This is a genomic window from Actinomadura sp. NPDC048394 (assembly GCF_040651755.1).
Taxonomy (GTDB): domain Bacteria; phylum Actinomycetota; class Actinomycetes; order Streptosporangiales; family Streptosporangiaceae; genus Spirillospora; species Spirillospora montaniterrae.
On the sequence record NZ_JBEZJL010000088.1, the window covers coordinates 1 to 45,755 of the forward strand.

General features: G+C 72.5%; 41 protein-coding genes. 16 read left to right on the forward strand and 25 right to left on the reverse strand.

Going from position 1 to position 45,755, the window contains the following annotated elements:
• From AB0C78_RS42405 to AB0C78_RS42415, 3 genes are all read right to left on the reverse strand, one after another.
• Window positions 1–824 (reverse strand): ATP-binding cassette domain-containing protein (locus AB0C78_RS42405; protein WP_360759554.1); only part of this gene is annotated, 824 nt, incomplete at its 3' end.
• Window position 825: 1 nt separating this feature from the next.
• On the reverse strand, window positions 826–1,899 hold the full coding sequence (locus AB0C78_RS42410) for a sugar ABC transporter substrate-binding protein (RefSeq protein ID WP_360759557.1): 1,074 nt from the start codon (window positions 1,897–1,899) through the stop codon (window positions 826–828).
• Window positions 1,896–2,960 carry an ABC transporter permease gene (locus AB0C78_RS42415; RefSeq protein WP_360759559.1) on the reverse strand — a complete coding sequence of 355 codons (1,065 nt, stop codon included), beginning with the start codon at window positions 2,958–2,960 and terminating at the stop codon, window positions 1,896–1,898. The genes AB0C78_RS42410 and AB0C78_RS42415 overlap by 4 nt, the downstream gene beginning before the upstream one ends.
• A 102-nt stretch (window positions 2,961–3,062) precedes the next feature.
• On the opposite strand from AB0C78_RS42415, the gene AB0C78_RS42420 reads away from it, so the two are divergent.
• The 5 genes from AB0C78_RS42420 (at window position 3,063) to AB0C78_RS42440 (ending at window position 8,608) form a co-directional block, all read left to right on the forward strand.
• A complete protein-coding gene (locus AB0C78_RS42420; protein WP_360759562.1) occupies window positions 3,063–3,818 on the forward strand; it encodes an SDR family NAD(P)-dependent oxidoreductase in 756 nt (251 codons plus the stop codon).
• A gap of 18 nt (window positions 3,819–3,836) precedes the next feature.
• Window positions 3,837–5,504, forward strand: a complete 1,668-nt coding sequence (locus AB0C78_RS42425) for a thiamine pyrophosphate-binding protein (protein WP_360759565.1) — start codon at window positions 3,837–3,839, stop codon at window positions 5,502–5,504.
• A gap of 53 nt (window positions 5,505–5,557) precedes the next feature.
• The gene (locus AB0C78_RS42430; RefSeq protein ID WP_360759568.1) at window positions 5,558–6,367 is read left to right on the forward strand and encodes an IclR family transcriptional regulator; all 810 of its coding nucleotides are present in this window, start codon (window positions 5,558–5,560) and stop codon (window positions 6,365–6,367) included.
• Window positions 6,368–6,446: 79 nt separating this feature from the next.
• A complete protein-coding gene (locus AB0C78_RS42435; protein ID WP_360759571.1) occupies window positions 6,447–7,163 on the forward strand; it encodes a response regulator transcription factor in 717 nt (238 codons plus the stop codon).
• Window positions 7,160–8,608: a HAMP domain-containing sensor histidine kinase gene (locus AB0C78_RS42440; protein WP_360759574.1), complete on the forward strand. Its 1,449-nt coding sequence runs from the start codon at window positions 7,160–7,162 to the stop codon at window positions 8,606–8,608. Before AB0C78_RS42435 ends, AB0C78_RS42440 begins: the two co-directional genes overlap by 4 nt.
• Here the strand turns inward: AB0C78_RS42440 and AB0C78_RS42445 are convergent.
• The 9 genes from AB0C78_RS42445 to AB0C78_RS42485 all read right to left on the reverse strand — a co-directional run bounded on the left by AB0C78_RS42445 (window position 8,505) and on the right by AB0C78_RS42485 (window position 17,777).
• The gene (locus tag AB0C78_RS42445) at window positions 8,505–10,232 is read right to left on the reverse strand and encodes an ABC transporter ATP-binding protein (RefSeq protein WP_360759577.1); all 1,728 of its coding nucleotides are present in this window, start codon (window positions 10,230–10,232) and stop codon (window positions 8,505–8,507) included. The two genes, AB0C78_RS42440 and AB0C78_RS42445, sit on opposite strands and share 104 nt — an antisense overlap.
• Before the next feature lie 406 nt (window positions 10,233–10,638).
• The gene (locus AB0C78_RS42450; RefSeq protein WP_360759579.1) at window positions 10,639–11,265 is read right to left on the reverse strand and encodes a TenA family protein; all 627 of its coding nucleotides are present in this window, start codon (window positions 11,263–11,265) and stop codon (window positions 10,639–10,641) included.
• Window positions 11,262–12,008, reverse strand: a complete 747-nt coding sequence (locus AB0C78_RS42455; RefSeq protein WP_360759582.1) for a glutamine amidotransferase — start codon at window positions 12,006–12,008, stop codon at window positions 11,262–11,264. Before AB0C78_RS42455 ends, AB0C78_RS42450 begins: the two co-directional genes overlap by 4 nt.
• A 56-nt stretch (window positions 12,009–12,064) precedes the next feature.
• Complete coding sequence (locus AB0C78_RS42460; protein WP_360759584.1) at window positions 12,065–13,126, reverse strand: phosphotriesterase-related protein; 1,062 nt, start codon at window positions 13,124–13,126, stop codon at window positions 12,065–12,067.
• A complete protein-coding gene (locus AB0C78_RS42465) occupies window positions 13,123–14,139 on the reverse strand; it encodes an ABC transporter permease (protein ID WP_360759587.1) in 1,017 nt (338 codons plus the stop codon). The genes AB0C78_RS42460 and AB0C78_RS42465 overlap by 4 nt, the downstream gene beginning before the upstream one ends.
• Window positions 14,139–14,894, reverse strand: coding sequence for an ATP-binding cassette domain-containing protein (locus AB0C78_RS42470; protein ID WP_151538828.1), 756 nt, complete (start codon window positions 14,892–14,894; stop codon window positions 14,139–14,141). Before AB0C78_RS42470 ends, AB0C78_RS42465 begins: the two co-directional genes overlap by 1 nt.
• A 2-nt stretch (window positions 14,895–14,896) precedes the next feature.
• Window positions 14,897–15,913, reverse strand: a complete 1,017-nt coding sequence (locus AB0C78_RS42475) for a substrate-binding domain-containing protein (protein ID WP_206700031.1) — start codon at window positions 15,911–15,913, stop codon at window positions 14,897–14,899.
• On the reverse strand, window positions 15,910–16,905 hold the full coding sequence (locus AB0C78_RS42480; RefSeq protein ID WP_360759591.1) for a carbohydrate kinase family protein: 996 nt from the start codon (window positions 16,903–16,905) through the stop codon (window positions 15,910–15,912). The genes AB0C78_RS42475 and AB0C78_RS42480 overlap by 4 nt, the downstream gene beginning before the upstream one ends.
• Window positions 16,902–17,777, reverse strand: a complete 876-nt coding sequence (locus AB0C78_RS42485; RefSeq protein ID WP_360759594.1) for a BtpA/SgcQ family protein — start codon at window positions 17,775–17,777, stop codon at window positions 16,902–16,904. Before AB0C78_RS42485 ends, AB0C78_RS42480 begins: the two co-directional genes overlap by 4 nt.
• Window positions 17,778–17,920: 143 nt before the next feature.
• Here AB0C78_RS42485 and AB0C78_RS42490 point away from each other — a divergent pair, with 143 nt between their 5' ends.
• Window positions 17,921–18,940, forward strand: coding sequence for a LacI family DNA-binding transcriptional regulator (locus AB0C78_RS42490; protein WP_360759597.1), 1,020 nt, complete (start codon window positions 17,921–17,923; stop codon window positions 18,938–18,940).
• A gap of 43 nt (window positions 18,941–18,983) precedes the next feature.
• Window positions 18,984–20,090, forward strand: a complete 1,107-nt coding sequence (locus AB0C78_RS42495; RefSeq protein WP_360759601.1) for a M20 family metallopeptidase — start codon at window positions 18,984–18,986, stop codon at window positions 20,088–20,090.
• 221 nt (window positions 20,091–20,311) lie between these two features.
• On the opposite strand, the gene AB0C78_RS42500 is transcribed toward AB0C78_RS42495, so the two are convergent.
• From AB0C78_RS42500 to AB0C78_RS42515, 4 genes are all read right to left on the reverse strand, one after another.
• Window positions 20,312–20,980, reverse strand: a complete 669-nt coding sequence (locus tag AB0C78_RS42500; RefSeq protein ID WP_360759603.1) for a hypothetical protein — start codon at window positions 20,978–20,980, stop codon at window positions 20,312–20,314.
• A gap of 816 nt (window positions 20,981–21,796) precedes the next feature.
• A complete protein-coding gene (locus tag AB0C78_RS42505; RefSeq protein WP_360759606.1) occupies window positions 21,797–22,249 on the reverse strand; it encodes a hypothetical protein in 453 nt (150 codons plus the stop codon).
• A gap of 134 nt (window positions 22,250–22,383) precedes the next feature.
• Entirely contained in the window at window positions 22,384–23,166 is a 783-nt protein-coding gene (locus AB0C78_RS42510; RefSeq protein WP_360759609.1) for a siderophore-interacting protein, read from the reverse strand.
• Between the two features lie 37 nt (window positions 23,167–23,203).
• Window positions 23,204–24,730 (reverse strand): MFS transporter, encoded by a 1,527-nt coding sequence (locus AB0C78_RS42515; protein WP_360759612.1) that lies wholly within the window; start codon window positions 24,728–24,730, stop codon window positions 23,204–23,206.
• 169 nt (window positions 24,731–24,899) lie between these two features.
• Here AB0C78_RS42515 and AB0C78_RS42520 point away from each other — a divergent pair, with 169 nt between their 5' ends.
• Together AB0C78_RS42520 and AB0C78_RS42525 are read left to right on the forward strand one after the other, a co-directional pair.
• Window positions 24,900–25,817 carry a LysR family transcriptional regulator gene (locus AB0C78_RS42520; protein WP_360759615.1) on the forward strand — a complete coding sequence of 306 codons (918 nt, stop codon included), beginning with the start codon at window positions 24,900–24,902 and terminating at the stop codon, window positions 25,815–25,817.
• Between the two features lie 37 nt (window positions 25,818–25,854).
• On the forward strand, window positions 25,855–27,039 hold the full coding sequence (locus AB0C78_RS42525; protein ID WP_360759618.1) for a winged helix DNA-binding domain-containing protein: 1,185 nt from the start codon (window positions 25,855–25,857) through the stop codon (window positions 27,037–27,039).
• Between the two features lie 36 nt (window positions 27,040–27,075).
• Here AB0C78_RS42525 and AB0C78_RS42530 read toward each other — a convergent pair whose 3' ends face one another.
• The gene (locus AB0C78_RS42530; RefSeq protein WP_360759620.1) at window positions 27,076–28,599 is read right to left on the reverse strand and encodes a long-chain-fatty-acid--CoA ligase; all 1,524 of its coding nucleotides are present in this window, start codon (window positions 28,597–28,599) and stop codon (window positions 27,076–27,078) included.
• Between the two features lie 243 nt (window positions 28,600–28,842).
• On the opposite strand from AB0C78_RS42530, the gene AB0C78_RS42535 reads away from it, so the two are divergent.
• Entirely contained in the window at window positions 28,843–29,112 is a 270-nt protein-coding gene (locus AB0C78_RS42535; protein WP_151538809.1) for a hypothetical protein, read from the forward strand.
• A gap of 280 nt (window positions 29,113–29,392) precedes the next feature.
• The gene (locus tag AB0C78_RS42540; RefSeq protein ID WP_360759624.1) at window positions 29,393–30,616 is read left to right on the forward strand and encodes a DUF2786 domain-containing protein; all 1,224 of its coding nucleotides are present in this window, start codon (window positions 29,393–29,395) and stop codon (window positions 30,614–30,616) included.
• A gap of 96 nt (window positions 30,617–30,712) precedes the next feature.
• On the opposite strand, the gene AB0C78_RS42545 is transcribed toward AB0C78_RS42540, so the two are convergent.
• Together AB0C78_RS42545 and AB0C78_RS42550 are read right to left on the reverse strand one after the other, a co-directional pair.
• A complete protein-coding gene (locus tag AB0C78_RS42545; protein ID WP_151538805.1) occupies window positions 30,713–30,925 on the reverse strand; it encodes a helix-turn-helix domain-containing protein in 213 nt (70 codons plus the stop codon).
• 166 nt (window positions 30,926–31,091) lie between these two features.
• Window positions 31,092–32,054 carry a class II glutamine amidotransferase gene (locus AB0C78_RS42550; protein WP_360759628.1) on the reverse strand — a complete coding sequence of 321 codons (963 nt, stop codon included), beginning with the start codon at window positions 32,052–32,054 and terminating at the stop codon, window positions 31,092–31,094.
• A gap of 370 nt (window positions 32,055–32,424) precedes the next feature.
• On the opposite strand from AB0C78_RS42550, the gene AB0C78_RS42555 reads away from it, so the two are divergent.
• Together AB0C78_RS42555 and AB0C78_RS42560 are read left to right on the forward strand one after the other, a co-directional pair.
• A complete protein-coding gene (locus AB0C78_RS42555) occupies window positions 32,425–33,369 on the forward strand; it encodes a hypothetical protein (protein ID WP_360759631.1) in 945 nt (314 codons plus the stop codon).
• A 2,196-nt stretch (window positions 33,370–35,565) separates the two neighbouring features.
• Window positions 35,566–36,786, forward strand: a complete 1,221-nt coding sequence (locus AB0C78_RS42560) for a hypothetical protein (protein WP_360759633.1) — start codon at window positions 35,566–35,568, stop codon at window positions 36,784–36,786.
• Between the two features lie 68 nt (window positions 36,787–36,854).
• Here the strand turns inward: AB0C78_RS42560 and AB0C78_RS42565 are convergent, their stop codons facing one another.
• The 3 genes from AB0C78_RS42565 to AB0C78_RS42575 form a co-directional block, all read right to left on the reverse strand.
• Window positions 36,855–37,640 carry a hypothetical protein gene (locus AB0C78_RS42565; protein WP_360759636.1) on the reverse strand — a complete coding sequence of 262 codons (786 nt, stop codon included), beginning with the start codon at window positions 37,638–37,640 and terminating at the stop codon, window positions 36,855–36,857.
• A 129-nt stretch (window positions 37,641–37,769) separates the two neighbouring features.
• Window positions 37,770–38,993 carry a cytochrome P450 gene (locus AB0C78_RS42570; RefSeq protein WP_360759639.1) on the reverse strand — a complete coding sequence of 408 codons (1,224 nt, stop codon included), beginning with the start codon at window positions 38,991–38,993 and terminating at the stop codon, window positions 37,770–37,772.
• A 232-nt stretch (window positions 38,994–39,225) separates the two neighbouring features.
• Window positions 39,226–40,509: a citrate synthase gene (locus AB0C78_RS42575; protein WP_151538796.1), complete on the reverse strand. Its 1,284-nt coding sequence runs from the start codon at window positions 40,507–40,509 to the stop codon at window positions 39,226–39,228.
• A 129-nt stretch (window positions 40,510–40,638) separates the two neighbouring features.
• Between AB0C78_RS42575 and AB0C78_RS42580 the strand changes: the two genes are divergently transcribed.
• Entirely contained in the window at window positions 40,639–41,301 is a 663-nt protein-coding gene (locus AB0C78_RS42580; RefSeq protein WP_360759642.1) for a hypothetical protein, read from the forward strand.
• Window positions 41,302–41,351: 50 nt separating this feature from the next.
• Here the strand turns inward: AB0C78_RS42580 and AB0C78_RS42585 are convergent, their stop codons facing one another.
• Window positions 41,352–42,260, reverse strand: a complete 909-nt coding sequence (locus AB0C78_RS42585; RefSeq protein WP_360759645.1) for a serine/threonine-protein kinase — start codon at window positions 42,258–42,260, stop codon at window positions 41,352–41,354.
• A gap of 67 nt (window positions 42,261–42,327) precedes the next feature.
• Window positions 42,328–43,338: an aldo/keto reductase gene (locus AB0C78_RS42590; RefSeq protein ID WP_360759648.1), complete on the reverse strand. Its 1,011-nt coding sequence runs from the start codon at window positions 43,336–43,338 to the stop codon at window positions 42,328–42,330.
• A 134-nt stretch (window positions 43,339–43,472) separates the two neighbouring features.
• Here AB0C78_RS42590 and AB0C78_RS42595 point away from each other — a divergent pair, with 134 nt between their 5' ends.
• Window positions 43,473–44,375 carry a hypothetical protein gene (locus AB0C78_RS42595; RefSeq protein WP_360759650.1) on the forward strand — a complete coding sequence of 301 codons (903 nt, stop codon included), beginning with the start codon at window positions 43,473–43,475 and terminating at the stop codon, window positions 44,373–44,375.
• Window positions 44,376–44,440: 65 nt separating this feature from the next.
• On the forward strand, window positions 44,441–45,094 hold the full coding sequence (locus tag AB0C78_RS42600) for a nucleoside triphosphate pyrophosphohydrolase (RefSeq protein ID WP_360759653.1): 654 nt from the start codon (window positions 44,441–44,443) through the stop codon (window positions 45,092–45,094).
• A 30-nt stretch (window positions 45,095–45,124) separates the two neighbouring features.
• Here the strand turns inward: AB0C78_RS42600 and AB0C78_RS42605 are convergent, their stop codons facing one another.
• Window positions 45,125–45,361 carry a hypothetical protein gene (locus tag AB0C78_RS42605; RefSeq protein WP_360759656.1) on the reverse strand — a complete coding sequence of 79 codons (237 nt, stop codon included), beginning with the start codon at window positions 45,359–45,361 and terminating at the stop codon, window positions 45,125–45,127.
• Window positions 45,362–45,755 lie beyond the last annotated feature (394 nt).

Consider the following 45,755-nt stretch of genomic DNA (forward strand, 5'->3'; position numbering starts at 1 on the left):
GAGCGCGAGCATCGCCAGGATCCCGGCGGCCAGCGTGAGACCGGGACGGCGGCCGGTCGGCCGCAGCAGGGCCCGGGTGATCCGCCCGCCGCTCTGGCGCCGTGGGCGGCGGGCTGGCCGAGCATCGCGGTGACCAGGGAGTCCAGGCTGACGTCCGCGACCCCGGCGCCGGGCAGCACGACCCGTCCGTCGCGCAGCACGGTCACCCGGGTCGCGATCCGCATGACCTCCTCCAGGAAGTGCGAGATGTACAGCACGGCGAGGCCGCGCTCGGCGAGGCGCCAGGTGACGCCGGCGAGCCGCGCGGCGGCCTCGCGGGGCAGCGCGGAGGTCGGCTCGTCCAGGATGAGCACGCGGGGCTCCAGCAGCAGCGCCCGGCAGATCTCCAGCAGCTGCCGGTCGGCGAGCGGCAGTTCACCGGCCCGGGCGCGGAGCGGCGGGTCGATGCCCAGTTCTTCCAGGACGGGCGCGGCGAGCCGCCGCATCTCGCGGGTGCTGACGAGCCCGCGGCGCCGGGGCGCCCCGTAGGGGAAGAGGTTCTCCAGCACGGTCAGGTCGTCGTAGGTCATCAGCTCCTGCGAGACGATCGCGACGCCCTGCGCGGCGGCCTGGCGGGCGCCGGCGAACCGGACGGGCTCGCCGTCCAGCTCGATGGCGCCGCCCTCGGGCCGCACCACCCCGGAGATGATCTTCACGAGGGTGGACTTGCCCGCGCCGTTCTCGCCGACGAGCGCGTGCACCTCCCCCGCGTCCAGGGTGATGCCGACCCCGTCCAGCGCGGTGACGCCGCCGTAGTGCTTGACCAGGCCGGAGGCGACCAGCATGTCAGCGGGCCTCCTTGAGCGGCCGGATGCTCGCGTTCGGGTCCGCCAGCAGCCTGTCGAGCTGGGGCTTGTACCAGGCGTAGGCGTTCTGCACCGACTGCTGCCGCTTGAGGATCTCGTCGATGTTGCCGGAGTCCATCACCAGCCCGGGCGTCTTGAACCAGCCCGAGGGCAGCTTGCCCTTGCCGTCGCGGACCGCCTTGATGAGCAGCGCGGTCGCGATGTACCCCTTGAGGTAGTGCTCGGGGTCGATGCCGGCGAAGTTGGTGCCGCGCTTGATGGCGTCCAGCGTCTTCGGGTCGACGTCGAATCCGGCGGTCAGGTACTTGCCGTGCCGCTGCTCCTTGAGCCGGGCGAGGTTGTAGCTGTCGGCGTCGCCGACGCCGAGGAACGCCAGCGCGTCGGGGTGCGCGTTCACCTGCGCCTGCCAGGCGCCGTAGCTCTGCGCGGGGTCGCTGTAGGTCTGGAACGGGCCGAGGACGCGGATGCCCGGCGCCTGCTGAGCGAGCGTGTCCTTGATGCCCTTCGCGCGGCTGTCGAGGACGGGCGTCCCCGGGTTCGGGACGCCGATGACGATGGTGCCCTTGGCGTCCTTGCCGAGCTTCTTCACCGTCGCCTGCGCGAGCAGCGCGCCGAGCTCGTAGTTGTCGTTGCCGACGTAGAAGCCGACCTTGCTGCCGTCGGTGGGCGCGGTGTCCAGCGCGACGATCGGGATGCCCTTCTCGACGGCCTGCGCCGCCGGCCGGGTGAAGATCGGCGGGTCGAGGTTCTCCAGCACGATCCCGTCCGGGTGGGTGACGGTGAGGTTCTGGAACAGCTGCTGCTCGGCGGGCCCGTCTGTGTTCGGCGGGCCGACGACCTTGAAGTCGACGTTCCCGGCCCGCTTGGACGCCTCGGTCGCGCCCTCGTACATCTCGCGGGCGAAGTTGAGGCTGTAGTTGGCGACGGCGATGCCCATCTTCAGCCGGCCGCTCTTGCCGCCCGAGCCGCCGGTCCCGCAGGACGCGGTGGTCAGGGCGGCGCCGAGCAGCAGCGCCGCGGCGGCGGCGAGCGGCCCGCGGGGACGCGGGATCATGGGTTCCTCCCAGGTGAGCGCAGGTCACGGACCGCGCGCAGGTCACGGACGTCGCGGACGCGGCGCAGCAGCGGTGCGGCGCCGACGGCGACGAGGATGACGCCCCCGGTCGCGAACGTCGTCCAGTTGATGGGGACCTCGAAGAACACCAGCGCCGCGGTGACGGCGCCGAGGATGAGGGTGCCCGCCGCGGCGCCGAGGACGGAGCCGGTGCCGCCCTTCAGCGGGGTGCCGCCGATGATGGCCGCGGCGATGGCGGTGAGCTCGTAGCCCTGCCCGATCGTGGGGTCGCCGGCGATGAAGAACGCGAGCGCGAGCACCGCGGCGAGGCCCGCCATCAGCCCGGACAGCGCCAGCGCCGCGATCCGGGTGCGGGCGACGGGCAGCCCGCCGAACTCGGCGGCCTCCGGGTTGGAGCCGATCGCCCGGACCCGCGCGCCGAACCTCGTCCGGGTGAACAGCACGGTGAGCACCACGACGGCGAGCACGAACACCCACACGGCGTCCGGCACGCCGAGCAGCTCTCCGCCGCCGAGGACGCGGAACAGCGCGTCGCCCTGCGGCAGGTCGGTGATCTGCTTGCCCTCGGCGAGCGCGAGGCCGACGCCGCGCAGCAGCATCGCGGTGGCGAGCGTGACGATGAACGACGGCAGCCGCAGGTAGGTCGTCACCGCCCCGTTGAGCGCCCCGACCAGCGCCGACAGCGCCAGCACGGCCAGCGCCGCGAGCCAGGTGTTCCAGCCGTCGCGGATCAGCAGCGCGCCGACGACGACGCCCATCGCGTACATCCCGCCGACCGACAGGTCCACCTCCCGCATCGCGAGGGCGAACACCATGCCGAGCGCCATCAGCCCGACGTAGACGGAGTTGTGCGCGGTGGTGAGCAGGTTGCCGGTGCGCAGGAAGTCCGGCTGGAACAGCCCGACGCCGAGCACCAGCAGGATCAGCACGCCGACGACGCCGGCCTCGTCGGGGACCGGGCGGCGCGTCCGGCGGCGGGGCGCGGCGGCGCCGTCGCCGTTCGCCGGTGGCGCGTCGGCCGAGGGCTGTGGAACTGACATGCGGCGAGCATGTGACCGGCCGCTTCCGACGACAAGGACGCCGTTTCAATGAATGAAAACGGCGCCTTGTCGGCGCCGCCGCGGTGGCGCACGCTGCCGTTCATGACCGAGACGCCGTCCCTGAACGGAACGCAGCGGGTCGCCCTCGTCACCGGAGCCGCGGGCGGCCTCGGCCGGGAGTTCGCGGTCGCGCTCGCCGCGCGCGGCCACCGGGTCGCGGGGCTGGACCTGGCCGACATGTCGGGCACCGCGGAGCGCATCCCGGGCGACCGGTTCCTTCCGGTCCGCGCGGACGTGACCGATCCGGACGAGGTCGGTGCGGCGGTGGAGGAGGCCGCCGCCCGGTTCGGCGCCCTGCACGTCGTGGTGAACAACGCCGGGATCTACCCGCCGATCCCGTTCGAGAAGACGACGCTGGAGGACTGGCGCCGGATCATGCGGGTGAACCTGGACGGCCCGTTCCTGGTGTCGCGCGCCGCGCTCCCCCACCTGCGTTCGGCCGGGTGGGGCCGGATCGTCAACATCGTCTCTGCGGTGGTGTTCCTCGGTCCGCCCGACCTGGTCGCCTACACGACCTCCAAGGCGGGACTGGTCGGCTTCACGCGCGCGCTGGCGAGCGCTGTCGGTTCTGACGGGATCACCGTGAACGCGATCGCGCCCGGCCTCACCCGCACCGCGACCGCCGCGCGGACGACGGGCGCGGACGGCGGCTTCGACCGGGTCCGGGCCCTGCAGGTGGTCCCGGCGACCGAGGAGCCGCGCGACCTGCTGTCGACGCTGCTGTACGTGGTCGACGAGGGCAGCGGGTTCCTCACCGGGCAGACGATCAACGTCGACGGCGGCTCCGCCAAGCACTGACATCCGGGAAGGCAGGACATGAGGCCGATCGAGGTGCTGCTGGAGATCGCCCGGGACGAGGGCGTCACGCGGATCTTCGGCAACCCCGGCACGACCGAGTTGCCGCTGATGGACGCGCTCGTGGAGGCGCCGGACCTGCGGTACGTGCTGGGCCTGCAGGAGGCGTCGGTGGTGGCGATGGCGGACGGGTACGCGCGGGCGTCGCGCCGCACGTCCATGGTCAGCCTGCACGTCGCGGCGGGCGTCGCGAACGGGCTGATCGGGATGCTGAACGCGCTGCGGTCGCGGACCCCGATGGTGGTCGTCGCGGGGCAGCAGGACCGCCGGCACCTCGTCCAGGACCCGATGCTGTCGGGCGACCTGGTCGGGCTGGCGTCGGCGGCCACGAAGCAGGCGGTCGAGGTGCAGCACGCCCGCGACCTGCCGGTCCTTCTGAGGCGCGCGTTCGCGCTGGCGGCGCGGCCGCCGGCGGGCCCGGTGCTGGTGTCGGTCCCGATGGACCTGCTGGAGGAGGACGGTGACGTCGCGGTCCCCGCCCGGTCCCCCGTGACCGGCCCCGGACCGGCGGACGTCGCGGACGCGGCGGCGCTCCTCGCGGCGGCGGAGCGTCCGGTCGTGATCGCGGGTGACGGCGTGGGCCGGGCGGGCGCCGTCGCGGAGCTGGTCGCGGTCGCCGAGCGGCTCGGCGCGGTGGTGCACCACCAGCCGATGAACGACGGCGTCGACTTCCCCACCGGTCATCCGCTGTACGCGGGGATGCTGCCGCCGCGCAACGCGGTGATCCGCGAGACGCTCGCCGCGCATGACGCGGCGCTCATCGCGGGGTGCCACGCGTTCATGCCGCACCACTACACGCCCGGGCCGGCGGTCCCGGACGGGCTCGCGATCGTGCAGATCGACGAGGACCCGGCGGAGATCGGCCGCAACTTCGCCGTCCGGCACGGCCTGACGGGCGACCTCACCGGGACGCTGGGCGCGCTCGCCGCCGCGCTCGACGGGCGGGTGCCGTCCGCGAAGGAGCGGCTCGAACGGCTCGGCGCGGCGCATGCCCGTGCCCGCGCGGAGACGGAGGAGCGGGCCCGCGCCGCCTACGGCCCCGCGCCGATGGACCCGGGCGCCGCCGCGCACGCCGTCGCCGCCGGGCTGCCCGGCGACGCGATCGTGGTCGAGGAGGCGATCACGGCCGGGTTGAAGCTGCGCGCGGTGCTGCGCCAGGACCGGCCCGGCTCGTACGTGCACACGGTCGGCGGCGGGCTCGGCTGGGGCATCGGCGCCGCGGTCGGCACCCGGATGGCCGCGGGCGACCGTCCGGTGGTCGCGGTCCTCGGCGACGGCTGCGCGATGTTCGGCGTGCAGGGACTGTGGAGCGCCGCGCGCTACCGGGTGCCGGTCGCGTTCGTCGTCATGAACAACGGCGAGTACCGCACCCTCAAGGAGACCCTCGACGAGGGCGGCGGCGCGTCCGCCGAGCACCGCCGCTACGTCGGCATGGACCTGGCCCCTCCGGCGCTGGACTGGCAGGCCGCGGCGCGGCTGTTCGGCATCGCCTCGGTGCGCGCCGCATCGGCCGCCGACCTGGCGGACGCGGTCGCGTCGGCGAAGGACCTGGAGGCGCCGCTGCTGATCGAGGCCCCGGTCGCCGGGCACGCCCCCTCGTCCGGCGACCGGCCTCCGGGCGCCCGGTGAGCGGCGGGCCGCGCCCCCTTGCCGGGACGCGCGATCACGGTGACGATCGGGGCATGGAAACGCGCGCCCGCGGAGCCGAGCCGGAGCCGGAACCACCGCGGTCGGTGCTGGCGCGCGGGCTCAGCCTGCTGGACGCCTTCGGCTCCGCCGACACCGAGCTGACGCTGACCGAGCTCGCCGCCCGGACCGGGCTGCCCAAGCCGACCGCGCACCGGCTGCTGGCCGAGCTGGTGCGGTGGGGCGGCGTCGAGCGGACCGCGGCCGGCTACCGGCTGAGCATGCGGCTGTTCGTCCTCGGCCACCGGGCGCCGAGCCCGCGCGGGTTCCGCGAGGCGGCGCTCCCCCACATGGAGGACCTGTACGAGGCGACGCACGAGAACATCCACCTCGCCGTCCTGGACGGCGTCGACACGCTGTTCCTGGAGAAGGTGAGCGGCCGCCGGTCGATGCCGATCATCTCCCGGGTCGGCGGGCGGCTGCCCGCATACTGCACCGCGACCGGCAAGCTGTTCCTCGCGCTCGGGCCGCAGGAGCGGCTGGACCGGGTGCTGGACGCCGGCCTCGTCCGGCACACCCCGCACACGATCGTGATGCCGGGGCTGCTGCGCCGCGAGCTCGCCCGCACCGCCGACCGCGGCTACGCGGTGAACCGGGAGGAGTCGGAGGCGGGGGTGTCCGCCGTCGCCGCGCCCATCCTCGACCGCCGCCGCCGGGTGATCGCCGCCCTGTCCATCACCGGCAACGTGTGCCGGCTGGACCTGGACCGCCTCGCCCCCGCCGTGCGGACCGCCGCTCTGTCGCTGTCCCGGGAGCTGGCCCGCGACGGCGCGCCCCCGCTGCCGCCGCGGTTAAGAACCTCCTGAGCGGCGTCTAAGCGTCCTCTCACCCTCCGCTCAGAATCGGTGGCCCACAGTGGTGGCCGGATCTACCGAGGGAGTGCGGATGACGGAGGCGGGCGCGGGCGCGCCGCGGATCCTGGTGGCCGACGACGACCCGGCGGTGCGGTCGGCGCTGGAGCGCGTCCTGCGCTTCAACGGCTACGAGGTGGAGCTCGCGGCGGACGGCCTGGAGACGCTCGAGGCGATCGACCGGGCCGCCCCGGACGCGGTCGTGCTCGACTGGATGATGCCGAACCTGGACGGCATCGGCACCTGCCGGATGCTGCGCGGCCGCGGCGACGACCTGCCGGTGCTGCTGCTGACGGCGCGGGACGAGCTGGACGACCGCATCGCCGGGCTCGACGCGGGCGCCGACGACTACATCGCCAAGCCGTTCGAGCTGGAGGAGCTGACGGCGCGGCTGCGGGCGCTGCTGCGCCGCTCGCGCGGGTTCGGCGCGGAGCCCGGCGGCGACGAGGTGCTGCGGTTCGCGGACCTGGTGATGAACGTCGACACCCGGGAGGTGCGCCGCGGCGGGCGGCCGCTGCACCTGACCCGCACCGAGTTCGACCTGCTGGAGCTGCTGATGCGGCGGCCGCGGCGGGTGCTGGAGCGGGCCCGGATCCACGAGGAGGTGTGGGGGTTCGACTTCGGCCGCTCGTCGAACTCGCTGCACGTCTACATCGGCTACCTGCGCCGCAAGACCGAGGAGCACGGCGGGCCGCGGCTGATCCACACGGTGCGGGGCGTCGGGTACGCGCTGCGGGAGGGCCCGGTATGAGGGTCCGGTGGTGGCGGCGGTGGCACGGGCCGTCGCTGCGGGCGCGGGTCGCGCTGCTGGCCGCCGGGACGGTCATCGCCGCGATCGTGGCGACGTCGTGGGTGTCGTTCACCATGTTCACCGGGCGGCTGCACAACGAGATCGACCAGACCCTCATCGGGCAGGCGCAGACGCTCGCCGACAACGTCAACGGCCGGCCCGGCGACCGGCACGACGGCGACCTGCTGGCGGCGCTGGACATGAGCGCCGCGACGGTCCGGGACGGCCGGGCGGTCTCGCCGCCGGGCACCCGGACGCCGCCGCCCGTCGACCAGGCGGCCGTGCGCCGCGTCTCGGCGCCCGGCGGCCCGCCGTTCGTGCTGGCCGACGGCGAGTCGGGCGGCGTGCACATGCGGGTGATCACGGTGCGGGCGCAGGACGGGACGGTGATCGTGCTGGGCCGCTCGCTGACGATGGTCGACGAGACCGTCACCGGCTTCCAGTACATCACGATCATGGTCGGGGCGGGCGCGGCGGTGCTGGCGGCCGGCGCGGGCATCGCGGTCGCGGGCGCCGGCCTGCAGCCGGTGCGGCGGCTGACCCGCGCGGTCGCGGCGATCGCCCGCACCCAGGACCTGAACACCGAGCCGATCCGGGTGTCGGGCGACGACGAGATCAGCCGGCTCGCGGGGAGCTTCAACGCGATGCTCGCCGCGCTGAACCGGTCCCGGGAGCGGCAGCGGCGGCTCGTCGCCGACGCCGGGCACGAGCTGCGCACCCCGCTGACCAGCCTGCGCACCAACATCGACCTGCTGATCCAGTCGCGCGCCCACCCCGAGCGGACCCTCCCGCACGGCAGCATGGACGCGCTCCTCGGCGACGTGAAGGCGCAGCTGCGGGAGCTGACGAACCTCGTCGGGGACCTGGTCGAGCTGGCCCGCGACGACGAGCAGGCCGCGGTGCGCACCGAGGTCCGGCTGGACCGGGTCGTCCCGCAGGCGGTCGAACGGGTGCGGTTGCGGGCGCCGGCGGCGACGTTCGAGACGCGGCTGGAGCCGTGGCTGGTGCTCGGCTCGGAGCCGGCGCTCGTCCGCGCGGTCACGAACCTGCTGGACAACGCGGTGAAGTTCAGCCCGCCGGACGGCACCGTCCGGATCGACCTGCGGGACGGGGAGCTGCTGGTCGCCGACGAGGGGCCGGGCATTCCCGAGTCGACGCTCCCCTACGTCTTCGAGCGCTTCTACCGCGCGCCCGAAGCCCGCGCGCTGCCGGGCTCCGGGCTGGGGCTGGCGATCGTCCGGCACACCGCCGAGCAGCACGGCGGCACGGTGTCGGCGTGCAACCGGCCCGAGGGAGGCGCGCTCATGCGCCTGCGCCTTCCTGGAACACCGCGGGCGTCCGCGAGCCCGCCGGGCCGAGCATCACGATCCGGTCCGCCTTCGGCGCCAGATGCAGGTCGTGGGTGATGAGGATGGTCGTCCGGCCGGCCATCAGCCGCCGCAGCGGGCCGAGGACGTTGCGGGCCGTCCGCGCGTCCAGGCCGGTGGTGGGCTCGTCGAGCACCAGGACCGGCGCGTCCCGCACCATGGCGCGGGCGATCCCGATCCGCTGCCGCTGGCCGCCCGACAGGAGCCGTCCCCGCTGCCCGATCTCGGTGTCGTAGCCGTCCGGCAGCGCGCTGATGAAGTCGTGGGCGTCGGCGGCGACCGCCGCGGCGACGATCTCCGCCTCGGTCGCGTCCGGCCTGCCGTAGGCGATGTTGTCGCGGACGGTGCCGGAGAACATCAGCGTCTCCTGCTGCAGCACGGTGACGGTGTCGCGGAGCGCGGCGAGGGACAGCTCCTGCAGCGGGATGCCGTCCAGCCGGATCCCGCCGGAGTCGGGGTCGTAGAACCGCAGCAGCAGCTTGGTGACCGTCGACTTCCCGGCGCCGCTCGGTCCGGCCAGCAGCACCAGCTCACCGGGCCCGGCCCTGAAGTGCAGGTCCTCGATGACGGGACGGTCGGCGCCCGGGTAGCGGAACGTCACGTGGTCGAAGGCGACACGCCCGCGCCGCGCGACCCGGGTGCGGGCCGCCGGATGTTCGGCGACCGCCGGGCGGGTGCGCAGCACCTCCTGGACGCGGTCGGCGCCCGCCGCCGCCTCGGACGCGGTGAGCGCGAGCTCCCCGAGGCTCTGCACGTTCGGGTACAGGTACCCGAGGTAGGCGGCGAAGGACAGCAGCCCGCCGAGCGTGATCCGGTGTTCCTGCAGTTCCCACGCTCCTGCTCCGAGCACGACAAGCACGCAGACCGTCTCGACGACCTCGACGAGCGGCCCGTACAGGCTGGACAGCCGGGTCTCGGCCATCTTCGCCGCCAGCCAGGTGCGCCCCTCGGCGTGCAGCCGCCGCGCCTGCAGCTCCTGCCGGTTGTAGGCCTGGACGAGCGGCTGGTTCGACAGGCTCTCCTCGACGGTGCCGACCATCGCGCCGTTGCTGAGCCGCTCCTGCCCGGCCGCCGCCCGGAACCGCCCCGAGAACCCCCGCGTCACCAGCAGGAAGACCGGGACGAGCGCGCACGCCACCAGCGCCAGGTCCCACCGGACGGCGAACGCGGCGGCCACGAAGAACACCGCGCTGACGACGGCCGTCACCAGCCGGACGAGCCCGGACGCCACCAGTTCCTCGATCGCCTCGATGTCGTCGGTCAGCCGCGCCATCAGATCGCCGAGGCGGCCCCTGTCGAAGAACTCCGGTGACAGCGTCTGGACGTGCGCGAACACCCGGTCGCGCAGCCGCAGCAGGAACCGCTCCCCCGCGAGCGTCGTCACGTAGTCGCCGACGAACGTCATCAGCGCGGCGACCAGCGCGACGCCGAGCCACCCGGCGGCGGGCGTCCAGAAGGCGGCGAGGTCGCGGGCGGCCAGCGCCTCGTCGGTGATGACGCCGAACAGCCGGATCGCCGCGACCTCGCAGCCGGCCGCCGCGACGGCGAGCGCGCCGCCGAGCAGCAGCAGCCGCCGGTCGCCCCGCATGAGCGGCCAGAAATGCCGGAACGTCGTGCGCACCGACACGACGGGCGCGGCCTCCGAAAGAGATGTGCGGGCCACGTCCCCTCCCATCATTCCCGCGCGTTCCCGCGCATGAAAAAAGGACGGGAGCCGGCAGGGCGAGTCCGCTCTCTCCCCCCGCCGGCTCCCGCCCGGCTCGGCTGCCGCCCGTTACTTGGCGTTCGTCCGCGGGGCGGGCTTGCGGCGGCGGTGCTTCTTCGGCGGGACCGGCTTGACCGGGCGCTTGCGGGGCTTGGGAGCGATCTTCTTGAAGCTCATCTCGACTTCCCTTCGGTTTCTCCTCGCCGCGTTCGCGGCCTTGCAGAAATGAACTTACCGAGCCGACCCGATGACCATTCGCAAATGGGACTGAATTGCACCGAAGAGAAAGATAAGAGAATGCTAAGCGCCATTCCGGGAGCGCGAAGGCCCCCGGCGCGGCGCGCCGGGGGCCTTCGTTCCGCCGTCAGATGTAGACGGCGTCGTGGAAGGCGATCTCCGCCTCCAGCATCCCGCCGAACCAGCGGACGAGCAGGTCGTCGGGGACGCTCTCGGGCAGGGCGTCCACCTGGCGGGCGAGCGCGTCCACGCCCTCGCGGAACGCCGCGGTCGCATGCAGCGCGACCCAGTCCGCGATCGGGCCGGACGGTGCGCCGCCTCCCGCGTGGGCACGGGTGCACCAGGCGAGATACAGGCTCTCGGCGGCGAAGAGCACCGTCGTCACCGCCCCATAGCCGCCCTCACGCGCTGCGGCCAAGGCGAAGTCGGACAGGATCCGCGCGCGCTCCGCGGCACCCGGCCGCGCCTCTACGGGCCAGGCCGCGCGGGCGGCGCGGAAGTAGTCCGCCTGCTCGGTGGTCAGCGCGTAGACGGCGCGCGCGTTGCGCTCCATGGCCGTCCAGTCGGGCGCGTCCCACACCGCGAGGCCGTGCAGCCGGGCCGCCGTCGCCACGAACGACGCCTCGATCTCCAGGTAGTCGGCGTAGTCCTGGTCCCCGATGGCGCCCGTCGCGACCTCCTGGACGAAGCGCATGGCCAGCGCCCGTTCCATCGTCGTGGAACAGGCGTCGAGCAGCCGCTGGGAGCGGGTCACCGCGCGAGCCACTCGACGAGGCCGCCGAACACGCGGGCGTAGCCGTCCCATTCCTCGCAGAACGGCTTGGGCGCCCAGTGCGGGGAGCAGTCGGAGGTGAACACCGCGGACCGCCCCTTGCCGTATCCGGCGACGGCGACCAGCGGATCGCCGTTGAGCGTCGCGAGGACGTCGGTGTTCTGCCGGGCGCGGACCCGGTTGTAGCCGAGCAGGGCGGGCCACTCGCCCTCCACCCCGCCGAGCGCGGCGTGGCCGGCGGCGGTGACCTCGGCGTTCGCGCCAGCGGGGAGCTCGACGCGGTCGTCCTCGGGGAGCAGCTCGACCGGCAGCGCCTCGTGCAGCGCCGTGTTGCGGAAGGCGGCCTTGCCCTCGAAGCCGGTGAACGACAGGTACCCGCCGACCATCAGCAGCCCGCCGCCGTCCGCGACCCAGGCGCGCAGCGCGCCGAGCCGGTCCGCGCCGGGCACGGCCTGCTCGAACACCTGCGGGGCGAGCTGGATGGAGTTGGCGCCGATGTCGGACAGCACGACCACGTCGTAGCGCCCGAGCGCGTCCGCGTCCCCGGGGAACTCGGCCGGCACCAGGTGGGCGGGCATGTGCTCGACCTCGTGGCCCCGGCTCTCCAGGGCCCGGCGCAGCGGCTCGACGCCGGTCACGTACGAGCTGGTGGTGAAGGAGTCCACCCCCTTGATGTGGGTGGACTGGGAGACCCAGCTCTCGCCGGCGATCAGGACGCGGCTCACTATCGATCCTCTCTCTCGGGTGGGAAAACGCGGGGGGACGGGGCGCCGGCGGCCGGTCAGGCCGCGGACTCGAAGAGTCGGGCGGGGTTGCCGCGCAGCAGGCCGTCGACGACCTCCGGGGCTACGCCGAGCGCGGCGAGCCGCCGCGCGAACAGCAGCGGCACGTACTGGAAGCCGTTGCCCCCGTAGGTGGTGAGCATGCTCTTGAGGAACACGTCGTGGCTGAGCAGCAGCCGCCCGCCGTGCCCGCGCGCGATCAGCCCGGCGACGGCGCGGGCCGTCTCGTCCGGGGAGGGCGACTGCCCCTCCCCCGGGTACAGGAACGGCATGCCGATCATGTCGAACTCGAGCCACACCCCCCGGTCGGCGACCGACAGCTGGTAGCCGAGGTCGCCGCCGGACGGGTCCATGTGGCACAGCACCACCGCGCCCGGCGGCACGCCGTACTCGTCCAGGACGATGTCGAGCACCTCGTGGGCGCGGCGCTGCCAGCCCGGCAGGTGGACGTACAGCGGGACGCCGGTCTCGCGCTGCGCGCGGGCGGCGGCGCGCAGCGCGACGTGCTCGGCCGGGGTGAAGTCGGGCGACACCCCGATCTCCCCGATCACGCCGGGCCGGACGCCGGTGCCGTCCACGCCGTTCGCGAACTCGGCGACCAGCTCGGCCGCCATCCGCTCCTCGCCCGCCGTGGCCAGGTGCGCCGGGTGGTACTGCTCCAGGTACCAGCCCGAGCCCATGACGATCCGCAGGCCGCTGCGCTCGGCGAACGAGCGCAGCGCCACCGGGTCGCGGCCGAGGCCGCCGGGCGTGACGTCCACGACCGTGCCGCCGCCCGTCGCGGCGAACGCGCGCAGGTCCGACAGCATCGCCGCGTCGTCGTCGAGCGTGCAGTGGTCCAGGCAGTCGTACGGACGTTCGCGGAGCAGCCATGCCAGGCCGGGCGTCGTCCGGGCGTCGCGCAGGAAGGCGAGCGCCGGATCGGTGGCCGGCTTCACCGCCTTGCGGACGTCGTTGCGCAGGTGCTCGTGGGTCAGGGTGAGCCCGAGCCCGTCGCTCGCGACGGGCCCGGACACCGTCATCACGGGCACGGCGCCCGGCCGGGTCTCCGGGACGGTCATGTCCGTCCCAGCAGCTTGGCGCCCAGCTCGGAGAGCGTGCGGCCGCGCAGGTTCAGCCAGATCGCGGCGAGCAGCACCAGCCCGGTGACGATCGGGGTGAGGAAGGGGCTCACGCCGAGCAGCGTCAGCCCGTTGGCGATCACGCCGGTGATCACGGCGCCGATGATGCTGCCGATCATGGTGCCGCGGCCGCCGAACAGGTCGGTGCCGCCGAGCACCACCGCGGCGATCACGGTCAGCTCGAAGCCCTGCCCGGAGTTGGCCGAGCCGGAGCCGAGCCGCGCCGCGGTGAGCAGCCCGGCGACGCCCGCCGCGAGGCCCGCCAGCATCAGCGTGACCATCTTGATCCGGGCGGTGTTGACGCCCGCGCGGCGCACCGACTCCTCCTGCGAGCCGATCCCGTTGACGTAGTTGCCGAACCGGGTCCTGGCCAGCAGGATCCCGCCGACCACCACGGTGGCCAGCGCGATCCACGCCAGCGCGGAGAAGCCGAGGAACTTCGCCTCGCCGATCTTGGCGACGTACAGCCGCCGGTCGATCGGCACCGAGAACCCCTTGGTCCACAGCTGCGCGAGCCCGCGGATCACCGACATCGTCGCCAGCGTGACGATGAACGGCGGGATCTTCTGGTAGGCGGCGAGCCAGCCGTTGACCGCGCCCCAGAACAGCCCGGCCGCCAGGGCCGCGACGATCACGATCGAGGAGTCCCAGCCGGCCTTCAGCATCTCCGCCGTGCCGACCGCGACGAACGCGACCGTGGAGCCCACCGACAGGTCGATCTGCCCGGTGGTGATCACGAAGGTCATCGCGACCGCGACGATCAGCGTGATCGCCACCTGGGTGGCGAGGTTCGACATGTTGTCGAAGCTCAGGAAGTTGTCCGCGCCGATGCCGAAGCCGACGAACAGCGCGACGGTGACGCCGAGCATCGCCAGCGTCGCCTTGTTGGCGCGCTCCCAGCGGCTCGGGGTCTTCGCCAGGACGGTCGGGGCGGGCGGGGCCTGCACGCTCATCAGGCCACCTCCTCGGTGTGCTCGCTGCCGGAACGGGTGATCATGGCGACGAGCCGCTCGATGTCCAGCGCGGACACCGGCTCGTCCTCGACGCTGCGGCCCTCGTACATGACGGTGATGCGGTCGCAGACCTCGAACAGGTCCTGCAGCCGGTGGGTGATCAGGATGACCCCGACGCCCTGCGCCGCCACGTCCTTGATCATGGCGAGCACCTGGCGGACCTCGGCGACCGCCAGCGCGGCGGTCGGCTCGTCCAGGATCAGCACCCGCGGCTTGAACGACACGGCGCGGGCGATCGCCACGGCCTGCCGCTGCCCGCCGGACAGGTGCCCGATCTCCTGGTAGGTCGACTTGACCCGGACGTGCAGGTCCGACAGCGTCTCGGCGGCCTTCTCGTGCATGGCGCGCCGGTCGATGAACGGGCCCTTGCGCGGTTCGCGGCCGAGGAACAGGTTGCTCGCGACGTCGAGGGTGTCGCACAGCGCGAGGTCCTGGTAGACGATGCCGATCCGCTCGCGGCGCGCGTCCGCGGGGCTGGCGAACCGCACCTCCCGGCCGTCGATCGTGATCTGGCCCGCGTCGTGCTGGACGGCCCCGGCCAGCACCTTCATCAGCGTGGACTTCCCGGCGCCGTTGTCGCCGACGAGGCCGAGCACCTCGCCGGGCGCGAGGGTCAGGTCGACGCCGCGCAGCGACTGCACCGCGCCGAACGACTTGGTGATGCCCTTCAGCGTGACCAGCGGTTGATCGCCCATGATCACTTCTCCAGGTAGTACAGGTAGTCCCCGACGTTGGCGGGGGTGACGATCTGGGTCGGGACGGGGACGTCCTTCGGCGCCGAGCGCTTGCACGCCAGGTCGATCGCGGCGTTCATCGCGTCGTAGCCGAACTGGAAGGTGTTCTGCTGGACGACGCCCTTGATCCAGCCGGCCTTCAGCCCGTCCACCGCCTGGCTGGACAGGTCCCAGCCGACGACCTGGAGGTCCTTGGTGCGCTGCTGGCTGACCACTGCGGCGGCCAGGCCGATGAGCGCGGGCTCGCCGGTGGCGTAGGCGTAGGGCAGGTCCGGGTTGCCGGTCAGCAGGTTCTCCGCGGCGGTCTGCGCGTTCTCCTGGATGTTGCGGCCGTCCACGACGTTCTTGATCTTCATGCCGTGCGCGGTGACCTCGTCGGAGAAGCCCTTCTGCCGCTCGTTCTGGATCGTGCTGTTGAGCGCGCCGACCACGCCGATGTCGCCCTTGCCGCCGGAGATCTTCAGCAGCGCGTCGGCGAGCTGCTTGCCGCCCTCGGCGTTGGCGGTGCCGACCTGCGTGGACACCGCCGGGTCGTCGACGGTGGCGTCCACCGCGACGACCGGGATGCCGGCGTCCTTGGCGCGCCGGATCGCCGGCTTGATGCCCTCGGTGTCCACCGCGTCCACGATGATCGCGTCGTAGTGGCCGGCGACCATGTCGTCGATGGCGTTGGCCTGCGTGGTGGAGTCGTCGTTGCCGTTGACGACCTGCACCTGCGCGCCGGCCTTGCCCGCGACGGTCTTGGCGCCCGTGTTGATCTGGTTGAAGAACAGCGCCTGGAGGTTGATCGGGACGAGCCCGATCTTCGGGGCGCGGCCCTGCACCTTGCAGGCCTGCGCGATCCGCTGGGGCGGCGGCGGGCCCTGCTCGGTCGCCTTCTTCTCCGCCGCGATCTCCTTGCGGGCCTGGACGTCGCAGGCGGTCGTCGCCGTCAGCAGCAGGCCGAGCGCGACCGCGGCCGTCACCGTGCGTCGCATCATGTCTCCTCTCCATGGCGCCGCGCGAGCGCGGGGGACGCGTCCGGACCGGTTCCGGGACGAACCGTGTCCGTGGGGGCCGTATGTGCTTGAGCTGTGGTCGCCTCGGCGGGGTGCGCTCCGGCGGAGTCGATATAGGCGAGGACGGTCGCGCGATGCGGCAGCCCTGCGCGCGCGCCGGGCCGGGTGCACGACAGGCCCGCGGCGACCGCCGCGACCCGCGCCGCCTCCAGCGGACCGGAGCCCCGGTCCAGTTCCGCGCAGTAGGTGCCGGCGAAGCAGTCCCCGGCGCCGGTGGCGTCCACGGCGGTCACCTCGATCGCCGCGCCGGCGTGCCGGGCGCCGTCCGGCGTGAACAGCGTCCAGCCCCGGGAACCGTCCGTGACCACCAGGTTTACCCGATGTTCGGTGGCGGTCGCGGCGAGCGCGTCGTCGCCGCCGAGGAACGCGGCGGCCTGCGCGCGGCCGACGATCGCGTGGTCGGCGGCGGCGAGCGCGGCACGGGCCGCCGCGGGCCCGTCGCACCCGTCGAGGTCGACGACGACCCCGGGCGGGCCCTCGCCGAGCACGCCGGCCGCCGCGGGGAAGCGGTAGCCGTCGAGGTAGAGCCAGTCCGCGCCCGCCGCGCGCGCCTGCGCGGCGACGGCGGCGACGTGCTCGGTGGTGACCAGGTCGTCCTGGCTGATGATGGAACGTTCCCCGTCGGGGGTGAGCAGGACCACGGCGGTCGTGAGGACCCCGGTCCGCGACGTCCACCCGGTGCCGACGCCGTCGGCGGCGAGCGCGTCGAGGAACGCGGTGCTCGCCGGGTCCGGCCCGACGACGCCGGCGAACCGGACGTCGGCGCCCATCCGCGCGGCCGCCACCGCCGCGTTCGCCCCCATCCCGCCCTCGCCGCGGCGCACCGCGGTGGCCTGGACGCGGGCGGCCGGCCCCGGCAGGACCGGGACGGCGACCGTGAGGTCGACGTTGGCGTAGCCGCAGAACACGATCATGGGAGGACCACGCCCGCCTTCGCCGCGGCGGCGGTCAGCTCCCGCACCTTCGCGGCGTCGACCCGGCCCCACCAGCGGCCGTTGTCCTTCACCGAGGACGCGACGATCACCCCGTCGCAGGCCGGCAGCAGCTCCCCGACGTTGCCGGCGCTGATCCCCGAGCCGATCACGACCGGCAGCGTGGTGTTCGCCGCGATGCCCTCGACCTCGTCCAGCGCGGCGGCGTCGCCGGTCCGCGAGCCGGTGGCGATCAGCACGTCGGCGCCGAAGAACTCGGCGTCCTCGGTCTGCTCGGCGAGGGTCCGGTCCGCGACGATCGCGTGCGCGCCGTGCTTGACGTGCACGTCCGCGAAGATCTTGACGGGGTTCGCGCCGATCCGGCTGCGGTAGCGGGTGGCGTGCGCGGCCTGGCCCTCGATGATCCCCTCGTTGGCGACGTAGGCGTTGGCCCACTGGTTGACGCGGACGAACCCGGCGCCGCCCGACCAGGCGGAGGCGATCGAGCACTCGGCGGCGTTCGACAGGACGCTGACGCCGACCCGCCCGGCGGTCGCGTGCCGGACCCGGTCGGTGACGACGGCCATGGCGGCGGCGGTCTCGTAGCCGTGCTCGCCCGGCTTGAGGAACGGGATGTCCCAGTGGTTCTCGACGATCACGCCGTGGGCGCCGCCGTCCAGGTAGGCCCGCGCCTCCTCGATCGCGAACGCGCAGATCTCGTCGAGCGGCACGCCCTCGTAGTGCGGGCTGCCCGGCAGCGGCGGCAGGTGCACGGCGCCGATGACGACCTTGGGGGTGCCGAACAGCTCCTCGACGGCGTTCGGCTTCGGCGGGAACACGCCCAGTGCCCGCTCGCTCCCCGTCGTCCTCACCATGTCGCCTCCTGTGTAATCGATTGCAGTCGTGTTGTCCTGCACCGTAGATACGGATCCCGCAGGCCGTCAAGGGGGTATGATCGGGTCGTCTGTTGTCGATCTGCCCAGCATCCGGGCTTCCGCCAAGCTGGAGAGGTAAACGATTGCAGCGGGTCACGATCGCCCAGGTCGCCGAGCGCGCCGGGGTCTCCACCGCCACGGTGTCGCGCGTGCTGTCCGGCCGCGGGCCCGTGTCGGCGGCCGTCCAGCGCAAGGTCCGGAAGGCCGCCGACGACCTCGGATACCAGGTCAACTCCATCGCCCGGGCGCTGCGCAACAGCCGCACCGACACCGTCGGCATGGTCGTGCCGAGCATCTCCAACCCGTTCTTCACCTCGCTGGTGGAGAGCGTCGAGCACGCCCTCGGCCGCGAGGGCAAGGAGCTGCTGCTCTGCGACGCCCGGTCCGACCCGGAGGTCGAGGCGCGGCGGCTGGCCACCCTCGTCGCCCGCAACGTCGACGGCATCATCGTCAGCCCGAGCCACGGCACGCTCAGCGGCGCCGCCGTCCAGGAGACCGCCGGGCGGCTCCCCCTGGTCCAGCTCGACCGGTTCGTCGGCGGCACCAGCACCGACTGGGTCGGCGTCGACGACGTCGCCGCGATGCGCCAGGTCATGGACCACCTGCACGCGGGCGGGGCGCGGTCGGCGGCGTTCGCCGGCTCCCTGCTGACCAACTCCTCCACCGAGCAGCGCTTCGCCGGGTTCCGCCGCCGGTCCGAGGACCTCGGCATCGCCGTGGACCCCGACCAGATCCTGCTCGGCGACTACAGCGTGGAATGGGGCGAGACGGCCGCGGCGCGGCTGATCGCCGCCGGCGACCTGCCGGACGCCATCGTGTGCGCCGACGACCTGATCGCGCTCGGCGTGACCCGGGCGTGCCGGGCGCACGGCGTGGACGTCCCGGGCCGGGTCCAGGTCACCGGATACGACAACATCGAGTTCTCGCGGCTCAGCGAGCCCGCGCTCACCACCGTCGACCAGCCCCGAGACCGGATCGCGACCGAGGCCGTGCGGCTGCTGGCCGCGGCCGCCGGCGAGGCCGACGGGGACCGCGGGCCGTCGGCGCACATCGCGCTCGTCCCGACCCTGGTCGTCAGGGAGAGCACGCGGGCGAAGGCCTGAGACGTCCGGCCGCCCGGCCGGGCCCGGAGAGGGAGGTCAGGAGATGGGCGACGCGCTCGAGCTCGCGCGCCGGCTGGTGCGGATCGACACCCGGGGCGGCGGCGAGCGGCGGGCCGCCGACGTCGTCGCGGACGTGCTGGACCGGGCGGGATTCGCCGTGCGGGTGGACGAGCCCGCCGAGGGACGGGCGAACGTCGTGGCGCACCACGGCCCCAAGGCGGCGCGCGTCCCGATCACGTTCACCGGGCACCTCGACACCGTGCCCGCCGACCCGTCCGGCTGGTCCTTCGACCCGCTGTCCGGCGACGTCCGCGACGGGCGCCTGCTCGGCCGCGGCAGCAGCGACATGAAGGCGGGCGTCGCCTGCCAGGTCGAGGCGGCCGTCCGCGCCGCCCGCGACGGGCTGCCCGCGCCCCAGCTGGTGTTCACCTTCGGCGAGGAGACCGGCTGCGACGGCGCGGCCGTCCTCGATCCGGCCGCCCTCGCCGCCACGGACCTGCTGATCGTCGCCGAGCCGACGGGGAACCGGACGGTCCTCGGCCACAAGGGCACGCTCTGGCTGAAGGCCACGGCGCGCGGCGTGTCCGCGCACGGATCGCGGCCCGAGCTCGGCCGCAACGCCCTCGCGGCGCTGGCCGCCGCGGCGGTCCGCGTGCACGGGCACGCGGGCTGGCCGGTGAGCCCGACGCACGGGCCCGCGACGGTCAACGTGGGCACCTTCCACTCCGGCGTGCAGCCGAACCTGGTGCCCGACCGCGCCGAGATGCGGCTGGACGTCCGCACCGTCCCCGGCTTCGGCGCGGACGAGGCGGTCGCGGTGATCTCCGGGCTGTGCGGCGAGGAGGTCGAGCTGGAGCGGCTCGTGGACCTGCCCGGCGTCGCCACCGACCCGGCGTCACCGGGCATGCCCGAGGTGCTGGAGCTGCTCGCCCCCGGCTCGTCCGGGGTCGCGCCGGAGTACGCGACGTACTTCACCGACGCGTCCGTCCTCGTGGGCCTGCTCGGCGGGCCGGACGTGGTGATCTACGGACCGGGCGACCCCGAGCAGGCGCACGTGACCGACGAGACGTGCTCGGTCGCGCGCATCGACGCCGCGGCGGAGGCGCTGTACCGGCTGCTGTCCGCTCGCCCGCGGCACGCCGAGGGCTGACCTCGCGGCACCGTCCCGCACGCACGGCACGCTCCCGCACACGGCACCGTCCCGCACGGCACCGTCCCGCACACACGGGAACGCCCCGGCGATCGTTCGAATCGCCGGGGCGTTCCCGTTCCATGCGTTCCGGCGGTCACGCCGGGGAAGCCGCTGGGGCTCGTGTGGTGCGGCTCACGGAGCCGTCGCTGAGAGGTGGCCCGTGAGTCCCCTCACGGACGTCAGCCCAGAGGCTGCGGCTCGCCCTTGGTGCCCGCGCCGGAGCCCCAGGACAGGACCTGCCACTTGACGCCCTGGAGGTGTCCCTCGCCGGTGCCGGCGTCGTACTTGCTGTCGGGCTTGCCGCCGTCCAGCAGGTAGCGGAAGGTGTAGGTGTCGAGGTCGAGCATGACGCCGTCGTGCGAGGGGGCGCCGGGCCCGCGGTCGCCGATGAAGCCGGTGACGCTGCGGCCGTTGTAGGTGACCTTGACCTTGGTGTTCATCGGCCAGCTCGGGCTGGCGAACAGGCCCTTCTGCATCGGCTTGCCGCTCGCCGGGGCGCCGGTGTCACCGTTGATGCCGGAGCCGTCGTCCCAGAAGTAGGACGCGGTGGTCGTGCCGCTGAGGATCGCCTTCGGGCCCTTGTCGGCCTTCTTCTTGGCGTCCTTGGAGGTGGAGGCCTTGGCGTCCGACTTCTTCGCGTCCGACTCCTTGGACGCGGACTTCGAGCTGGACTCGGCCAGGGTCTTGGACGAGGTGTTCTTCTCGGGGGCCTTCTGCTTCAGCGCGGCCATGTCCTGCTGCTGCGCCAGGAGCTTGTCGGGCTTGGGAGCGGAGTCGTCGTGGCTGGCGGCCGCCACGCCGCCCACCAGCATCCCGGCAAGAGCCGCGCCGGTGACACCGGTCAACACGCGATTGATCGTCCGCTGCTGCATGAAAATCCTTAGTTCGGCGTACAGGGCAGCCGTTCCGGCGCCGGAGCACAGGGAGGATCCGGGCATGCGGAACGGGTTCCGAGACTCGGGACTCGGGAATGCCGCCGCGGTAAGGAACCCGCAGGGACGGCCCGCGGACATGACGGACCGCGCTCGCGTCCGTCCGCGCACGGCCCCTTGCGGGCATGCGTGCGACGCGGGCTTCGATGAAGCGGGAGAGAGTGCCGACCGGGGGCTCACTGGCCCCGCGCGGTCACGGCCGGTGCATGGTACGGCCGTGGTTCGGCTGAGGGTTCCCGCCTGGCGGGCGGGAGGCGGCGGCTATGCGATTGGCCAGGTCAACGGTGCTTTGACCTCGACCTGGCGTTGACTATATCCGGCATTACCGCTCTTGAGTCAAATGGGCGATTTCTTTACCTTTGGCCAGGTAGATCGTTTTTTCGGCCGATCGCCGGGATCGCCTTTCCCGCAGGGGATCCGGACGGGGCGGGCGCACTGGCGCCCGGATGGAAAGATCTTAAAGAACGATCTTTATGCGGCCAGAAAACGATCTTTTATGCCGCCCGGAGCGCCGATCAAGGACGCCCGGGAAGCGGAGATCAACAAAGGCGCGGCGAGGCGTCGAAGTGAGCCGGCGCACAAGAAAACCCGGCCGGGCGAACCGGCCGGGTGGATGCCAGAGACGGCCCGGAGCAGGCCGTGGACCACGACACGGCCCGGCGGCGGCCATGACGGCGGCGCCGGGCCGCGGACCACGCACGGCGGTCCGGAGTCAGATGAAGGGGACCCGGATCAGTGCGTCGGGTAGACCGACGGCACCAGCGGGGTCGGCCCGGTCCCGCCGGCGAACACCGGGTTGACCGCGGGTGCCTCGGCGAAGGGGGCCTGCGCGTAGGCGGGCTCCGGGAACGGCGCCGCCGCCACGATCGGCTGGTACGGCGCGGGAGCCGCCTGGGGGGCGCCCGGCGGGGGCACGGGCGGCGGGACGTGGGAGCCGTCGGCCCGGCGCGGTTCCGGCGCCGGAGCGGCCGTCCGGTCCGCGCGGCGCTCGGCCAGGACGGCCATCAGCGCGCGGGCGGTGTCGGCGTCCATCCGGAGCAGGACGCTGGGCGTCCCTCCCTGGTCGACGAACGGGGAGACCGAGGGCGCGGAGGGGAGCTGGGGCAGTGCCGCCCGCATCTCCTCGCGGAGATCCTGGGCCAGCCGCAGCGCCTGTCGGTCACTGTCGCTCAAGTGTGCGGTCATCGCGATCTCCGGCGAGTTCACGTGCGGGGGTCCGGGGCAATCCTGCTAGGAATGGCGTGCAGGTGCAAGGGCTGATGCACGTGCATTTTACGAAATATCGCCCCGTAACCCCCGCCCTCGCCGCTCGTTGGCGATCAGTCCATCCCGCGCCTGCCGGGCGTCCAGTACGGCTTGACCTGCACGGATCTGCGCGGCCAGCCCCGTTCCCGGACGAGATGGGCGCGCACGGCCTGTACGGTGCGCGCTTCCCCGGCTACGTAGGCGAACCCCGGCTCGTCGGGAAGATCGAGCCGGCGCACCGCGTCGACGAGGACCTCCGACGACGCCGCCGAGGCATCGCCCCGCCGGCACCACACCAACTCCTCGCGCCTCGGCAGCGGCAGCCCGTCCTCCGGCTCGGCGACCTCCACCGCGCCGTACACGGGCTCGTCGGGCCCGGCCGCCCGCAGCATCGCGCCGAACGTGACCGAGGCCGTCTCCTCGCCCGCGAACAGGTGGTAGGGGGCCGGGCGCAGCACGAACGAGCCCTCGGGCTTGTTGAAGACGACCTCGTCCCCCGGCCGGACGGACCGCGCCCAGCGCGCCCCCGGCCCGGCTCCCTCGTGGTCCATGACGCACAGCTCCAGCACCCCGGAGGCCGCGTCGTAGTCCCACACGGAGTAGGTGCGCAGCGCGTCGCGCACCTTGCCGCTGACCCACGTCCGCGCGGACGTGATGTCCGCCATGTGCACGCGGACGTGCTGGCCGGGCGTCCAGTCCAGGCCGGGGACGCCGCCGATGCCGATCCACCGCATGCGGCCGGGCGCGGGCCGGACGTCCTCGACCCGTCCCCGGACGAACATCCGGTCCAGCAGCCTGCCGCGGACTCCGCGCGCGGCCGGGCTCTGCGCCACGGTCATCACCACCTCTCCGGTCATCGCGTCATATCTCGTGTTTGCGGAGTCACGATATATCTCATTGGCGGCCAGGGCCAGCCCCGTCCGGCCGGTCCCGCCGGGAGAGCCCTGGGGCGATCAGCACTGCCACCACGCAGGCGATCAGCGCCACCACCCGGAACCCGGCCGACATCGCGTCGGTGAAAGCCGAGACCACCTGGGCATGCGCCCCCGCGCCGGCGCCCGCCGCGTCCGCCGCGGCGATCGCCTCGCCCGCCGAGTGCGCGTGCCCGGCCAGCGCCCGCGGCAGGGCACTCGTGAAGTGGCCGGTGAGCACCGTCCCGAGCACCGCGACGCCGAGCGCGCTGCCGATCTCGCGGGCGGCGCTGTTCAGCCCGGACCCGAGCCCGGCGCGCCCCGGCGGCAGCGCGGACATGACGCCGACCGACAGCGGCGGCACGCACAGTCCCATGCCGGTCGACATGACCAGCAGGCCCACCGCGTAGAGCGGGTAGGGCGTGGACGCGTCCGCGAAGGAGAGCAGCCCGAGCCCGCAGGCGATGACGAGCAGCCCCGCGGTGATGACCGTCCGGTTCCCGAACCGCCGGGCCAGCCCGACGCTGCGCCGGGACACCACGATCATCCCGACCACGATCGGCGCGACCGCCACGCCGGTGAGCAGCGGCGAGTACCCCTTGGCGTACTGCAGGTACTGGGCGTTGACGAAGAACAGCGCGAACAGGCAGAAGAAGCCCGCCCCGATGCCCAGCACGCCGCTGCGCAGCGACGCGCGGGCGAAAAGGCGCGGGTCGAGCAGCGGATGCGCGGCGCGCATCGCGTGGACGGCGAACGCCGCCAGCAGGACGGCGGCGCCCGCGAACCCGCCGAGCACCGGCGCGGACGACCAGCCCCGCTCGGATCCCTCGATGATCCCGAAGAGCAGCGCGAACAGGGCACCGGTGAGCAGCGCGGCGCCCGGCGCGTCCAGGTCGGCGTGGTGCCGCTCGCCCGCGGGCGCCGCCCAGGTCACCAGCGCGGCCAGCGCGCCGGCGGCGAGAGCCCCGGCCAGGAACAGGCACTGCCAGGGCAGCCACTGCAGCACCGCTCCCCCGGCGACGTTGCCGACGGCGCCCGCGATGCCGGTCGCGGCCGTCCAGACCGCGATCGCCTGCGGGCGCCGCGCCGGCTCGGTGACCTGCATCAGCAGCGACAGCGTCGCGGGCATGATCAGCGCGGCCCCGACCCCGGTGACCAGCCGGCCCGCCAGCAGCACGGCGACGGCGGGGGCCGCCGCCGACAGCAGGCAACCGGCGGCGAAGACGCCGAGGCCGGCCAGCAGGGCGCCCTTGCGCCCGAACCGGTCGCCCGCGGCGCCCGCCGGGATCAGCAGGCAGCCGAACACCAGGACATAGGAGTCGACGATCCACAGCAGGCCGGTGGCGGACGGATGCAGGCCGCTCGCCGACAGCTTGGGGATCGAGAGGTTGATGGCCGCGACCATCGCCACGACCAGGACCACGCACGCCGACATCAGCGGCGGCACGGCGCGCCGGGCGGCGCGTCCCCGGTCCGGCGGCGCGGCGGCACGGACGGCATCGATCGTCATGAGGGGTTCCTCGAGTTGCTCGCGGGCGCGCCTCGGGCACGCCGGAAGGGGCTGAACAGGCAGGTGGGGGGCGGGGGATCCGGCCGCGCGCGCCGCCTCCGCGATCTCCAACGTAGGCTGGCGGTGACTTGCTTTCAAATGCATCTTTTGCACGTGAGGAATGCGTCTGATGCAATCCAGACTGGATCTCAACCTGCTCGTCGCGCTCGACGTCCTGCTCGACGAGGGCAGCGTCACCGGCGCGGCGGAACGCCTGCACCTGTCGAGCCCCGCGATGAGCCGGACCCTCGCCCGGATCCGCAAAGCCCTCGGCGATCCCGTCCTCGTGCGCTCGGGCCGCGGCATGGTGCCCACCCCGCGCGCGCTTGCGATGCGCGCCGAAGTCCACGACCTCGTCCAGCGCGCCTACACGCTGTTCTCCGCGGACGACGCCTTCTCCCCCGGGACGCTGGAAGGCACCTTCACGCTGCAGGCGGAGGAGGGCACGATCGCCGTCCTGTCCGGCCCGCTCCTGGAACGGATCGCACGTGACGCCCCCGGCGTCACCCTGCGCTTCCTCGGCGAAGGGCCGCGCGACACCCATCTCCTGCGGCGCGCCTCCATCGATCTGGAGATCGGCATCATCACCGAGACGACCGGCACCCGGATCGAGCCGCTCCTGGAGGACCGGTTCTCCTCCGTCGTCCGCCCCGGGCACCCGCTCGCCGGCCGGGAGGTGACGCTGGACGAGTGGTGCGCGACCATGCAGCTCACCAACACGCGGCGCGGCCGCGTCGCCGGTCCCATCGACGAACTCCTCGCCGGCATGGGACGCTCCCGGCGCCTCGCCGGAACCGTCCCGACGGTCAACGCCGCGCTGATCGTCGTCCGGGGCACCGACCTGATGGGGTTCGCGGCGGAACGGCTGCATCGGCCCCTGGTGGAACGGCTGGGCCTGGTGTGGGTGCCGATCCCCCTGCCCATGCCGCCCCTGCGGCTGTCAATGGCCTGGCACGCGCGCTACGACGCCGACCCCGCGCACGCGTGGCTGCGCCGCTGCGTCCGCGAGACGATCGCGGACGTGGCCGGCGAGGTCGCCCGAGGCTAGGGCGTCGGTGGGCGTCGGTGGGCGTCATTGAGCGTCGGTGGGCGTCGGTAGTGTCGGCATCCCGAACCATCCCCGCCGCACCGGGCCCCCGGTGCCGCCGGGGCCCGGCGAGAAGGCGGACACGATGGCGGACACTCTCAGCGTCCAGGCCCTCAACAGGGCCACGCTGGCTCGGCAGCTGCTGCTCGCACGGGAGCGCGTCCCGGTCGCCGAAGCCGTCGGGCGGCTGTTCGGGATGCAGGCGCAGGAGCCCAAGCCGCCGTTCGTCGGGCTGTGGTCGCGGCTGGAGGGCTTCCAGCCGTCCGACCTGCACGCGGCCCTGCACGACCGGACGCTCGTCCGCGCGACCATGATGCGCGCGACCCTGCACCTGATGACGGCGCCCGACTACCTCGCGTTCCGGACGTCGATGCAGCCGATGCTGGACGCGGCGATGCGCGTCCTCGGCGACCGCGCCAAGGGCCTCGACCTGGACGAGGTCGTCCCCGCCGCCCGCTCGCTCCTCGACGAGCGGCCCCGCACGTTCAACGAGGTGCGCGCCCTCCTGCAGGAGCGTTTTCCGGACGTCAACGACCGCGCGCTCGGATACGCCGTGCGCATGTGCGTGCCGCTGGTCATGGTCCCGACTGCGGACCGGTGGGGCTTTCCCCGTGCCGCGGAGTTCGCATCGGCCGAGGGCTGGCTCGGCGCCGCGCCGTCCGCCGACGCCGCCGACGACGACCTCGTCCTGCGGTACCTGGAGGCGTTCGGCCCCGCGTCCGCCGCCGACGCGCAGACCTGGTCCGGGCTGCGCTCGGCGGGCGAGGCCCTGGAACGGCTGCGCCCTCGCCTGGCCGTCTTCGCCGACGACAAGGGCCGGGAGCTGTTCGACCTTCCCGGCGCGCCCCGTCCGGACGAGGACGTCCCGGCCCCGGCGCGGTTCCTGCCGGAGTTCGACAGCCTGGTCCTCGCGCACGCGGACCGGCGGCGGATCATCGCCGACGCGCACCGGCCGTCGCTGACCACGAAGAACCTCCGGGTCCGCGCCGTTTTCCTCTGGGACGGATTCGCCCGCGGCGTCTGGGAGACCGAGTACAAGCGCAAGGTCGCCACCCTGCGGCTGCGGCCCTTCGAGCCCCTCCCGCGGGCCGCCCTCGACGAGCTCACCGCCGAGGGCGAGGCCCTGCTGCGCTTCGCCGAACCCGACGCCAAGGACACCGTCGTCACCGTCGCCGAGGACTGACGCCCCGGCGGAGGTCAGGCGGTGGTCAGGCGGAGGTCAGGCGATCGTCCGGCCGAGGCCCTCCCAGTACGGCGCCCGCAGGTCCTTCTTGAGGATCTTGCCGCTGGGGTTGCGCGGCAGCGCGTCCACGAAGTCGACCGAGCGGGGGCGCTTGAAGCCGGCCAGCCGCTCGCGGGCGTAGCCGATCACCTCGTCCTCGGTGAGCACGGCGCCGGGCGCGGGGACGACGACGGCCTTCACGGTCTCGCCCCACCGCTCGTCGGGCACGCCGATGACCGCGACGTCGGCGATGCCGGGATGCGCCGCGAGGACCTCCTCGACCTCGATCGGGTACACGTTCTCCGCACCCGTGACGATCATGTCCTTGATCCGGTCGGTGAGGAACAGGTAGCCCTCGGCGTCGACGTAGCCGGCGTCGCCGGTGCGCAGCCATCCGTCGCCGGCCAGCAGCCGGGCCGTCTCCTCGGGCCGGTTCCAGTAGCCGGGCGTGTTCTGCGACGACCGGATCAGCACCTCGCCGACCTCGCCCGGCGCGCGCTCCGCGTCCCCGCCCGGCTCGACGATCTTGACCTCGACCCAGGCGTAGGGCCGTCCGGCCGAGCGCATCAGGTGTGCGCGCGGGCCGTCCGGGTCGTGGTCCTCCGGCTCCAGCTGGACGATCGCGCCGGTCGTCTCGGTCATCCCGTACAGCTGGAACAGCGGGGCCTTGAACGTCTCCAGCGAGCGCCGCAGCACCTCGCTCGTGATCGGCGACGCCCCGTAGGTGATCGCGCGCAGCGCCGAATAGTCCCGTTCCGCCGCGCCCGGCACCTGGCACATGAACTGCAGGACCGCCGGGACGATGAACGCGTTGGTGATCCGCTCGCGCTCGAACGTGTCGACCAGCGCGGCCGGGTCGATGTCGCGGACCAGGACCTGCCGGCAGCCGGCGTACAGCCCGGCCAGCGCCCAGCCCGTCCCGCCGATGTGGAACAGCGGCATCGGCACCAGGCTCACCGACGACCCGTCCAGCCGCCAGCGCCGCGCCATCCGCTCGCCGACCTCGAAGTTGGCGTTGCTGAGCTGCACGCCCTTCGGCACGCCGGTCGTGCCGGAGGTGTAGAGCTGCACGACGACGTCGCCGGGCTCGCCGACGAACCCGGGGTCGTCCGCGGGCCGCCCCGCCAGCCACGCCTCGAAGTCCTCGCCGGTCACCACGGTCCGGCCGGGGAGCGCCGCGGCGAGCCCGGCGAACTCGGCGTCCACCACGGTCACCGGCGCCTGCGCGTCCGCGACGATCGCGGTGATCTCGGCGGGCGTCAGCCGCCAGTTCACCGGCGCCGCCACCGCCCCGATCTTCGCGGCGCCGAACAGCAGGTCGAAGAACTCGGGCGCGTTCTTGCCCACGTAGGCGACCCGCGACCCGGCGCCGAGTCCGGCGGCCAGGAGCGCGCGGGCGGCCCGGCTGGAGCGCTCGTCCAGCTCGGCGTAGCTGATCGTCCGGCCGTCGCCCGTGATCGCGGGGGCGTCGCCCCGGTCCCGGGCGTGGTCGCGGACGATGGACACGACGCGGTAGTCCAACTCCCGGCCCCTTCCGAATCAGATTCGGTTCTGTGCGCCCGACCCTACCGAGCGGATCCGCGAACCGGGAAGCGCCCACTCGCCTCACGTGCGAACATGACGCTATGCCCGTACACGGTGTCTAATAGTGATCAATCCGAGACCTGTACTGATTGAAAGATCCATCAAATCAGCGCAAGCTGTCCCCTGATGCCTGGAATGCCCCGCCCGTTCCTTCCGACCCACCGCCGACAGGACGCGACCATGTTCGAGATCTGGGAGACGAGTGAGCCGGCACGGCTCATCAGCGACGCGGGCAGCCTGAAGGTCGCGCTGGAGAAGGTCGACACCATGTGCCGCCTCCGCCACGACCAGGCCGTGGCGCACGTCGGCGACATCGCCGAGGGCTACCACTTCGAGATCAGGGACCACGACGGCAAGGCGCTCGCACGGCTCAGCTACGTGCCCGACACCACCCGCGCCTACCAGAGCGTGGTGGTCGAGGAGATGCGCGGCGAGGACCTCAGCAGGTAGCCCCCCGCGCCGGCACGGTACAAACGCGGTGCAGGCATGGTGCAGGCACGGTGCAGGCACGGTGCACCGGCGGTGAAATCTCCGTTTCGCACGGATGTCCGCGCCCGGGCACCCGGCCATGCGTGGCAGTATGCCTCGTGGTCAGGTGACGGAGCCTCGGACGACGGGAGTAGCGGTGCGGAAGGCGTGGTGGCGGCCACGGCAGGCTGAATCCTCATCCTCTTCCGATGCGGGCCCCTGCGGCCCCGGGCCGTCGCTCCCGGACGAGGCCGAGGAGCTGATGACCGAGACCGTCCGCGCGCTGGCCCGCGGCGACGACGCGGCGTTCCGGCTCCTCGTGGCCGAACTGGCGGACCGCCCGGACGTCCCCGGCTGGACGCTCGTCACCGGACGATGCCTCGCCGCCCGGCTGCGGCGCGGCGTCACCCTCGCGTGGGAACGCGGCTGGCAGCCCGCCGACGTTGTCCGGTACGCCGCCCGCCGCCGCGGTTCCCGGCACGGCCGCCTCGCCGCCGACGCGATCGCCGCCGAGATGCGCGCCTACTCCGCCGCGACCGTGGCCGCGCAATGGCGCGAGCAGCTCGCCCTCGTCGGCGCCGAGGTCTGGTGGGAGGACGACGACGAGCACCCGGACGCCTGGTGTGCGCGCGAGGGGACCGACCGGTCCGAGTTCATCGCCTGCGGCGCCGAACTCGTCCACCTGCTGGAGGGCCTGCCGAAACTGGCGAGCATCGGCCCGCCCCCGGGAACGCCGCTGCGCGAGACGCCCGTCCGCGACGGGTTCGAGGGCGTCGACCAGCGGATGCTCGGCAAGGTCCGCGCCCTGCTCGCGAAGGCGGAGTCGACCGAGTTCCCGGAGGAGGCCGAGGCGCTCAGCGCGCGCGCCCAGGAACTCATAGCGCGGCACAGCATCGACCACGCGCTGCTGGCCGCCGAGACCGGCGACCTGGGCGGCCCCGCGGGCCGCCGCGTCGCGGTGGACAACCCCTACGACGCGCCGAAAGCAGTGCTGCTCACCGTGGTGGCGGACGCCAACCGGTGCCGTGCCGTCTGGCACAGGGAACTGGGGTTCTCCACGGTCCTCGGGTTCCCCGCCGACCTCGCGGCGGTGGAGATGCTCTTCACGTCGCTGCTCGTCCAGGCGACGGCGGCGATGGTGCACGCCGGGCCTCGCCGCGACGCGCGCGGGCGGTCACGGACGCGGTCGTTCCGCCACGCCTTCCTCAACGCCTACGCGGCGCGCATCGGGGAGCGCCTGCGGGACGCGGCCGGTGAGGCGGCGAACCGGGCGGCCGCGGACGCCGGCGGGAAGGATCTGCTTCCCGTCCTGGCCGCGCGCGAGATGGTCGTGGAGAAGGCCGTCGATGCGATGTTCCCCAACCTGGCCAAGGGCCGGGCGGGGTCGGTGTCCAACTACGAGGGCTGGGTCGCCGGCCGCGCGGCGGCCGATCTCGCCAGCCTGAACGGGCGCTCCGAGGTCTCCGGGGCGGCCCGCCGGTCCTAGCGCGCGGGGTCCCCCCGGGGGGCGAGGGGGACGTCCGGCCATGGTTCCTGCTTCCTTCTGTGCGTTCTCGGCTGTGGGTCTGCGTCGGGAGCGGGGTCAGTCCTTCTTGCGCCGGGTGTTGCCGCCGCGGCCGCGCAGCGGGACGCCGGCCTCCTTCAGGACGTTGTAGATGAACCCGTAGGACCGGCCCGTCTCGGCGGCCAGGTCGCGGATGCTCTCGCCGCCCGCGTAGCGGGGTGCGAGCTCCGCGGCGAGCTGCGTGCGTTCGGCACCGGTGACGCGGGTGCCCCTCGACAGCGTTCGGGTCACGGGGACCTCCTGTTCCCAGAGCTGGGCCGCGGGACCGTCCCCGCAGCTCACAGCAGTGTTGATCTACCCAACGTACACATTCCCCCTGAATCCGCCCCTGATGCGGCGCCAATCCGCACGAAATCGGCCGAAGCTGGTCTTTTCCGTGGTCAACGGCGTGTCGGAACTAGACAGACGGCCCCTGGACGGCCTTCGGCTGGGCGTTCCGCAGGATCAGCGGCGTGAGCGGGCCTCGGACCGGAACCGCCTGCGCTCCCGGACCCGCCGCCGCGCCCCGCAGCGAGGCGACCTTCACGCCCTGGACGGCCTCGCCGGGAACGGCCGTCTGCTGCGACGCGGCCTCCCGCGCCGACAGGTCGGAACGGCGCAGCGGATGCCGGGGCGGCTCGAACGGGAACAGCGACGTCTCGGTCAGCCCGTCCACGACGAGCAGCTCACCGGGCTCCAGCAGCCGCCATCCCGGCCGGTCGTCCATCGGCTCGCTCGCGATCACCACGGCGGGCACCGCGGCGTCCCCGGGCCCGCTCGTGCCGCCCTTGCCGGGCGACAGCACCCACAGCTCGTTGCTCTCCGGGTAGCGCAGCGCCCACAGCCGCCCGGCCTCGGCGATCAGCAGGTTGACCGCGAACACCGGCAGCTCGGCCCCGATCCGCCGCACCGCCTCGATGATCCCCTCGGTCGTGTCGCCGCGCCGCCGGATCTCCGCGGTCACGAAGGCGAACACCAGCTCCGAGTCGGTCTCGCCCGCGACGTGCGCGCGCTCGACGTCGGTCAGCCACGTCCGGAGCGTGTCGAGGCCCTTCACCACCCCGTTGTGCGCGAACAGGCGGTCGTTCATGACGAACGGGTGGCAGTTGTGCACGGTGAGGCCGCCGACCGAGGCGTCGCGCACGTGGGAGACGAACGTGTGCGACGGGACGTTGCGGGCGTGCAGGTCGAAGTCGGCGTTCTCGAAGGCGGCCAGCGGCGCCCGGTCGCGGACGGGCTCACCGCCGAGGGAGAACCAGCCGAGACCCGCGCCGTGCGGCATCCGGTGGCTCTGCGCCCGCAGGCTGGACGGCGCGTCCAGCAGCCAATGAGCCGCCCTCACGCGGGGCCCGCCCGTGCTCATCCCGAACAGTCGGCACATGCCGTTCGCCTTTCGATATCGAGAGTGATCCCGCGCCCCGGGTCCCCGGCCGGCGACGCGAAAGGAAGATCATAACTGCGAGTGATGGTGATTTTACCCAACGTTGCATCGGGCGTCCGGCGATTCCCGCCAGTCGGTCGAGGATCCGCTCCATCGCGGCGGCCCTCGCGGCAGGGGCCTGCGAGGCGCACCCGGCCGCGGCAACCCCACCGGATCACGATTCGGCGGTCGACGATGGCCGCCGAGAACCGATTTTACGCCGCGCTGTCCATGCGTTGACCTGGTTATCCACAGAACGCAGTTCTGCTTCCGTCTGTTCCGCCACGGCCGCAGGCTGGTCGGCGTCGGCCCCCTCCAGCGAGGAGAAACCATGATCGCCTTCCCCGTCCCGGCCACCACGACCACCCGGTTCGCCGTGGCGGCCGAACACGTCCCGCACGACCTCACCGGCGTGCTCCGCGACGCGGCCGGCCCCTACGCCGCGCACATCGCCGGCCGCCTCGGATCACCCCACCTGGAGGTCGTCCGCGAGGACCTCACCACCCTCCGCTGGGACCCGCGCGGCATCAGAGCGCCCCGCGCCGAGGACCGCCGCCGCGAACGCGCGTTCCAGGACGCCCCCGAGTTCGCCGTCGTCACCGCCTGCGCCCCGATCACCGACCAGCCCCGCGCCGTCCAGGTCGCCCGCGCCGCCGCCTTCCACCTGTCCGCCGCTCTCGGCGGCGTCCCCGCCGACCTCGTCACCGGCCACGTCCTGACCCCGCCCGCCGAGGAACGGACCCGCTTCGTCCTGGCCGATCAGTGGCTCGGCGACGTCCTGCCGCCCTTCCGCGCCAACGGCCGCTGCACCGCCCCCGACCCCGACCGCGATCCGGAAGGCGTGAACGGCTGCTCCTGCGTCCGCCTGCGCACCCGCGGCCTGCGCCGCTTCGGCCTGCCCGAACTGCAGATCACCGACGTCGCCTGCCCGCACGACCTGGCCGCCCTGAACGTCCTGCGCACCGCCGCCCGCCGCCTCCTGACCGACCACTGGTCCTGGCTGTCCACCGGCCCCGCCGGCCGCACCCGCGAGATCGACGCCGACCTCCCACTCGCCGAGGCCGACTTCAACGCCTTCTGGGGCGGCCGCCGCACCCACCTCGCTCCCCCGTCCCCGTTCCAGGTCCGCCTGACCTTCCTCACCCCTCGCCTCCTCGCCGTGGCCCCGCCCGACGACATCCCCGGCACCGTCAACGACTGGCTCTACGGAGAAGCGCTCCCTCTCGGCATGTACGACGTCCTCCACTCCCCCGCCCCAACCCCCCAAGCCGCCTAACCCCCACACCGCCTCCACCGATAACAGCAACCCCAAACCCGACCCCGGCAGCACCACCCACCACTCCAACCCCGCCCTCGCCCCCGCAAGCTCGCAACCCAGCCAACCCCTGTTCCGCCACCAAGACGAAACGCGCAAAGCTGCCCTGTCCCACCGTCTACCTGCCCTGTCCCACCTTCCAGACCCCCAACCACGCAAGCCACCTCCAACGGGGCCCCACAGAGAAACCCACCCACCGCACCGCACCCACACACGACACGAGGCACCTTCAACACCACGCGACGCACAACCGAGCCACGCCCTAGTACGACCCCGCGGGACGCTAACGGCACACGGCAACTGGCGCCCTCCCACCGCATACGGCGCACCCAATGGAGGAGACGACGCCCGGACGAACCACGCCCCTAATACGCACGCGGCAGAGCACCCACAGCGTCGGACGCGCCCGGCCCCACCCCACTAGGACACCCACGGCAAACGCCCACAATGCAACGAACGCCCGGCTGCGACACAAGCTCGGGGACGGGACCGGCCGGGCCCACCCCACACCCACAGCGAAAACACGCGCGGACACCCGCGCACGGCCTGAGACACCACCGATGCCCACCCACAACGCGGGGCACTTCCGATACGGCCCTACGCGCCAACCCACGGCCCGCAGGGTGCTCACGGCGTACGGCACGTCCGCCGCACACCCCAGTAAGTCATCCTGGCGGGCGCCCACAGCAAAGGGCGCCAGCACAGACAGCAAGAGAGGCCTCCCGCGCCTGCCCGCGTCACAGAGCACGTCCCGCGCCCACCCATGGCCTAATACGCAAGCAACCGAGTACTCATGGCACCTGACGCGCCCGCCCCCGCCCTGCAGGGCACACAGCAGGTGCCTACAACGCAAGGCGTCCCCGGGCATAAGGCATATCCGTTGGCACCCACCGCAAAGCACGCACGGCGCCTTCCACAGCGCGACACCCTCAGCGCCTTCCCGCAGCGCGACACCTTCAGCGCCTTCCACAGCCCGACACCTTCAGCGCCCGCCCACGGCACGGACCACGTTCGTCCACACCCACGCCCCAACCCGCGCCGCACATGGCGCTCACGAGATACGGCACCCAACCCCCTCGGGATTCTTTCGGCGCAGGTGTGCCGATGCACGCCACTGGGGCGCATCCTGCGGACGCATGGCGCAAGGCATGCCGGGCGCCATCTCCGACACACGCACCAATAGGGCACATCTGCCCGACCGGCCCGACGCCCGCACCGCCTGCCGCGACCCCGCCACCGTCTGCCGCGCCCCGCACCACGCTCGACAGCGCGGCGACCACACGCCGCGCCTCCCGCAAGTCCAGCCCGGGCGCCCGCGCAGGGCATATCCAGCACAGGGCATGCCCCGGCGCAGGGAGTGTCCCGGCGCAGGGAGTGTCCAGAGCAGGGCATGGCCGGCGCAGGGCGCCTGCGGCGGATAACCCGTCTGGCGCTCGCTCGCCGGCGCGAGCCGCCTTTGGTGCTCGCTCACGGCGCTGGGGCGCGAGGCTCTTTTGGTGCCCGCCCCCGGCGCAGGGGGCCCGCGCGTTCATGGCGTGAGTGCACGTGGTGGGTGCTCGCGGCGTTTGGTGGATTCGGCGCTTGCTTACGAGGTTGGACGTCCGGCATGCACGCTCGAGGTTGTGGGTTTGCGAAGCGCCAGTCGGATGCGACGCCATGTGTTGTGTTCGCGGCGCATGCCTGCAGGATGCTATGTCCCCAGCAGGATGCTGGTCGACTGGGGTTTGGCTGCAGGTGGTTGGAGGTGAATCGCTGGTCAGGTGGATGCTTCCCGGCGCGCCATCGGGGTTGCAGCGGACGCCAGGGCGGAACGTCGATGTTGTTCGGTTTTGTTTGTTTCGGTGACCTTTGCAACTTTAGGCGGGTGTACCCAAATTCCTGAGTGTTGAGGTGAACGTCTTGGGGTGAGGTCGGGGAACCTTACTTTCCGGTTCGCATGCGTGAACCTTCGCGTTGGTCAAGTGTGGCCGCGCTCGGGACGCCCCGGACGATTATGGATGTGCAGCACATTTCGCTGGTGTGGTGACCGGACGATCGGTGAGTCGAGTGCGAGCAATGGTCAACGCTCCGTAGCCGAATTGACTACGATCGGCATTCTGACGGTGACCAACGCGATCCCCCGGGGCGAAGATGACCCGTTTCCTGGCAGATCCCAGGATGACAGACATATTCGGCGAAATCGTCCGCTGCACCTGCGGACTGCTCGGCTGCACGGCGGCGGCGGGCGTGATCTCCTTCAGCGCGGCGCCCGCTGATGCCGCGTCCGGGCCGCAGCCGGAGCCGCGAAGATCGGCGCCGGTCCACTGCCGGAACGTCCTCGACCGCGACTGGTACACCGCGCAGCTGTGCAGGGAGGCGTGGCTGGCGATGTTCGACGGCTCGCGGAGGAGGACGGCGGGCCCCGGAGACGCCGCCCGCAGGCGGGGCCCGTTCGAGAAGGGCCCGAGGAGCGGACGCCGGCGACCCGCGCCGCCGAAGCCTTTCGACCACCCGAGTCCCCGCCCCGCGTTGCAGGCACCGGACGGCGTTCCCCAAGCTCCCGTGCCGACGCCGGTTCCGACGGGGACCGCCGGGGGTGAGGACACCAGCCAGGCCCCGGTGCGCCTGCGTGAGCAGGCCGACGACGAGCCGCAGATCCGTCCGGTGCAACCGGTCCTTCTGCTCGGTCTCCTCCTTCCGGCGGCCGCGGCGATCTGCTATCCGTTCCGGCACCGGATCCTCGCTGCGGCGACCGCGGGGATGCCGGTGCTCAGCGCATCCACCGGCGGCCCCGACTCGCGGCCCGTCCCGTTCACCTACCGTCCGTCTCTCGACCCGTTCGCCGTGCCCGCGCTGGCGCTCGCGGGAAGCGGGGCAGCGGACAGCGCGCGGGTGCTCGCCCTCTCCGCGCTCGATGAGCACGGTGACAGTTCCCTGGTCGTGCTCCCACGGCCCGATGCGGGCCGCCTCTTCGGACTGGCCGAGGACGAACTGCTCGACGAGAACGCCGCGGGGCTGTTCATCCCGGGCAACCTCGACGCCGCCCTGGCCTACCTGGAGACGGAGCTCGCGATCCGGCAGAACGCCGGGACGCCCGCGGCCCGGCGCCTTCTGTTGGTCGCCGACTGCGCGGAGGAGGCCGGCCGGATCAGCGCGCTCCTCGACCGCCACCCGGGCGGTCTGTCCGCGGTCCTCCTCGGGCCGTGGCCGGGTGCCCAGGCCGTCGTGGACGACGACGGCCTGGTCGACGCTCCCGCCACACTGGCGGCCCATCTCCCCCAGCGCCTCCCGGCGATGTCCCGGACCGAGGCCCGCGACCGGCTCCACGCCGCCATCGCCCGCCAGGCCAAGGACCGGAGGCGCCCACCCGGGCGGCGTTACAACTCGCGGCGGGCGTGAACACGTTCGCCGCCGCCGGTTAACAGACGCAGCGGTTTCTCGGCGCCATCGCGGGTCGTGGGCGCCCTTCACAGGGTCTCTCGCTCGTATCTGGCGCTCTCGGCCCTCGTTCCCACCAGGTTGCGGATCGCGCGGCCGAGGAGGGCGGGGTCCGGAGGCTGGTCTGCGTCACGGTCGAGATAGGCGGTGCAGCGCAGCATCCAGCCGCGCACGACGTCCTCGATGTCGGTCTCGGCCCGTCTCGCCTTCGCCAGTGCCCTCCGGAGTTTCTCCTCGCGGACCTCCTGTGCGAGTTCCTCGTCCGCGGCCAGGGCGTGGATGTCGGCGAGCGCGTAGCGCCCGAACCGGTCGGTCGCCAGGGCGCGCTCACCGGCGATGCGATCGAAGGTCTTGCGCGGCCAGCCGAGGATCGTCACCGCCCCGCCGGCGTCGACGCTGTCGAACAGCGGCCCCTTCCGAGCGGAGACGACGTCACGGACCGCGGTGGGGTCGAGGGCGTCGAGATCGCGCAGGAGGTAGAGCGGGTGTCCGCGGAAGGTACTGACGACCTCGAGGTCCTCCTGGGCCACCAGCACCTCGACGTCGCGGCGCTCGACGTCGAGACCCGTGCGCACGGCGAGCCGGGCCGCCGCGCGGATCGCGCCGACCGGAGGTTCCTCTCCGAACCGTGCGACCACCTGGTCGCGCCGGTCCGCGCACTCGTCGGCGAGCCGGGCCGACCAGCGTTCGCCGTCGAGGTCGGGTTCGGGGAGCAGGCCGTGCTCCCGGCCGAGGCGCAGTTGCCACCGGGTCAGTCCGAGCCGGGCGGCGAGCTGGTTCGGTCCGAGGTCTGCGTTCGTGGTCTGTACGGGCATGGTCGCGCCTTTCCGTGTACCGGGGTGTGACGCGGAACAGCCTCGTGCATGGCGGCGCACCGCAATAGTGGAACGCCATTCTGTGGACAAGCCCAAGAAAGTCGCGGCTAATGTCCTGTTTTGCGGCCTTCAGAAGGCGCAGGGAAGTGATTTGATCCCGTTGATGAAGCTCGTACGCTGCCGGACCGGAGCCGACGTGGCGTGCAGATCGGGAAGGCGTGTGTAGAGCTCCCGCAGCAGGACCGTGACCTCGCGGCGGGCGAGGTGCGCGCCGAGGCAGAAATGCGGCCCCGGCGCACCGAAACCGACGTGGGGATTAGGCGAGCGCGTGATGTCGAATGCATGCGGATCCTGGAACACGGCCTCGTCACGGTTGGCCGAGTTGTAGTAGAGCACCACCCTGTCGCCGGTCTTGTACGTGTACCCGCACAGCTCGTAGTCCTGCGAGAGCGTACGCCGCATCCACGTCACCGGTGTCGCGTAGCGAACGATCTCCTCCACCGCACCGGGGAGGCGGCCCTCAATTTCACCGACGAGCAATGCGTGCTGATCGGGATGCCGCGTGAGGAGGTCGAGCGCGTGCGACAAGGCGTTGCGAGTCGTCTCGTTCCCCGCGACGACCAGCAGCGTGAAGAAGCGGGCCAGCTCGACGGTAGTGAGCGACTCTCCGTCGACGTTCGCGTGCGTGAGCGCCGTGACGAGGTCGTCCGCCGGCTCCTTGCCACGCAGCCGCCCCAGATCCCCCATGAGCTCGTGGAGGTGCGCGAACTTTTCGCGCAGCATCGCGATGCGGTCCTCGCCGGCCGGGCCGACGTAGTCGGGATCGCCGATTCCCAGGATCATGTTCGTGGCGTCGATGACCCCGTCGTACTCCGAGTCCGGGATGCCCATCATCGAGCAGATGATCCGCAGAGGCATCGGCATGGCGACGTGCTCGACGAAGTCGCACGGGCCGCGCTCGGCGAGTTCGTCCACGATCCGGCGGGCGAGGACGGTGACGTCCCCCGCGAACCGCTCGACCATGCGCGGGGTGAACGAGCGGGAGACGATCCGCCGGAGCCGCGCGTGCCGGGGGTCGTCCATGCTGATCATCGAGCCGGAGTACTCGGCGATCTCCGGCGACGGGTCCACGAGGCTGACCGCCGTGGGCTGCGAGCTGAACACCTCGGGACGGCGGCTCGCCTCGGCGACCTGCTCGTAGCGGGTCAAGGCGTAGAAGCCGGGTTCGTCCTGCAGGGGGCAGTAGACGGGATCCTGAGCGGATCTCAGCCCGGCGAACACCTCGTCGCGTTCGGCCTGGGACGTCGCCCAGAAGTCCAGACTGGACAGTCGCGTCTCGACAAGGGAGGGCATCGACCGGGCCGCCTTCCGCCGGGGAATCGCCGTCCACAGGCTAACGCGGAGGGACCCCGGAATGCGATCAGTCGACCGCCCTGTGCCTCGGAGGGACAGGGACCTGTATCGCAAGCGCGCGCGGGCGGGCCGTGAGCCCGCCCGCTGCGCACTCGGTCGTCGCTGGGGCGATGCCGGCCGTCAAGAGGGAGCCGGGGCTCCCCTCGTGGACCGGAGGTGTGGCCGAGGCCAGTCAGCGCGCGGACGGCTCCACGTAGTGGCGCTCGCCCGGCCCCACGTACACCTGCCGCGGGCGGCCGATCTTGGTGGTGGTGTCGTTCATCATCTCGCGCCACTGCGCGATCCAGCCGGGGAGCCGGCCGAGCGCGAACAGCACGGTGAAGGCGTTCGTGGGGAAGCCCATCGCCTTGTAGATGACGCCGGTGTAGAAGTCCACGTTCGGGTAGAGCTTCCGCTCGACGAAGTAGTCGTCGCTGAGCGCGACCTCCTCCAGGCGCATGGCCAGGTCGAGGAGCGGGTCGGACTTGCCGAGCGCCTCCAGCACCTTGCCGGTGGCCTTCTTCACGACCGCGGCGCGCGGGTCGTAGTTGCGGTACACGCGGTGCCCGAAGCCCATGAGCTTGACGCCGGGCTCCTTCTTCTTGACCCGCTCCACGAACGACTCGATGTTGTCGCCGTTCTGGTGGATGCGCTCCAGCATCTCCAGTACGGCCTGGTTCGCGCCGCCGTGGAGAGGTCCGAACAGGGCGTCGACGCCCGCGGACACGGACGAGAACAGGTTGGCCTGGCTGGAGCCCACCAGCCGCACCGTGGAGGTGGAGCAGTTCTGCTCGTGGTCGGCGTGCAGGACGAAGAGCATGTCCAGCACCCGCACGATCTCGGGGTCGATCTCGTACGGCTGCGTGGGCAGCCCGAACGTCATGCGGAGGAAGTTCTCCACGTACCCGAGCGAGTTGTCGGGGTAGAGCAGCGGCTGCCCGTTGGAGGTCTTGTACGCGTAGGCCGCGATGGTGGGCAGCTTGGCGATGAGCCGGATGCTGGACTGGTCGACCTGCTCGGGGTCGAACGGGTCGAGGCTGTCCTGGTAGAAGGTCGACAGCGCGCTGACCGCCGACGACAGGACCGCCATCGGGTGCGCGCGGCGCGGGAAGGCGGAGAAGAAGGCCCGGAACTTCTCGTCGAGCAGCGTGTGGTTGCGGACGCTGTCGGTGAACTCGTCCAGCTGGGCGGTCGTCGGCAGCTCACCGTAGATCAGCAGGTAGGCCACCTCGAGGAAGGACGATTTCTCCGCCAGCTCCTCAATGGGATAACCCCGGTAGCGGAGGATGCCCGCCTCACCGTCGATATAGGTGATCGCCGATGTGGTGGACGCGGTGTTGGTGAAACCGGGGTCGAGTGTGACGTGCCCCGTCTCCTTCAGGAGGCTCCCCACCCGCAGTCCCGAAGGTCCCTCGGTCGACTCAGTGACCTCGAGGGGCATCCGGCCGCCCGCGTGGTTGAGTTCGAAATCCGACATATGCGCTCGCTCCCAACTCCGTCCACACCTGCGTAGACGTTCCGCTCTTCATCGTATCGAGGTGATCACATGGCCTGATCGGCGGCCGTCTCGTTGACGCCGGGGCCGTGCGAATGTTGCGCTGAGTACATGACCGACAACAGTGGTGCGGAACTGGTCGCCCGAGCGCGCGCGGACGTCGCGGCGAGGGCGGACGGCAACCGCTTCCTGGACCTGCTCGAAGCGGGCGAAGTACCCCGGGAACGCCTGGTCCGGCTGGCCGCCGAGGAACACCGGATCGTCAGTAGCGACCAGCGCAGTTTCGCGCTGCTGGCGGCACGTTTCCCGGCGCCACCGGCGGGCGGCTTGTTCCTGGGGCTGGCGCAGGGCGAGGCGGAGGCGCTGACATTGCTCGGCCGCTTCGCAGCGGCCCTCGGCGAAAGTGAGAAGAATCTCAGCGCGTACGAGCCCCTCCCGCTCGCGCAGGCTTACCCGGCTTACCTCGCGCAACGTGCGGCGTTCGGCACCTCCACCGAGGTCGCCTTGGCCATGCTGGCCAATCTGGAGGAGTGGGGCGCCTACTGCGCCCGTACCGCCACAGCGCTTCGCGAACGCTACGGATTCGACGAGGAGGCCGTCGGGTTCTTCTCCTTCTTCGCCGAGTCGCCGCCAGGGTTCGAGGAGCAGGCTCTCGCCGTTATCGCCGCGGGCCTGGCTTCTGGCGACGATCCCGTGGAGGCGTCCCGCGCGGCTCGCCTCCTGCACGCGTACGAGAACGCCTTCTGGGACGCACTGGTGGACGACCTGCCCTGACCCGACTTCTGGACGGACGGCGTGTCGCTCTCGTAGGGGCGGCCAATGCCTCATACGTGCTCAGGCGGCTCGAGCAGGGTGGGCTGCTCTCCTTCCACCTCGATCAAGGTGGGTTCCTGAACGTCGATGAGGTCCCCTATCTCGTCCGTGAACTCGTCCTCCCCATAGACCGCGTGGAGAAGCGTGGAGAGCGCGGTGAGGACCTGCTCCGGTGAAGGCCGTTCCTCTGGGTCCTTGACGAGGCAGCGTGTCACGAGGCCCCGCATAGGGTCCGGTAGACGGTCGAGGTCGGGACGTCCATAGACGATGCGTCCGCGCACCTTGTGGCCCGTGCCGAACGGCGCGGATCCGGTCGTCGCGTAGACGAGCGTGGCGCCGAGCGAGAACACGTCGCTCTTGGGAGTGACGGGCTCGCCGAGTGCCTGCTCGGGCGACATGTAGGCGGGCGTACCCAGGATCTCCGAACGGGCGAGCGGCAGCGCGTCCAGCGGCCGGGCGATGCCGAAGTCGATGACGCGCGGGCCGTCCGATGCCAGCAGGACATTCGAAGGCTTCAGGTCCCTGTGGACGATCCCGGCGCGGTGGATCGCGATGAGTGCCTCCCCTAGGCCCGCCCCCAGCCTGCAGGCCGCCTGCTCGGGCAGCGGTCCCTTCTCCCGGACGACCTTGGCCAGGCTCACCCCGCGGATGTACTGCGTCGCGAGCCACGGGCGTTCCGCGTCGGGGTCCGCGTCGACGACGGCCGCGGTGTAGAAGCCGCTGACCGCCTGGGCGGAGACGACCTCGCGGCGGAACCTCGCCCGCCAGCGCGGATCGTCCAGCAACTCGTCCCTGATGACCTTCACGGCGACCAGCCGCCGGCTCGGTGAAGCGCCGAGGAACACCTCGCCCATCCCGCCGGAACCGAGCCGTGCGACCACACGGTAGGGGCCGATCATCCGGGGGGCTTCAGGCTGCATGGGCACGAAATCCGATCATGGTGGGCGCGGCTTCATCGTGCCACGGGCGGCCCTCCGCTCCGGCCGGTCAGGTCCAGCGGAGCTCGCTCCGTTCCCGCCAGTAGAGCTCGGGCGCGAGGCTAAGGCCGGCCAGTGTGTCCGACTCCCGTTCGTTCAGGGACAGGTGCGTCGCCGCAAGGTTCGCCTCCATCTGGCCCGGGGTGACGGCTCCGATCAGGACCGTGTCCGCCCAAGGCCGGCTCAGCGCGGCCGCCAAGGCCAGAGCGTCGGCGCTGGTGCCTTTGCCGGACGCCATGGCGGCCAGCGCGCGCGGAGGCCGTACGGCGAGACGGCCGTTCGCGAGCACTTCCTTGAGCAGGACGTGGAGACCGGCGGCATGGGCCTCTTCGAGGGCCGCTTCTGCAGACGTCTCTAGGAGATTCCACGTCGATTGCACGGTGCTGAAAAGCCGCCGGCCGGAAACCTCGAGGCGCATGGCGCGGCGGATGGTGCCGGCCTGTCCAGGCCCCGACGTGGAGAAGCCGACTCGGACACCCTGGGCGGTCGCTTCGGCCAGGGCTTCCTGAAGCCCGACGTCTTCGAAGAGCGGGCTGCCCTCCGTGAGCGAATGGACCTGGTAGACCGAGAGGTGATCGCCGAGCAGCGCGCGCGTCTCCGTGTACTGGGCGCGGTAGCGGTCGAGACTGTGCTCCTTGACCTCGTGCACTGGAGCATCGAGGCGCCAGTCTCCGACGTACGTGTAGCCCCACTTACTGGAGACGGTCAAACCGCGCGGCATACGCGCGGAGAGCCATTCCCCTAGGAACTCTTCAGCCCGTCCGTACGACCGTGCGGTGTCGACCCACCGGATCCCCGCCGCGTAGGCACCGTCCAGAAGGCTCCAGGTCGCGTCGCGCATCTGCTCGACGCTGCGGTCTTCGGGCAGCTCTTCCGTCCTTCCCACGTTGATATAGGCGGGGCGCCCCACCGCCGCTAGACCGATCCCCAGCCGTCCTGTCGCATTCATGTTTTCAGCCTCCCATGCCGGGACGTGGCCCGCGGCGGGAGCGTTGCTCGATCGCTTCCACGAACCGACCATTGGACATTTCTCCATTTTTCGATGGCAAATGACGGGCCTTATCCACAGAACCGCGTTCAGGTCTCGTTTCTGCCGCGTCTCCCCGAGGCTTGACGACGTCACGCGAACCCGCAAGGGCCCGAAGGAGGCTCCCTTTGCCGATCACCATCACCGTTCCCGAGGAGACCACCACCCGGTTCGTCGTCGCGGCCGACCGGACTCCCGACGACGTCGCCACGGCCCTCCGGCAGGGGCTGCCGGGCCGGCTCGGCGCCGGGATGTTCCAGCGGCTCGGCACGCCGGCCCTGATGGTCGCCGCGCACAAGGCCGAGGTGTCGCCCTGGGACCTCCGGTCGGTGACGAGCACCGACCCGGACGACGCCGAACGGGTCCGGCGCAGCGACTGGCACGTCGGGGTGACCTCGGTCCTGCCGGTCGCCGATCTCCCGGCCGGCCCGCACATCACCCGCGCCACGGCCGAGGCGCTCGCCGGATCGCTCGGCGGCGTCCCCGTCGACCTCGACATGAACCGGGTCGTGCACCCGCTCCCCGTACCGCGCCCGGAGACCTTCGTCCTCGCGGACGACTGGACGGGCGCCACGCTCCCGCCCTACCGGAACGCGGGCCGCTGCACGGCCGACGAGGACGAGATCGACGGCTGCTCCTGCGTGGGCATCACCACCCGGGGCCTGCGCCGCTTCGGCCTCCCCGAACTCGAGATCACCGGAGTGGCCTGCCCCCACGACCTCGCCGCTCTGAACGTCGTCCGGACCGCGGCGCAACGGCTGCTGCCTCTCGGAAGGCACCGGGGCGAGCATGTCCTGCATTCGGAACTCATGCTGACGAGCGCCGACTTCTCGGCGTTCTGGGGCAGCCGGGAGGAGGTGTGGGACGACGGGCCCGTCCCCGTGAGGCTCGTCCAGACCGGGCCCCGCCGCCTCTCGATCCAGGCACCGGAGGACTTCCCCGGCTCTCTCAACGAGTGGCTCTGGGACGAACTGCCGCCCGTCCTGCACCATTACCTGAGCTGTGAACCCGACGACGCCGACCCGGACTGAGCGGCCCGGGCTGTCACCTCCGGGCCACCTGCACGGCTGCGGCACGCCGGTTAGCGTCGGTCGCCATGCGGAACGAACAGGAGCCGGGCTCCCTGGAGAAGGTCCTCGCCGACATCGCCGACGAACGCGCCGCCCAGGACCGGATGTGGGGCGTCCAGGAGTTTCCCGACGGGACCGGACCGGAGTTCGCCGGTGGGGCCGACAAGGCCAAGGACGACTGCGCCGACGCCTGGGCGCGCGGCGAGCTGACATGGCGGCATGTGCTCGCCGAGGAGTTCCACGAGGCGCTGGCCGAGACCGACCCGGTGCCGCTGCGGAACGAGCTGGTGCAGACGGCGGCCGTGGCCGTGAAATGGATCCAGTCGCTGGACCGCCGGAACGGCATGACCGAACATCGCACCAAGGAAGGTGGTGGGCGCACCGAGAAGCTGGTCCGCGACCGGATCCCCGACCTCATCCTGAGCACCGGCCGGCGGCCCGAGACCCGGGTCGCGGAGCGCGGCGAGTACACGTCGCTGCTGCGCGCGAAGCTCTACGAGGAGGCCGGCGAGTACATGGAGAGCGGAGACCCCGCCGAACTCGCCGATGTCCTGGAGGTCGTCCACGCGCTCGCAGCGCTCCACGGCCTGACGCCCGCCGACCTGGAGGCAAGCCGCTCCGCCGAGCACACCACCCGAGGGGGTTTCTCAGAGCGCATCGTCCTGCGACTACACCCGTAGGCGCCGCCGACTGCGGTCAGCGGGATGGCGTCAGGGCCAGATCCGGCGAAGCGTCCACGGGCCGGCGGCTCCCGCGGCCGGCCCGACCACCTCCGCGATCGCCGGGCCGTCCGGCGTCGTGACCTGGAGCCGGTAGAAGCGGGCCTCGCCGGGTTCCTGCCACTGCTCCAGGACCCGGCGCACCCGGAAGCACCCGCGCGCACCGGTGATCTGAGAAGGATGGGCCACCGGGGTGGTCTCCGCGGAGACGGGTTCATCGATCAGCACGAGACCAGACCCTAGCCCGAACAAGTGTTCGAGCAAAGCCCAACAAGCCGCCCGACACGACATCCCCATCCCAGGCAAGCCGCCATCCGATACCCACCAGGCAGGCTCGCAGGTCAGCGCACACGGGCAGCACATGTGCGGCGCTGCGTCCGGAGCAGCGCCCGCAGGACCGCGCCCGGGGGCGTACTGCGTGCGCTTGCATGATGCGGCTCACAAAGGGCGGCGCCCGCGAAGCAGCCCATGTGAGCCCCTGCGTCCAGAGCGGCACCCCTGGGACCGCGCTGTGGGGCCGCGCCGTGGGGCCGCGCCGTGGGGCCGCGCCGTGGGGCCGCGCCGTGGGGCCGCGCCGTGGGGCCGCGCCGTGGGGCCGCGCTGGATAGGTAAGCGCGGGCCC

Excerpts from the sequence above, each read along its gene's own strand:
- AB0C78_RS42560 (WP_360759633.1), top strand. The coding sequence starts at position 35,566 with ATGACAGACATATTCGGCGAAATCGTCCGCTGCACCTGCGGACTGCTC.
- AB0C78_RS42415 (WP_360759559.1), bottom strand. The coding sequence starts at position 2,960 with ATGTCAGTTCCACAGCCCTCGGCCGACGCGCCACCGGCGAACGGCGAC.
- AB0C78_RS42505 (WP_360759606.1), bottom strand. The coding sequence starts at position 22,249 with ATGACCGCACACTTGAGCGACAGTGACCGACAGGCGCTGCGGCTGGCC.
- AB0C78_RS42495 (WP_360759601.1), top strand. The coding sequence starts at position 18,984 with ATGGGCGACGCGCTCGAGCTCGCGCGCCGGCTGGTGCGGATCGACACC.
- AB0C78_RS42480 (WP_360759591.1), bottom strand. The coding sequence starts at position 16,905 with ATGATCGTGTTCTGCGGCTACGCCAACGTCGACCTCACGGTCGCCGTC.
- AB0C78_RS42410 (WP_360759557.1), bottom strand. The coding sequence starts at position 1,899 with ATGATCCCGCGTCCCCGCGGGCCGCTCGCCGCCGCCGCGGCGCTGCTG.
- AB0C78_RS42570 (WP_360759639.1), bottom strand. The coding sequence starts at position 38,993 with ATGCCCTCCCTTGTCGAGACGCGACTGTCCAGTCTGGACTTCTGGGCG.
- AB0C78_RS42425 (WP_360759565.1), top strand. The coding sequence starts at position 3,837 with ATGAGGCCGATCGAGGTGCTGCTGGAGATCGCCCGGGACGAGGGCGTC.
- AB0C78_RS42565 (WP_360759636.1), bottom strand. The coding sequence starts at position 37,640 with ATGCCCGTACAGACCACGAACGCAGACCTCGGACCGAACCAGCTCGCC.
- AB0C78_RS42540 (WP_360759624.1), top strand. The coding sequence starts at position 29,393 with ATGACCGAGACCGTCCGCGCGCTGGCCCGCGGCGACGACGCGGCGTTC.
- AB0C78_RS42600 (WP_360759653.1), top strand. The coding sequence starts at position 44,441 with ATGCGGAACGAACAGGAGCCGGGCTCCCTGGAGAAGGTCCTCGCCGAC.
- AB0C78_RS42575 (WP_151538796.1), bottom strand. The coding sequence starts at position 40,509 with ATGTCGGATTTCGAACTCAACCACGCGGGCGGCCGGATGCCCCTCGAG.
- AB0C78_RS42420 (WP_360759562.1), top strand. The coding sequence starts at position 3,063 with ATGACCGAGACGCCGTCCCTGAACGGAACGCAGCGGGTCGCCCTCGTC.
- AB0C78_RS42475 (WP_206700031.1), bottom strand. The coding sequence starts at position 15,913 with ATGATGCGACGCACGGTGACGGCCGCGGTCGCGCTCGGCCTGCTGCTG.
- AB0C78_RS42535 (WP_151538809.1), top strand. The coding sequence starts at position 28,843 with ATGTTCGAGATCTGGGAGACGAGTGAGCCGGCACGGCTCATCAGCGAC.
- AB0C78_RS42520 (WP_360759615.1), top strand. The coding sequence starts at position 24,900 with ATGCAATCCAGACTGGATCTCAACCTGCTCGTCGCGCTCGACGTCCTG.
- AB0C78_RS42585 (WP_360759645.1), bottom strand. The coding sequence starts at position 42,260 with ATGCAGCCTGAAGCCCCCCGGATGATCGGCCCCTACCGTGTGGTCGCA.
- AB0C78_RS42435 (WP_360759571.1), top strand. The coding sequence starts at position 6,447 with ATGACGGAGGCGGGCGCGGGCGCGCCGCGGATCCTGGTGGCCGACGAC.
- AB0C78_RS42470 (WP_151538828.1), bottom strand. The coding sequence starts at position 14,894 with ATGGGCGATCAACCGCTGGTCACGCTGAAGGGCATCACCAAGTCGTTC.
- AB0C78_RS42440 (WP_360759574.1), top strand. The coding sequence starts at position 7,160 with ATGAGGGTCCGGTGGTGGCGGCGGTGGCACGGGCCGTCGCTGCGGGCG.
- AB0C78_RS42510 (WP_360759609.1), bottom strand. The coding sequence starts at position 23,166 with ATGACCGGAGAGGTGGTGATGACCGTGGCGCAGAGCCCGGCCGCGCGC.
- AB0C78_RS42590 (WP_360759648.1), bottom strand. The coding sequence starts at position 43,338 with ATGGTCGGTTCGTGGAAGCGATCGAGCAACGCTCCCGCCGCGGGCCAC.
- AB0C78_RS42460 (WP_360759584.1), bottom strand. The coding sequence starts at position 13,126 with ATGACCGTCCCGGAGACCCGGCCGGGCGCCGTGCCCGTGATGACGGTG.
- AB0C78_RS42485 (WP_360759594.1), bottom strand. The coding sequence starts at position 17,777 with ATGGTGAGGACGACGGGGAGCGAGCGGGCACTGGGCGTGTTCCCGCCG.
- AB0C78_RS42465 (WP_360759587.1), bottom strand. The coding sequence starts at position 14,139 with ATGAGCGTGCAGGCCCCGCCCGCCCCGACCGTCCTGGCGAAGACCCCG.
- AB0C78_RS42555 (WP_360759631.1), top strand. The coding sequence starts at position 32,425 with ATGATCGCCTTCCCCGTCCCGGCCACCACGACCACCCGGTTCGCCGTG.
- AB0C78_RS42580 (WP_360759642.1), top strand. The coding sequence starts at position 40,639 with ATGACCGACAACAGTGGTGCGGAACTGGTCGCCCGAGCGCGCGCGGAC.
- AB0C78_RS42515 (WP_360759612.1), bottom strand. The coding sequence starts at position 24,730 with ATGACGATCGATGCCGTCCGTGCCGCCGCGCCGCCGGACCGGGGACGC.
- AB0C78_RS42550 (WP_360759628.1), bottom strand. The coding sequence starts at position 32,054 with ATGTGCCGACTGTTCGGGATGAGCACGGGCGGGCCCCGCGTGAGGGCG.
- AB0C78_RS42430 (WP_360759568.1), top strand. The coding sequence starts at position 5,558 with ATGGAAACGCGCGCCCGCGGAGCCGAGCCGGAGCCGGAACCACCGCGG.